This is a genomic window from Novosphingobium sp. (assembly GCF_019748365.1).
Taxonomy (GTDB): Bacteria; Pseudomonadota; Alphaproteobacteria; order Sphingomonadales; family Sphingomonadaceae; genus Novosphingobium.
The window spans coordinates 1-50,544 of the sequence record NZ_JAIEPN010000160.1; the positions used below are offsets into that span (position 1 = coordinate 1).

Consider the following 50,544-nt stretch of genomic DNA (forward strand, 5'->3'; position numbering starts at 1 on the left):
TACAGGGAGATAGGCGGGCATTGGCGGCTCCTTGCGCTTTTTGGCGGAGCTAGCCATATTCCCTCCGAAGGCAGAGGCCACAGGTTCGAATCCTGTCGGGTGCGCCATTTTTCAATGACTTAGTTGGCATCCATCTGGTCTGTACGGAATGAGTACGGAAAGCCGGGGGTGGATTTTCCTCTAGAGGCGCCGCTTCGAGGTCCAATGCCAGGTAGTCATGGCCCCTGCGCTACGAACATGCCTAGCAGATCTGTGCCGAGAACAACGGCCCGTTCGGTGGCGGTGCGGTGGGTGTGCCTTCGGGAGAGGCGGTGATCAGCCGCCATGCAGTTTCGGCAGCGCTCAGCCGAACTTTGCGGCGAGCGCTGCCGAAACGGCCTCGGCCTCTGCAGGCTCGATCGGGGCCTTGTAGACCGTGATCATTTTGGTCACGGCATCGCGCCAAAACTGCGCGCCTTTACCGCGCGGCTGGGTCACGATGTATTCCAGCGAGTGGCAGGCGGTGCAATTGCGCACGATCACGTCGCCATCGCCTCCGGCAAACCCTGCGGGAATCGCTTCGGGCAGCGGGACATAACGCACCGGGCGCGCCGCCAGCGCTGCCGAGGACAGGGCGAGAGCGCCGAGGCCAAGGAGCAGCGCGCGCATCAGCTTGCCTCCAGCGTGACGGTTTCTACCACGTTGCGCATATAGCCCGCAGGCTGCCAGCGCGGCTCCAGCGGCTGCGTCTCGCCGTCTGCCGTGAAGGCGCGCACCTTGATGGCGTGGCGCCCCGCCGCCAGCCGCAGCCCCAGCCGCCATTCGCGGAAGGAGAACCGGCCCAGATCCTCGCCCAGCCGCGCCTCGCTCCAGTTCGCCCCGCCATCGGCGGAAACCAGCACCCGCGCCGCGCCCGCGCCGCCGCTGAAGGCAATGCCGCGCAGTTCGGTCACGCGCCCCGCCGCCACTTGCGCACCTTCGCCATGGCTGGTCACGAACGAGCGCACATTGAAGCGGTTGATCGGCCGCGTCTTGTCCGGCTTCGTTCCCGGCGCCACGCAGGCGCACGCGTTGTTCGGCACGCGGTAGGCGGTCTTCATCCAGTAGCCGCCGAACTCCGCATCGACGACATTGATCTCGCTAAGGTGCTTTACCCAGTAGGTGCCATAGTGGCCCGGCACGACGAGCCGCAGTGGATAGCCATTGAGGAACGGAAGGTCCGCCCCGTTCATCGCCCAGGCCACCAGAACCTCGCCATCTCGCGCATGGTCGATATCGAGCGCCTTGACGAAATCGGGCACACCGTCGGCGGGCGGCACGTCGAGCCCGTTGAACGCCACCTGCCGCGCGCCAGCCCGCACCCCGGCGCGGTCCAGCAAGGCGCGCAGCGGCACCCCGCGCCAGCGCGCGTTGCCCATCGCGCCGTTGCCGAGCTGCCCGCCGCCCACGCGCGGTTCGAAGAAGCCCCGGCTGTTGCCCGAACACTGGTTCACCGCGATCACTTCGGTCACCGGAAAATCCCTCTTCAGGCTGGCGAGCGAGAGACTGAGCGGTGTCTCGACATGCCCGTCTATGGCCAGGCGAAAGCGCTCCGGATCAATCGCATCGGGCAGCCCGGAGAGGTGATAGCGCACGAAGAACGCATCATTGGGCGTCAGCAGCCCCTCGTTGAACACCGCGAATGGCGTTTCCAGCTGTGGCGGGCGCGAGGTGAGCAGGATCAGCGGGCGCTTCTGCGACGCGCGCACCAGTGTCCGCTCGCCGCCCGCGAAGGGCAGCGCCACGGTTTCCGCTGCAGCGAGGGCCTGCCCGCCCAGCAACGAGAAGCCCGTGCCTGCCAGAAAATGCCGTCGATCAAGCCTTGTCATCGCGCGTTCCCGCAGTGGTCATTGGCCGACAGACAATGCGGGAATGCCGGCGAATTGCCCAGCCGATTCGAGCTCGGCCGGGCCGCCTTCGCCAAACAGCAGATCGGCGCGATCGGCAAAACCGGCGATCACTGGCAGAGCGCGCCACCCGCTTGCTCCGGCCCTCACTGGAAGCCCCTCACGGATGGTGCAGAAGCATCCCGCGCCGGTCCCGCTCTGAACGGTCAGAGATCGAAGCGCAGCTCGGCGAGGAAGCGCCGCCCTACGCTGTACTGGAATGCGCCGTTGGCGGCGACTTGCCAGCCATAGTCATGCAGCACATTGGCCACCTGCACTCGCAGCAGCCCTCGCGCCGAGGCGAGGCTGAACCGGTAGCGCGCGCCGAGGTCGATCGTCTCGCGCGGCGGGGCGGCAAGCCCGTTGCTGACATTGCCGATCCGCGACGAGAAACTTTCGGCAGCAAGGTCGAACGAAAGCGGCCCCCTGCCACCGCCAAGCCGCCAGTCGACGTTGAGGATGCTGCGCCGCCGAATGCTGCCGATCGGCCGAAGTCCGATCGTGCCGCTGTCGACCAGTTCGCCGCTGATGCGCGAATCGAGCAGCACATTGCCCAGCACCAGCGTCAGGCCGGGCCGCAAGGCCCCCGTCAGCGATGCCTCCACGCCCCGGTTCGACGAAGTGCCAAGCTCGCGATAGAAGTCCTGCGCGTCGAGGTTGTAATAGGGCTTCCGGATCTCGAACACGCCGGCCACAAGGCTGAGCGTGGGGGTGACCGCGTAGCGCAGGCCGAGATCGACCTGCTGCGTGCGGATGGCCGGCGGCACCGCCCCGCGGTTCGCAGCATTGGCGGGGGCTACCGCGACTTCCTCGAACCCACGCACATGGCCGCCGTAAAGCGAAAGCGTCCGCGTCAGATTGACCGAGCCGGTCACGCTGCCCGTCACCGGCCGGTCGCGCACCGAAGTGACAAACCCTGCCGAAACGAACGTGAGCGTCTTGCGGTAGCGCGAGGCGGAAATCCCAAGATCGAGCAGGAAGCGCCCCGGCGCGGTGATGGTATAGCCCAGGCCCAGAGTGCCTTGCGCGAACTCGTCGGTGTCGTCCGGGCCGAACGCGAAGGCCGGGCGCGGCCGTTCGTCTGCAAAGTTCAGGCTGCTCTCGCCCAGCGCGATCCGCTGCACCCCGCCGAAGCGGCGGTTGCCGCTGCGCCCGCGAAAGCTTAGGATCAGGCGATGCGCCAGCTTGTCGGTGCCGAACGTGCGCGTCAGCCGCGCTTCGCCCGAAAGCGTGCGGTCGAGATTGTTGGTGTCCGCCACCATGATCCGGTTCGGCGTCGTGCCGTCGGGGCGCAGGGCCAAAAACAGATCGGTGAAGCCTGCTTCCACCCGCCGTTCGGCCCGGAACAGCCCGGCTTCCAGCGTCCACTTGCCGAAGGGCAGGCGGGCCACGCCGCCCATCACGTCCTGCGTGCTGTCGCGCTTGCTCCAGCTCTGCCCGATCATCGCGCGGCGCCGGATCTGCGGCGGCAGGTAGTTGCCGCCGGGGAAGATCGAGGGCGCGGCCTCGTCGTCGTACGTGCGCGTCCGCCCGAGAAATGCGGTCAGGCTGGCACCGGCATAGGGCGTCCACGAAAGCCCGCCCGAGGCGATGTAGGATTTGAAGTTGCCCCCCTCGTGCCGGTTCTGCCGCCGCAGCGTGCCGCCGAGGTAGACCTTGAGGTCCCCGGTCACCCGTTGCAGCAGATCAAGATTGAGCACGCGCGAGCCGAACTGCGCGCGCTCGAAACCGATCGTGAACTGCTCGTCCTTTGCGCTGGCGGAAGGCTCGTAGTCGACAATCCCGGTCGGGGCGGGAAAGGGATAGCCTTGTGCCGAGAAGCCGACCCGCACCTTGCTGCCGCGGATCAGCCGGTTGGGCGGCCGGTCCACCGGCGCAAAGAACAGGCCGTCGATCCGCGTGTTTCCGGCATCGACCGGGTTGAACCCGCGAATATCATCGACAGTGTAAAGCCCGACGCGCTCGTTGCCGATGGCCTGGCCGAAGGCGTCGCCCGCGCTCGTCGCCGCGTTGTCGTCCACACGTTGGGCGAGGGCACTTTCGCAATTCCCGAGGCTGAGAAGCCCCAAGGCCAGCCATGCGCGCCCGGTGCGAAACCTGAACCTGGACGCAAGCGGGCTTGGGGGCAGGCGCATGATCTTTCCGGCGAGGACGGCAAACGCGGGATCGTGTTTGACGCGCAGCGTGCGCAGACCGCTCGCCCATCGCAGACCCCACCCCACTCCTAGGTAGATCGCAGGCATTCCTGAAGCAAGCGCTGGTCATAAGCTTATGCGAGCCGGGCGCATCGCCGGGCAAAAGCGGCTTGCGCCCGGCGTCAGTCCTTGAGGCCGAGCGCGGTCTTGACGCTCGCCAGCGCCTGCCGATTGAGCGTAACCGCGCGCTCCTCGCTCCCCGCCTCGGTGTAGCAGCGCAGTTCGGGAGCATTGCCCGATCCGCGCAAGTGCACGATCTCGCCGCCGGCGAATGTTGCCCGGACCCCGTCCGTATCATCGATCGAGACCGCATCGCCGGCAAAGGCGCCGAACAGCCGCGTCTGCAGCGCCAGCTGCTCATCCGCCGGACCGGCCTTGAGCATGCCGAACAGCTTCTGGCCAAGCTCCGGGGGAAACGCCTTGAGCCGGTCGCTGAAGGTGATGCGCTGCGGCAGACTGGCAAGCTGCTCCGATACGCTGCTGCCGGGCCCCGTCAGCACGAGCAGGATCGGCAGCACGGCATCGCGCGTCGGCAGCGCCGTGGTCGTCCTACCGCCCGCGCCGGTGATGTCCGAACCGAGCAGGAAGCCCCCGTTCGCTTCATAGCCGCAAACGACATCGGACGGCGCGCCTTGCTCCTCCGTCATGGCGGCGATCACATAGGGCGAACCGATGCGCGTGCGCCGGCACCGCGGGAACAGGCCGGAAAGCTCGAGCGCGGTGTTGCTGCTGACCGGGGTGACAACCGCCGTGGCGCCGACACGGGCTGCCGAAAGGATGCCCAGCACGTCACCGCGCATCCAGGTGCCGGTTTCGTCGGCAAGCAGCGGGCGATCCGAATCGCCATCGGTCGAGACGATCGCGTCGAACGTACCGCCGCTCGCCCAATCCCGCGCGAGGACGACATCCTCATCGCGGATCGCCTCGGTATCGACCGGAATGAACGTTTCGGAGCGCCCGAGCAGCGCGATCTCCGCGCCGAGCTCGCGCACGATGCGGGCAAGAATTTCGCGGCCTACTGCCGAATGCTGGTAGATCCCGATGCGCTTGCCGCTGAGCGCGTCCGGCCCGAAATGATCAAGATAGCGCTGGACGTAGGCGGTCTCCACGTCGGTAACCGGCGGCAGCGTTTCCGCTTCGGCCAGCATGCCCTCCGCCGTGAACGTGCCCTCCGGCAGCGTGACGGGCTGGGCCGACATCCCCGCTTCGTCCGACTTCAGCACCTCGCCCGCCGGACGGTAGAACTTGATGCCGTTGCGGTCTGCGGGGATGTGGCTCCCGGTCACCATCAGACTGGGCATCCCTTCGGCGAAGCTGAAGAGCGCCAGCGCCGGTGTCGGCACATAGCCGCAAAACACGGGTACGCCGCCCGAATCGCGCACCGCCCGCGCACAGGCCGCCAGAATCCGCGGCGTGCTGGGGCGCAAGTCTCCGGCAAGGGCCACACGCCCGCCGGGGTGGAACTCACCGATCCCGGACAGATACGACAGGAAGCCGCGTGCATAGCCATAGCAGACCCGGTCGGTCATCGCGGCGACCGTGCCCCGCGCGCCGCTCGTGCCGAAAGCAACGCCGCTCTCGGCCATGAGGTCCTTCACCGTGGTCTGCGCCATGCGATTGTTCCGATCCATCCCGTTGCAGCAACTCGGCGCAGGTGCCTGGCACACGAAGGCCGTCCCTGCGCAAAGCTCTTTGCCCGATATGCGGCCCGGTTCAAGGCCGGTTTGGATGATTCGTCGCAGCACGGCCGCGCCCCGCCCCGGGAGGGGGAAGAGAGGCGCTAGAGCACTTTCCGACCAATCTGGCTCATCGTGATTGCGTCAGGAAGCTTCTCGGCAAGGAGCGCCGCGCAGTGCGGGCTGGTAGCCCGTGCCAGCGGCGCGACGCTGCCTGAGTCTCATTGGCCGAGAGGCTTCCTGACGCAACCCCGAAGGGGCGGGCCGCTTTTGGCCCATCGCAGCGTTGATCGTCGGTCACTATGGGCAAACATAGCTCCCTCCTCTCGCCTCGCGCTGGGCCAAAATCGGCTCCGTCACGATGAGCCAGATTGGTCGGAAAGTGCTCTAGAGCGCCTTGCCCATGCGGATGATCGGGACTTTCACCCCCTCGCGCGAGGTTGCCTCGACCGCTTCGATCTCCTGATAGCCGCAGGCCTTGTAGAGCGGCAGCCCGGCCAGCGTCGCCATCAGTTCCACGCGGCCGAACCCGGCGCCGCGCGCCGCATCCTCGCACAGCGCCATGATCCGTTTGCCGATGCCGCGCCGCGCGTGGGCCGGATCGACGTACATCGCGCGTATCTTGGCCGCGTCCTTCGCAGGATCGAGCGGCAGCGGCTCGCGCGCCACGATGCTGTCGTCCCCGCCGAACAGCGTCGCCCGAAAGCTCCAGCCGCCGCAGCCGACCAGCGCGCCCGCATCCAGGATCATGAAGTAGGTGCGGTCCTTCACCAGCTGGGTATCGAGCCCCATGATCTGGTGGCTCGCCTTGACCTGCTCGGGGGTGAGGAAATCCTGCTGCAGCTCCTCGATCGCGCGCGTCATCAGCGCGCGCAAGGCGGGCAGGTCGTCCTCAGTGGCCAGCGCGTGGGCGAACGCGCCCACGTCAATACCCGGCGACGCTGCCCACCGGCAGACGCGGATCGATCGCGCCATAGAGCCGGTCGCGGCCCACCGGCGGCTGGCCCAGCGCCGGGCCGCCGACAAGGATCGCGGCGATCTGGTTCCAGTAGCGCATGGGCTCCAGCTTGTGGCCCTTGGCTTCCAGCGCGGCGCGGGTTTCGGCGCTGAGGGCATTGGGCTCCCAGAAGATCACGTCGGGCAGCCACTGGGCGTGGATGCGCGCAGCATCGGTCGCCTCGGTCATGGTCATGCCGTGGTCGATCACGTTGAGCATGACCTGCAGCACGCCGGTGGGAATATGGCTGCCGCCGGGGGTGCCGACGACCATCACCAGCTTGCCGTCCCTCGTCACGATGGTCGGCGTCATCGAAGACAAGGGCCGCTTGCCGGGCGCAATGGCGTTGTTGGTGCCTTCGACAAGGCCGTACATGTTGGGCGCACCGGGCTTGGACGAGAAGTCATCCATCTCGTCGTTGAGCAGGATGCCGGTGCCGTCCGCTGTCACCCGCGCGCCGAACCAGTCGTTGAGCGTATAGGTGAACGAGACGGCGTTGCCTGCCGCATCGACAATCGAGAAATGCGTGGTGCTAGCGCCTTCATGGCTCTGCCCCGGCACGCCGAGCGAGACCGAGGGCGTCGCCTTGTCCGCGCTGATCCCGCCGCGCAGCTGCGCCGCGTAGTCAGGCGAGATGAACTTTGCGACATCGGCCTTCACAAAGCCGGGATCGCCAAGGTTCACGTTGCGATCGTGGAAGGCGCGGCGCAGCGCTTCGGTGAGGTAGTGCACGTTCTGCGCCGAATGCCAGCCGAGCTCTCCCATCGGATAGGCGGAGAGGATGTTCAGCGTCTCGCACACCACGACCCCGCCCGAACTCGGCGGCGGCGCGGAGATCACGTGATAGCCGCGATAATCGCATTCAAGCGGCGCGCGTTCGATGGCCCGATAGGCAGCGAAATCGGCCTTGGTCAGGATGCCGCCGTGCGCCTTGCTGGAAGCCGCGATCTTGTCGGCGATCTCGCCCTTGTAGAACGCGTCCGCACCTTTGTCGGCGATCAGCTGGAGCATCCGGCCGAGATCGGCCTGCACGAAGCGGTGGCCCTTTTCGAACGGCTTGCCACTGTCGAGGAACACGGCGGCGCTCGCCGGGTCCTTGGCAAAGTCCTCGGCCCCTTCGGCAAGGAACGTGGCATCGCCCTGGTCCATCACGAAGCCATCGCGGGCAAGGCTGATGGCGGATGCCATGAGCCGCGCGCGCGGCAGGGTGCCGAACTTTGCGCGCGCCAGTTCAAGGCCCGCGACCGTGCCCGGTACGCCGACAGCCTTGTGGCCGCGCGTCGAGAGCAGCGGGATCACCTTGCCGGCCTTGTCCTGATACATCGTCGGCGTGGCGGCGGCGGGTGCGGTTTCGCGAAAGTCGATGAAGCTGGTGCGGCCATCGGCAAGGCGCACGGTCATGAAGCCGCCGCCGCCGATATTGCCGGCCTCGGGGAAGGTCACCGCCAGCGCATAGGCGACCGCGATGGCCGCATCGACCGCGTTGCCGCCCTCCTTGAGCACCTCGACCCCGGCATCGCTGGCGAGGTGGTGCGCGGAAACGACCATGCCGTGCTCTGCCCCCACCGGCACTTGCGAGGCGGCAAGAAGCGGACCCGGCAGGCTGGCGGCGGAGATCAGGGAAAGCGCCGCAAGGGCGGCGATTGCAGTCTTGCGAACGGTCATGGGCTGATTGTCCTCTCGGCTCTCCCTCTGCCCCCGCGAATGCCAAAAGAAAAGGGCGGGGAAGCCGAAACTCCCCCGCCCGATCTGTTTGGCCGGCCCTCGCGGGCCAGAGCCGCTATCAATATTTGACGCGAGCCCGGATGTACCAGAAGCCGCCGTTGAAGCCGAACGGACCGCCGTTACGCGGATAGATCTGGCCGTCAGCAAGGCTGTTGGTCAGCGTGTAGATCCGGTTGTCGTTGCTGGCCTTGATCCGGTCAGGCTTGGTGTTGAAGATGTTGTTGCCACCCACGGTCAGCGTGAAGTTGTCCATGAAGGTGTAGCTCACGTCCATGTCGGCCGTGACCTTCGCCCCGAACAGCTGGCCCGGGTAGTCGGTTTCCGCGCGCCAGTTGCCGAAGAGACGGCCCGCAGCCCCGAACGACCAGTTGCCCTTCGTCCAGTTGCCCTGGAGGTTGAGGCGGTGCTTCGGCGCGAGGTTCTCGGCGTCGGTGATCTGCGCATTGCCGATCGCCTGCGGGTCGAACCGCGTGACCTTGTTGCGGTTGTAGTTGTAGGCGAGCGTCAGGTTGAGCTTGCCGCCGGCCAGATCGGTCCGGTAGCTGCCGACCACGTCGACGCCGCGGGTGCGGATGTCGAGCGAGTTGGTGAAGTACTGGACGTTGCCGTCGATGCCGACCGAGGCGAGCTCGGGCTGTGCAGCGATATCGGCGGCATCCACCACGAAGGCCCGCGAGATGAAGATGCGGTCCGTCACCTTGATCTGGTATGCGTCAACCGTCAGCGTCAGCGCGCTGGTCGGCTGGAACACGAAGCCGAACCCGAAGTTGGTCGACTTTTCCGGCTTCAGCGGCCGGGCGCCGAAGTACTGCGCCACCTGGCTGGTGACCGGGAACGTGCCGACCTGCACCGAGTTGCCGCCCAGGAAGTTGGTGGTCAGCACGGCGGTGTTGTTCTGGCCCGGGGTCGGAGCGTGGAAACCCGAACCGACGGTGCCACGCAGCGCGAACGCGTCGGTCACGTGGTAGATGCCGTTGAACTTGTACACGAAGCGGCCACCGAACGAATCGTAGTGCTCGTAGCGACCGGCGGCACCAAGGGTCAGTTCCTTGGTCACGTCGGCTTCAGCCCCGATATAGAAGCCATAGCTGTTCTGACGGCTGGTGCCGGCATAGGCAGGCGAAGTGCCGCCATAACCGCTCGCCGCGGGAGCAAACGAGCGCGTGCGTTCGATGGCGCCGTTGACGATCGACGGAGCATACACGCCCGGCGCGGTCTGGACGTAGAGATCGTAGGAAACGGCGTAGGCACCGGCGCCGTACGATTGCGGGTCACCCTCGGTCGAGGTGTAGGTCTCGCGGCGGAATTCCGCACCGCCCGAGAACGTGATCGGGCTGGCGAGGCCAGCTTCGAGCGCGTAGGTCAGGTCGATGTTGGCGTCGAATTCCTTCTGGATCAGCTTGCCGAATTCGAAGCTGGTCTGCGAGGCGCCACCGAACGACGGGCTGATCGAGTTGTACATCGACAGGTCGAGCGAGTTGCGGCTCAGCGAGGCCGAGAGGTCATAGGTGAAGCCGCCGTCGGTCTTGCCCTTCCAGCCGATCGTACCATAGGCCTGATCGGTCTTGCCGACGAAGATCGGGGTGAAGCCGCCCGGATAGATCGACGACAGGTTGAAGACGTTGTTGTCCTTGACATAGGCGCCCGCGGGGCAGGTCGGGTTACCGGCCGGGCACTGCGTCTGGTAGTAGGGAGCCTGGAAGGCGCCGTTGCCGCCAAGCGTGCCGGTCTTCAGCGTGCCCGTGCCATCGTCATACTCGAAGCTGCTCGAACCGACGTAGGACGCACGATAGTTGAAGCTCTGCTCGGCCTTGCTGTGGGCGAAGTTGCCGAAAGCGTAGATCTTGCTGTTGTCGGTCACTTCGTAAGCGGCGTTGACGACAGCCTTCCAGCCTTCGCTCGGCGAGTTGCCCCAGATCTGCGCGGGCAGCGGAGCGAACGGGATCCGGTTGGCCAGCGAGGGGTTTTCCTGCGCGAAGCGCACGGCGATCGGGCGGGTCACACCGCGGCTGGTGCGGCCGTCGTTGTTGTATTCACCCGAGATGTTGATGAAGCCGCGGTCCGACTTGAGGCCGGCGTTGCCCGCGATCTGGTAGCTCTTGCCGTCGCCGGCGTAGAACTGGCCGTAGCGGCCGACGAGTTCGAAGCCGCCGTTGTCGCGCAGGCCATAGTTCAGAACGCCCGCGATGGCGTCCGAACCATACTGGGCGGTCGCGCCGTCGCGCAGCACTTCGAGGCCCTTGATCGCGATGGCGGGGATCGCCGAAATGTCGGGACCCTGCGAGCCGAACGAAAGGCCGGTGTCACCGCCGTTGTAGACCTGCACCAGCGCCGAGCGGTTGTAACGCTTGCCGTTGAGCATGACGAGCAGCTGGTCGCCCGGAAGGCCGCGCAGCGAGGGCGCGCGCACGAAGGTCGAGGCGTCCGAGATCGAGTTCTGGCCGACGAAGAACGAGGGCACAAGGTTGCGGACCGAGTCCAGCAGGTTCGCGGTCGGCTGCGCGCTGAGGTCAGCGGCGCTGATCACGTCGATCGGCGAAGCCGAGTCAGCCACGGTACGGTCGGTACGGCGGGTGCCGATGACCACGATGCTTTGCGCGGCGGCGGCATCGTCAGCCGGCGCCGCGGCAGTTTCCTGCGCAAAAGCGGCCTGCGGAGCGGCCACACCGGCAAACGCGGTTGCCGAAGCCAGCAGCGCGCCGCGCAGGGCGAGATTGGAGAACTTACGCACGATAGGGTACCCCCTGAATGAAGCAGCCGGGCACAATTACCCCCCGGTCTGTCTGCTGTTGCAGTGCGCCCGGGGATATTCCTTCGATTGAAAGTGTAAACAGCTTTGCAGTGCAATCGGGCTGCCGCGCGTGCGAAACCGGCCGTTGTGTGACATTTTTGCTATTGTCAGTGCGGCGCAGCCACAGACATTTTTGCTAGGATTTCCGTGACGTAAGGTTACTCTCGCAGGGCTTCCTGCGAGATGCGGATCAGCGGGCCGAGTACGTAGTTCAGGATCGTCTGTCGGCCCGATCGGATCGCCACTTCGCCCGTCATGCCCGGGATCACCGGCATGCCCGCGCCGAAACTCGCGCGCCCTGCATCGAGCCGAACGCGGTAGTAGAGCCCGCCGCGCGGGTCCTGGATCGCATCGGGGGAGACATCGACGACTTTGGCCTCGAGCGAGCCGTAGACGGTGGAATCATAGGCCGAGATCTTGATCCGTGCGGGAAGTCCCGGCCAGATGTTGCTGCGGTCCTTCGGCGCAATCCGCGCCTCGATGATGACCTGGCTGGCGACAGGGACGATCTCCGCCACCGGCTCGCCGCCGCGAATCACCCCGCCCGCCGTGCGCACGTTGAGCCGGTTGATCACGCCATCGACCGGCGCGCGGATTTCCTCGCGCGCGACGCGGTCCTGCACGGCGCCGAACTGTTCGTCGGCCTTGGCCAGCTCGAGCCTGAGCTGCGCCGCCTGCGCGCGGATCTGTTCCATGTCGCTCGCCCAGACCTCGCCGCGCCGTGCGGCGGATTCGCCGAGGCCCGCGCTGGATTGCGGAATCTGGTTCGCCACATCGGCAATGCGCGTGCGCAGCGAAAGGAGAGCGGCGCGCTTGTCGAGCACGTCGCGCTCCGAAACCGCATCCTCGGCATAGGCGCGTTCGAGCCTGGAAAGCTGTTCCATCGCCAGCCGCTCTTCATTGCGCAGATTGGCGAGCCGTGCGTGGAGCGAGCCGACTTCGGCCGATTTCGCCCGTGCCTGCTGGTTGATCACGCCCACCTGGCTCATCCGCTGCGCCCGGCGCGAGGCGAACAGCCCCGCCTCGCTCGCGGCGATGTCGGGCGCCTGCGCGGCCAGCTCGGGCGGCGCCGTGAAGCTGCTCGCGCCGGCAATCTCGGCATCGAGCCGGGCGAGAATGATGCGCTTGGCGACGAGGTCGGTGCGCGCAGTCTCGATCGCGGCGCCGGTCGAGGCATTGCTGATGCGCATCAGCACCTGCCCTTTGCGCACACGCTGGCCTTCCTGCACGAGGATCTCCTTCACGATCCCGCCTTCAAGATGCTGCACCAGCTGGTTCTGCGTGGATGGCAGCACGCGCCCGGCGCCGCGCGTCACCTTGTCGACGGTGAACAGCGCCATCCACACCACGACGAGCGCGAAGACGATGGCCATGGCCTTCAGCAGCCGCGAAGGCGCGCCGATCCCGATCCGCGCGCTCCATGGCAGCGCCGCGCCGATCGGCTGGCTGGCAAGGGCGAGCTTGCCGCCCAGCACCGCTTCGGCCTCGCCGGGGCGCAAGTCGTCGAACAGGCTGCCCCCGCCGAGCGAGACGATCAGCGATTGGCGAAGGCGCGCAAAACGCATGGCAGGACCTCGGACAAAGCGGGAGAATTGCCGAGCATTTACCTTTCATCATCCTTGTTTGGGCTTGCTTGGCGGATACGCATCGGGGCTAGTGGGTTTCCCATAAGATCCGGTTTATCCGGCGTTTTCCATAAACTGGCACTCCCGGTGCGAAAGCAGGGAAAACGCCATGATCGCACCGCAATCCGACCGGCCTTTTGCCCGCAGAATGGGCTTTCCGGGCCGGCTCTTCCACCGCAGCCCGCAGCCTTCGCCATCCGGCGCACAAGGTCTGCCCACCATCAAGCCGATCCCGATGCTGGATGCGCTGGAGGCGCTGGCGACTGCACGCGCGGCCCCGTATGACCGCGCGGTGCTGGGCGCGGCGCTGCCGATGGAGCAGGAAGCGCTGGCCGCCCGGCTTGCCCCCCTCGCGCTGGCGCGGATCGGCATCGAGGCCCACTGGCGCCCGATCAGCCACCGCGTGCCAGAGGCGGCAGATTTGCCGCTGGTGCTGCCGATGGCGGGCGGCGGTGCGGTGCTCATCATCGGCCGCGCCGAGAAGCATGTCATCGTGCTAGATGCGGACGGCGAGAAGGCCGTGCCGTTTGCCGCCTTGCGTCCGCTGCTGGCCGGAGAGGCGCTGCACAGCGGCCCGGTCGACCCGGTCAATGGCGCGAGCGACGCGCACGAGCGCGATCTCATCCGCCGCAATCCCCGAGCCTGGCTGCTCGGCGCCTATCTCGCCGAACGCCGCCCGCTCGGGCAGATGCTGCTGGCGAGCGCCCTGCTCAATCTCTGCGCGCTCGCCATCCCGCTCTACATGCGTGCGATCTATGATCGGGTCGTGCCCAATCTCGCGATCGAGAGCCTCTGGGCCCTCTCCATCGGCGTCATGCTCGTGCTGGCGTTCGAACTGCTGCTCAAGAAGATCAAGGCGCGCTTTGTCGAAGCCGTGGCCACCCGTGTGGGGCAGGCGGTGCAGCACCGCGCCGTCGTCACCGTGCTGCGCGCCCGCACGCCCACGCCAGGCATGGGCTTCGGCGCGATGCTGACGGGCCTGCGTGATCTCGAACAGCTCTCGCTGCTCGTCCCCAATGCCATCGCCACGGTCTGCGTCGATCTGCCCTTCGTCGTTCTGCTCTTCGCGCTGATCGCGGCCATCGGCGGGTTCAGCGTGCTTGGCCCCATCCTCGGCGCGATCGGCCTGATCCTTGTCGGCCTGGTCTGCAACTATGCGCTGAAGCTTGCCAGCCGCCGCGCCTCCAGGCTCGTTCAGGCCCGCAGCGACCTCACTGCCGAACTCACCAGCGGCTGGACCACGATCAAGGCGAACCACGCCGAGGGCCTGTTCGAAGGGCGCTGGGACCTCATTTCGGACCACCTCGCCATGGCAGGCAAGCAGGTGCGCCACTGGACCGAACTGCCCGCCGCCGCCTCGGGCCTGCTGGCACAACTGGTCACGGTCATGGTCGTCGTGATCGGTGTGTTGCAGATCAAGGCAGGGGTCATGACGACCGGCGCGCTGATCGCTGTGGTCCTGCTCACCGGCCGCGCGATGGTGCCGGTCGCGGCCACAGTCTCGATGTTCGCGCGCGCATACCAGAGCCTTGCGCAATTCCAGGCGCTCGCCGGCCTGCTCGAGAGCGAGCCCGAACGCGATGTCTCCGATCCCGCCGTCAGCCTCGCCCCGGTGCGCGGCGCGCTTGCTGTCGCCGGCCTCTCGCACACTTTCACCGGGAGCGGTGCGCCCAGCCTTTCGGGCCTCAGCTTCACCATCCGCGAGGGCGAACGCGTCGCGCTGATCGGCAAGTCGGGCTCCGGCAAGTCGACCCTGCTGCAACTCCTTGCCGGCCTCATCCCCGCCGAGGACGGGCTCATCACGCTCGACGGCCATGCGCTCGACCGCTTTGCCATCCCGCATTTGCGCCAGAACGTGATCTACAGTGCGCAGGATGCGATGATCTTCGAGGGTACCGTCTGGCACAATATTCTGCTCGGCATGCCTGAACCGGACCCTGCCATTGTCGAGCGGGCGATCCGTTGTTCGGGGCTCGACAGCTTCGTGGCACGCACCGCGGAGGGCTACATGCGTCAGGTTGGCCCGCGCGGCTCGGCGCTGTCGGGAGGCCAGCGGCAGTCGCTGCTGCTCGCCCGAGCGCTGGTGCGCAATCCGAAGGTGCTGTTGCTCGATGAGCCGACCGCCTCGCTCGATGTCGCCAGCGAGCAGGCGGTGATCGCCGGTCTTGCGGAAGCGACGCGCGGCCGGACGCTGATTGTCGCTACCCACCGCCTCGCCCTGCTGGAGATCGTCGATCGGGTTATCTGGCTGGAGCAAGGCCGTGTCGTGGCGGATCGACCCAAGGCCGATGTGCTCAGTCAGCTTGCGGGACAGAGCGGTAATGTACCTAAGCAGGCCGCCTGAGTACGCTGCCTGAACCCCTCGGCTCCCGAGCTTTAAACGCGCTGGTTTATCGCGACTTAAGCATGGCGCCGCGCGAATTTGCAGCAGCGCTACACAGGAGCAAGACGTGGCAGGCGCATCCGCCGACGGCGAAGTCAATCACTGGCCGGCCTTCGTGGACGTGCTCACCACCGTGATCATGGTGGTGACGTTCCTGCTCGTGATTATGAGCGCGGCGGTCATGCAGCTCTCGCAGCGCGTCATCGCCAATCTGAAGCAGCAGATGATCCAGCAGGAGCAGCAGCAGAAGAAGCCGGGCAAAGACGGCAAGCCCATTGCCTGCGCCCCCGGTGCTGCCCCGGTGCTCTCCCCCCGCGAAGCCGAGGCCGGTACCTCGGTTTCCGAACTTGGCGCCGTCTTGCGCTCCCCCACCGCCAGTGACGGCGCCGAACGCCTCTCGATCCGCACGCGCGATACGCCCGAGACGCTCAAGCTGCAGATCAAGGCGCAGGAGCAGCCGGATGATGTCAGGGGCGTCGAGGTCAAGACCGCCGATACCTTGCTGAAGATCGCCTTTGCGCCCAACGCCGCGACGTATGACGAAGCCAATTCGGCCCGTGTCATCGGCTTCCTCAAGGGCAAGGCGCGGCCCGGCACGAAGTACGAGATCTGGTCCTTCGCGCCGCAGACGCGCTCGGTATCCGAAGCCCAGCGCATCGCGTTCTACCGCGCCGCGATGACCCGCAACCTGCTGCTGCGGGCAGGACTCGCCCCGGCCGATGTCACCACCCAGATCCGCGTCGCCGATGCGGCTTCGCCCGAAGGGCACATGGTGCGCGTGGTGATCAAGCCGTGAACGCCGCCCGTCGCCCCGCGCACAGTCCCGCCACCGGATCCTCCGCCATGGAAAAGAAGCTCCGCGCCGAACTGCTCAAGATGGTCGTCATCATGGCGGTCCTGATCGGGCTCGGCATCTATGCCCACGAATTCGTCATCGATGGCATCAAGGCCAAGATGGCGCTCAACCTGTCGATCTTCGCGATCTTCGGGGTCGCGGCGGGGATTGCCTTCCGCAACGTGCTTTCGCTGCGCAACGAAGTCGTCGCGCTCCACGCGCTGCAGGTCGATTATGGCGAGCGCGCCAAGCGCCCGCGCGATCCCTATGCGCGCCCCGCCGTGGTCTTCCATGAACCCGAACTGCTCGGGCAGGGCTACCGCCTGATTGCCGAGGAACTCGGCAAGCAGGACACTCTCGAAATCGGTGCGGACACCGTCCAGACGCTGCTTCACGATGTCGACCAGCGCATCAACGACCGCAAGTCGACCATCCTCTATTTCTCCGGCCTGATGGTCTTCCTCGGCCTGCTCGGTGCGTTCATGGGCCTGATGAAGACGGTCCATTCGGTGTCCGACCTGATCGGCGCGATGGACCTCTCGGGCTCCGCCGGGGCCGACAGCTTCGGCAAGATGATCGAGGGCATGAAGGCCCCGCTCAACGGCATGTCGGTGGGCTTCTCGTCCTCGCTGTTCGGCCTGATGACCTCGATGGTCCTCGGCGCGCTCGAGCGCTGCATGACGAGCGCGATGAAGACGCTGCGAGGCGAATTCGAGCACTGGCTCTCGAACCTCGCGCAGCTCGAATCCGGTCAGAACGAAGCCGCAACCAGCCCCAGCCGCGATTTCGGCTCGGTGCGCCGCGCGATCGAGGCGGGCGCTGCCGAACTGGCCGAGCTGCGCGGCGCGATCATCGGCCTTGCCCATGGTGCGGAGGCGAACAAGCAGGAAATTGCCGGCCTTGCCGAGGCGATCGGGACACTGGGGGATGTTGTCGCCGGGCTCTCCGATCCGCGCCAGATGCTGCGCCCCGTTTCCGAGGCCGTAGCCGAACTGGCGCGCAACCAGTCTGACATGCTCGCCCAGATCACCGCGCTGCACGAGGATGCGGCAGCCGACCGCGCGCATATCCGCGCCGCGCTCGCCGCGCTTGGCGTGCTGGCAGAACGCTCCGCCGCGCTCGACGGCGAGGAGGTCCATCGCCAGCTCGGCAGCCTTATCACGCTGGCGGGCGAAACGCAGCAGGCGCCGCGCCTCGCCTCCGAACCGGCGGCCCCGCTGCCGTCCCCATCGGCACTGGCCCGCCTGGCAGCCTTGCTCGGCCTCCCGCCGCGCAGCGCCGCGCGCCGACAGCTCGGCGAAGCGCGTCGGCTGCGCCGCGACGTGCAGGCCGGTCTTGCCGATAACCGCCGCGCGATGCGCACGCTGGCCGCGCGGCTTGACCGGCGGCTCGAGCGCCTCGCAGTCGCGTCGGCGCACCACCGCGATATGATCGCCCGGCTCGAACATCGCAGCGCCGAGCACCGCGCCGCGTTCGAGACGTTCGCCGCCGCGATGGCGGCCGAGCCCGACCGCGAGACGATCCAGCTCGGCGATGCGCGCACAGAGATGGAGCGTCTGCGCCGCCGCCTCGGCATGCGCTTCGAGGAACCCGCCGCGCCGCCGCCTGCGGACGATCAAACCACGCCCACCCCCCAGCGCGGAGCCCTGTGATGGCGCTGCATTTCCCCCTGTTCAGCCGCCGCCCCGTGTTCTCGCGTGCCGACGTGCGTCATGAATGCCGGATCGATGGCGAAATCGTGCTGACCGAGAAGATGGTGAGCTACGAGGGCCGCCTCATCAATCTCTCGCGCGGCGGAGCGATGTTCCGCCCGCGTCTGGCCTATCTGATGCACCGCCGCGGCGATGCCGTGCAGGTCCAGGCGGCGGGGCTGGCGCTCGTCGGCGAGATCGTCGCGACCACCCCGCTCGGGTTCGGCATACGCTTTGAGCATCCGCTGAGCGACAGGGACCTGGCGCATCTGCTTGCTTGCGGGAACGCCGAAGTGCCTGCAGCCAGACCTTAGGATTTCTACTGCGGCAGGCCACGCAGGGCCAATGCTGGGCGTATCCTTGCGCCGCAATTAACCATGCTGGCCGCACATCCGGGCGGGATCGAGAAGATCGAGAAGGAAGCCCTCGTGCCGCATCGCCTTGCCAGACTGCCGCTGACGGCGCTCGCGACCAGCCTTGCGGCTGGCATGGCGCTCGCGGCATGTCCGGCCCGCGCTGCCGATCCGGTGACCGCCCCTGCGCCCGTTCTCCGGTTGCCCTATGTGCTGGAAGGGCTCGATGGGCCCGATCTTGTTACCGTGTCGGGCCCCGGTCTGGGTCAGGCCGTTCCTCCGCCGCCTCCGCTGCAACCGCCCTCCCCGCCGATCAGGCCCGAAGCGCCGGCGGTGATCCGGCTGGCCCTCGCCAGACCCTTGCTCCCCGCCCCGTTCGCGCCCGCGATCCTGACAGACCTCGTCCCGTCGCTGTCCGGGCCGGACCTCGTCCCGGTGCGAAAGCCTATCCTGCCGCAGGGCCCGATGCCCGATGGCTCGACCCTTGCCGCGCGCCTCGCGGATGAAGCCGGCGCGATTCCGGCGGCCGCAGCCGAACTGCCCGCGCTCGATCCCGCACAGCCCGCCGTGGCAGAGGCGCCGCCAGAACCGCATACGGTGCTCTCGAAGCTCGATGGGCCCGGGCCGCTTCCCGCATTGCGCCCGCTCGCAGCGATGGTTGGCCCCGATGCGCCGCTCCCACCGGCTGCCGCCGAACCCGATGAGCCCGATCCCGCCCCTGCCACCCCGGCACCGGCGACAGCCGAAGGCACCGAATCCCTCACCGATGCCATCATCGCCTCGCTCAAGGGCAATCCGGAAATCCAGATCTCGCTCGCCCAGCAGGACGACGCGCGCTACGCCGTCAACGAAGCGCGCGCGGCCTACCTGCCGCGCATCGACGTGACCGGCGCCTGGGGCCGCGAGTTCGCCCGCAACATTCCGCAGGCCGCCACCCAGCGCTTCCGCAGCGAGGCGACGATCTCGCTCAACCAGAACCTCTGGGATTTCGGCGTCACCATCAACGATATCAAGCGCGCCCGCGCCAGCTACCGCTCGGCGCAATGGGGCACGCGCGAGCGGATCGAGGCGATTTCGTACGATATCGCCAATGCCTATCTCGGCGTGCTGCTCCAGCAGAACCTCGTCGCGCTGGCCGAGGACGAGATTGCTTCGGTGAAGAAGATCCTGCGCATCGTCACCGTGCAGAAGGACCTCGGCCTCACCACTCCCGCCGATGTCGAGCGTGCGCAGACCCGGCTCGACAATGTGCGCTCGCAGCTGCTTGATCGGCAGAGCGCGCTCGAGCAGGCGCGCAATGCCTACAAGCGCCTCACCGATCACATGCCGCTGCGTGCCGCCGAAGTGCCCGCAGCCGGTGCCGCGCTGCCGGAAAGCGCCGACGTCGCGGTCGATCTGATCGATACGCGCAGCCCGCGCCTCGCCCAGGCGGTCGAGGATCGCCGTTCGCTCGACAAGCAGTACGACAGCCAGGCCGATACGGCGCTCCCCCGCCTCGGCCTCACCATCGCCAGCGACTACCGGCAGGACGTGCTCGGCGCGACCGGCCGCGCGATCGATGCCCGCGCAATGGTGACGTTCTCCTACCGGCTCTACAACGGCGGCGCCGCCACCGCGACCAAACGCCGCATCGCCGCGCGGCTGCGCCAGGCCGACTACGAGCTCGACCGCCGCCGCCGCGAGGTCGAGCAGGACATCCGCGTCGATTACGCCAGCCTTGGCGCCGCGCGCGAGAAGATCGCCACGATCGAGGCCGAAATCAGCTCCGCCCAGCGTGTCGCCGATCTCTACAAGCAGCAGTTCCGCGGCGGGCGCCGCACCGTGTTCGATCTGCTCGATGCCGAACAGCTCCTGTTCGCCGCCAAGGCCAAGCAGACCGCCAATCTGATCGCCCTGCGCGCCGCTGAATACCGCGTGCTGCAGAAGCTCGGCGGCCTGTTCGATCTGGTCAGCGGCGGCCAGCCACTCCCCGATCTCGTGCAGCCCGCGCCGGGAAGCGAAGATTGATGTCCCGCGCAGCCTACGTGGGAAACCGGAGGCCCTTTCGATTCAAGCCCTAAGCCTGCGGGCGTTAGCTCCCGCTTCCCACCCATCGAGGTTCTATGGTCAAGATCATTCGCGCCAAATCGGGTTCCATCGGCAAGCCGCGGGGCAGCAAGGGCTCCTCCCACCTTGCGCCCGAAGCGGATGGTGCGCAGGCGGCGGTTGCCAAGCAGGACTACGGCGCAGCCAAGGTTGTCCAGCTCGATGCCGACGACAAGGCACGGCTTGGCATCAAGTACGCGCCGTTCAAGGTCGAGATCGTCGACGTCGACATGGTGCTCGTCTTCGCCGATGGCTCGCGGATCATCATCCCCGGCATGGCGCTTGCCGCCTTTTCCGGCCGCAAGCCGGTCATCCTGTTCGATGACAAGGAGTTTTCGGCGGATCAGACGGTCGGCATGGTCGGCCAGATCAATCCGCAGAACCCCGATCTCGAGCTCCACCTCAGCAGCGCCGATGCGGACAAGCCGGCCGAGACGCCCAGGGAACCCTCCGGCGCGGTGCAGCCCGAAGATTCGGCGCAGGCCCAGGCCGAAGCCGCCGCCAAACAGGAGAAGCAGCACAAGTCCGATCTCCAGGGCAAGGCGCTGACCGAGAAGATCAGCGATTCCCTGCCGCAGAGCCCTGCCTCGCCCGGCGTCATGTCCGCCCGCTCGGTCGAGCCCGCACCCGGCGATGCGCTTGGCCCCGCCGGCATCGGCAAGCTTGTCCCCAAGCTGACGTTCGAGCTGTTCAACTCCGAAGGCGTCAGCCGAAGCACCGAAAACGGCCAGACGGTGATCAAGGGCGATACCGGCGGCCCCGGCTCATCGACGAGTTCCGCCTTCGCCGCGCAGTCCGCGCCGGAGAGCATCGAGGGCACCTCGGACAGCGATGTGCTGTTTGCCGATGATCCCGCCCGCGCGCCGCAGGGCAATTCCTTGCGCGTGCTGAGCGTGGTCGCCGAAGTGCCTGCAAAGGGGCTCGAGCTGCTGCAGGTGCTCATCCCCTCGCTGCCGGCGGGCTATGGCATCGTCAACGGCACGCTGACCGACAAGGGCTGGCTCGTCTCGATCGACCAGGGCAAGATCGAGAAGCTGACGACGACGACCGACGCCACGGGCAAGGTCGTGCCGGTCCCCGCCAGCCAGTCGCACTTCGCCTTCGATCTGGAGCTCACCTACAAGCTCCCGCCCACCGCCGCGCAGGCCGCAAGCAACGGCTTCAAGGACGAGTTCTTCCTTCCCGTGCTGCTTGGTCTCTCGGCCGATGGCAAGACCTCCACGTTCGCGGTCGCGGTCTCGACCCAGTTCGGCATCAAGGAGGTAACCGATCAGGCCGGGATGACGGTGAAGGATCCCGTCACCGGCGATCCGATCTATGTGCTCTTCTCCAACCCGCCCGGCACGAATATCGCTGCCGGCGCGGGCGATGACCGCATCCACGCCGGGGCCGGGGCGGACAAGATCGACGGCGGCACCGGCTTCGACGTGGCCGACTATCACCTCTCCGGCGAGGGCGTCGATGCGAACCTCGCCACGGCGCAGGGCAAGGGCGGCGCCGCGGAAGGAGACAGCTACGTCAGTATCGAGGGGCTCGTCGGCTCCGACTTCAACGACCGGCTGACCGGCGATGCGGGCGACAACATGCTGATCGGCGGCAAGGGCGCCGACGTGCTCGATGGCGGCGCGGGCAGCGATACGGTCGATTACAGCACTGCGTTCGATGGCGCGCCCATCGGCACCAGCGGCATCGAAGTGTTCCTCGATGGCACCCCCTCGCGCGGGGGCGAGGCCGAGGGCGACACACTCCTCGGCATCGAACATGTGATCGCGACCGACCGCAATGACACGGTCCATGGCGGCGCGGCGGATGAGTGGATCGAGGCGGGAGCGGGCGACGACCGCCTGACCGGCAGCGCCGGGGCCGACCGCTTCGATGGCGGCGCAGGCAGCGATACGCTCGACTACAGCGGTTCCGCCACTGCAGTCGACGCCCGCCTTGATGGCACCGCGGGCAAGGGCGGCGATGCCGAGGGCGATACCGCCAGCGGCGCCGAGAACCTGATCGGCTCCGCCTTCGATGACGTGCTCACCGGCGATGGCGGCGCCAACCAGATCACCGGCGGCGCAGGCGCGGACCGGATCGACGGCGAGGGCGGGATCGATACGGTCGATTTCAGCGCCAGCGCGGTCGCCGTCGAAATCTATCTCGATGGCCGCCCCAGCCGCGGCGGCGATGCCGAAGGCGATACCTACGCCAATATCGAAGTGCTGCGGGGCAGCGCCTTCAACGATCACCTCGTCGGCGGGAGGGGCGATGAAACCCTTGCTGGCGGCGCAGGCGACGATGTGCTCGAAGGCGGCTTCGGCTCGGACCGGCTCGATGGCGGCGCGGGCTTCGATATCGCAAGCTACGCCGGTTCCGGCAGCGCCGTGCAGGTCGCGCTTGAAGGTACGCTGCGCGATGGCGGCGATGCGGTCGGCGATATCTTCACCAGCATCGAGGGTCTCGAAGGCTCGGCCTTTGGCGACACCCTGGTCGGCTCGACCGCCAGCGATCTGCTGCGCGGCCTTGGCGGAGACGATGTGCTGGCCGGGCTCGGCGGCGCCGATAGCATTGACGGCGGCGACGGGTTCGACACGGCGGACTACAGCGCCTCGCGCTTCGCCGTGACCGTGCGGCTCGACGGCGCGCTGTCGGAAGGCGGCGATGCCGAGGGCGACCGGCTGAGCGGCATCGAGAAACTGGTCGGCAGCGCGCGCGACGATAGCCTGATCGGCGCAGGCGGGGATGAAACACTGCTCGGCGGCGAAGGCAACGACGTCCTCACCGGCGGCGCGGGCGCGGACACGCTGATCGGCGGCGGAGGCATCGATACTGCAGACTATTCGGGCTCAGCCAGCGGCGTCACCGTCACGCTGGATGGCGCACCGGGCGCGGGCGGCGACGCGGCGGGCGATGTGCTGCGCGGGATCGAGATGCTCGGCGGCTCCGCTTTCGCCGACCGGCTCGGCGGCGATGCGGGCAGCAACACGCTGATGGGCAGAGGCGGCGACGACACGCTTACCGGCGATCTCGGCGCGGACACGCTGATCGGCGGCGACGGCTTCGACACCGCCGACTATTCCGCCGCCGGCGGCGCGGTCACCGTCCGGCTCGATGGCAATGCCTCCTCCGGCGACATCGCCGAGGGGGACCGGCTCTCCGGCATCGAGCGCGTGCTGGGCGGCGCCTATGCCGATACCCTGATCGGCGACAGCGGTGACAACACGCTCGAAGGCGGCGCGGGCGATGATACCCTGCGCGGCGGCCTCGGCGCGGATGCGCTCATCGGCGGCAGCGGCGCGGACACCGCCGATTACAGCGATTCCAACGCGGGGGTTCAAATCGATCTCGCCGCCAACACCGGTGCCGGCGGCAGCGCCGCAGGTGATACGTTCAGCGGGATCGAGAACGTCTCGGGCTCGATCTACGCCGACCGCCTCACCGGCGACAACGGAGCCAACCGCCTCTCCGGCGGCGCGGGCGATGATGTGCTCTCCGGCGGCGGCGGGGCGGACCTGCTGCAGGGCGGCGAGGGCTTCGACACGGCGGACTACAGCGCCTCGGGCGAGGCCGTGGCCGTCGCGCTCGATGGCTCGGCGGGCAGCGGCGGCGATGCGGCGGGCGACCAGCTTGACGGCATCGAGGCGCTCACCGGCTCGGCCTTTGCCGACCGCCTGTCCGGCAACGACAGCGCCAACACGCTGAGCGGCGGCGCGGGTGATGATGTGCTCGCCGGGCTCGGCGGGGCGGACCGGCTGCTCGGCGGCGGCGGTTTCGACACCGCCGACTACAGCCAGAGCGCCACTGGCGTGGTCGTCGGCACCGATGGCTCGGTCGGCCTCGGCGGCGATGCCCAGGGCGATACGCTCGCCGGGATCGAGCGCGTGGTCGGGTCCGGTTTCGACGACCGCCTCGCGGGCGGTGCGGGCGCGGATACGCTCGATGGCGGCGCAGGCAATGACCGGCTCGACGGCGGCATGGGCGCGGACACCCTGATCGGCGGCCTCGGCACCGATCTCGCCGACTATGCGCGCTCCGAAGCCGGGGTGAACGCCGGTCTCGATGGCGGCGCCAATACCGGGGGCGATGCCGAAGGCGATCTCTACGCCGGGATCGAAGGCATTTCCGGCTCGGCCTTCGGCGATGTGCTGCGCGGTTCGGCCGATGCCGATGTGCTGCTCGGCCAGGGCGGCAACGATACGCTCCATGGCAGCGCCGGGGCCGACGTGCTCGATGGCGGCGCGGGGGCGGACGTCGCCGATTACAGCGCCGGCAGCGCGGGCGTGCGCGTCGATCTCGCGCTCGGCAGTGCCAGCGGCGGCGATGCCGATGGCGATACCCTGCGCGGGATTGAAGGCGTGGTTGGCACTGCTTTTGCCGATACCCTCGATGGCTCGGCGGGGAACGACACGCTGATCGGTGGCGCGGGTGACGATGTGATCGAAGGGCGCGGCGGGGCCGATGTGCTCGATGGCGGCGCGGGCACCGATATCGTCAGCTACGAGGACAGCCGCGGCGGCATCACGCTGCGGCTCGATGGCTCGGTGGGCGAAGGCGGTGACGCCCAGGGCGATTCGGTCACCGGCTTCGAGCATGTCCTTGGCTCGGCCTACGATGACACGATCACCGGCGTGGGCGCGGCGGAAATCCTCGAAGGCGGCGGCGGGGATGATCGCCTGTCCGGCGCAGGCGGCGATGATACGTTGATCGGCGACGCGGGCGACGACCTCCTCACTGGCGGCGCCGGAGCGGATATCCTGGACGGCGGCACGGGCTTCGATACCGCCGACTACGGCGCTTCGGCCGCCGCTGTCACCATCGATCTCGGCGCGGGCACCGGCGCGGGCGGTGATGCCGAGGGCGACCGGCTGTCCGGCATCGAAAGCGTGCTCGGCTCGGCCTTTGCCGACGCTCTCACCGGCGGCGCGAATGCCGAACGGCTGAGCGGCGGCGACGGCAACGATGTTCTGAACGGCGCTGGCGGGAATGATACCCTGCTTGGCGGCGCGGGGGACGATGTGATCGATGGCGGTATCGGCGCCGATACGATCGATGGCGGCGCAGGCTATGACCGTGCGGACTACAGCCTCTCCGGCTCGGGCGTTTCGGTCTACCTCGATGGCACCACCGGTTTCGGCGGCACGGCAACCGGCGATACGCTCAGCGGGATCGAGGAGATCACCGGCAGCGGGTTCGACGACCGGCTGACCGGCGCGGGCGCGGACGAAGCCTTGCGCGGCGGCGGCGGCAACGATGTGCTCACCGGGCGCGGCGGGGCGGACGTGCTCGATGGCGGCGCGGGGATCGATACCGCCGATTACAGCACCTCGACCACCGGCGTGACAGTCGATCTGGCGGCAGGCACCGGCACCGGCGGCGATGCCGAAGGCGATACGCTGATCGCTGTCGAACGCCTCGTCGGCTCCTCGGGCGCGGACCGGCTCTATGGCGCTGCGGGCGACGAGACCATCGAAGGCGGCGGCGGAGACGATAGTCTCGCCGGTCGCGATGGCGCGGACATCCTGCTTGGCGGCGCAGGCAACGACAGCCTTGACGGCGGCGCTGGCGCGGATGTGCTCGAAGGCGGCAGCGGGTTCGATACGGTCGACTATTCGGCTTCCGGCGAAGGCATCGTCGCGGGGCTGGGCGGCAGCATCGGCATCGGCGGCGATGCGCAAGGCGATACCCTGAGCGGGATCGAGCGCCTCGTCGGTTCGGCCTTCGGCGATCGCCTGCTCGGCAGCCTCAACGACGATACGCTCGAAGGCGGCGCGGGCGACGACATCCTCGTCGGCGGCGAGGGCAATGATACTCTGCGCGGCGGCACCGGAGACGATGTGCTCGATGGCGGTGCCGGCGCAGACCGTATCGATGGCGGCGACGGGATCGATACCGTCAACTACGGCAGTTCGGCCCAGGCGGTCACCGTGCGGCTCGATGGCACGGTCAGCAGCGGCGGCGATGCCGATGGCGACCAGCTCATCGGCATCGAGAACCTCACCGGCTCTGCCTATGACGACACGCTGATCGGCGATGCGGCTGCCGAGACCATTTCGGGCGGCGCGGGCGATGACACCATCGTCGGCGGCGCAGGCGACGACCGCCTGCTCGGTGGCAGCGGCGATGATAGTCTCACCGGCGGGCTCGGCGCGGATATCCTTGTCGGCGGATCGGGCATCAACACGGCGAGCTACGCCGCTGCGGCAGCGGGCGTGGCCATCGATCTTTCGGGCGCAGCGGGCACCGGGGGCGAGGCAAGCGGCGATGTGCTGAGCGATATCCAGCGCCTCCTCGGCTCCGCTTTTGCCGATACGCTCGGCGGCGGCGCGGGCAGCGAGACCATCCTCGGCGGCGCGGGCGACGATACACTGCGCGGCAGCGCGGGGGCCGACCTCCTCGATGGCGGCAGCGGCACCGATGTGGCGGACTACAGCGCCAGCGACGGCGCGGTGACCGTCGCGCTCGACGGCTCGATCGGCGTGGGCGGCGATGCCGCGGGCGATCAGCTTGTCAGCATCGAAGGCGTGATCGGCTCCTCGCTCGACGACCGCCTCACCGGCAGCAGCGCGGCCAACGTGCTCGATGGCGGGGCCGGCAACGATGTGCTCTCCGGCGGCGGGGGCGACGACACCCTGCGCGGCGGCGCGGGCAACGATCTGCTCGAAGGCGGCGCCGGATCGGATCTCATCGACGGCGGCGACGGGGCCGATACCGTCGATTACTCGAATTCGAGTTCGGGCGTTTCGGTCTCGGTCGATGGCTCGGTCTCCACCGGCGGCGCGGCGGAGGGGGACCGCCTGCTCCATGTCGAGAACCTGATCGGCTCGGCCTTTGCCGATACCCTGCGCGGCACCGCGGCGGACGACAGCCTCGTCGGCGGCGCGGGCGACGATGTGCTCACCGGGCGCGGCGGGGCAGACCAGCTTTCCGGCGGCACCGGCTTCGATACGGCGGACTACGGCGATGCGGCGGCGGGCGTCACCGTCTCGCTCGCCAGCGGTCTCGGCTCCGGCGGCGATGCGGCGGGAGACCGGCTCGACAGCATCGAACGCCTTGTCGGCTCGGCCTTTGCCGACCGCCTTACCGGCTCCTCGCAGGCCGATACATTGGAGGGCGGTGCGGGCAATGACATCCTGATCGGCCTCGGCGGGGACGACACCATCCTGGGCGGCATGGGTGACGACGTGATCGATGGCGGCGCCGGGGCCGATGCGATCGACGGCGGGCTCGGGCGCGATACGGTCGATTATTCGGGCTCGCTCGTCGGCGTCAACGTCACGCTCGCCGGCGGCGCCAGTGCCAGCGGCCTTGCCGAAGGCGATGTGCTCAGCAGCATCGAGGAAGTGATCGGCTCGGACGAAGCCGACGTCATCACCGGCGGCGCGGCGGACGAAACGCTGCGCGGCGGCGCGGGTGACGATATCGTGCGCGGCGGGGCGGGTGCCGACGTGCTCGATGGCGGTGCGGGCCTCGATACGGCGGACTATTCGCGCGCCGCGGCGGGCGTGGCACTCAGCCTTGCCACCGGCGGCAGCGGCGGCGAGGCGGCGGGCGACAGTTTCGTCTCCATCGAAGTCGTCGAAGGCAGCGAATTTGCTGACAGCATCGCCGGATCGGCCACCGATGACGTGCTGCGCGGGCGCGGCGGGGACGATCTCCTCGATGGCGGGGCCGGGGCCGACCTGCTCGATGGCGGCGCCGGCAACGATACCCTGCGCGGCGGCGCAGGTGCGGACATGCTGCTTGGCGGCGCCGGTTCCGACACGGTCGATTATTCCACTTCCTCCGCGGGGATCGCGATCAATCTCGATGGCTCGCTTTCGGCGGGCGGCGATGCGCAGGGCGATACGCTGTCCTCGATCGAGAACGCGATCGGTTCGGCCTTTGATGACACGATCACCGGCACCTCGCAGAACGAAGTGCTCGATGGCGGCGCCGGCAGTGACCTGCTTTCCGGCCAGGGCGGCAGCGATACGCTGCGCGGCGGCGCGGGCGATGACCTTCTCTCCGGCGGCATCGGCGCGGATCTGCTCGATGGCGGCACCGGCTTCGATACCGCAAGCTATGCCGATTCCGTCGCCGGGGTCACCGTCCGGCTCGATGGCGGCCCGGCCAGCGGCGGCGATGCCGAAGGCGATGTGCTCACCGGCATCGAAGGCGTGATCGGTTCGGCGCAGAACGATGCGATCATCGGCGGCGCTGCGGACGACCGGCTCGACGGCGGGGCGGGTGACGATATCCTGACCGGCGGCGCGGGCAACGATACCCTGCTCGGCGGCGGCGGTGATGATGTGCTTACCGGCGGGCTCGGGGCCGATGTGATCGATGGCGGTAGCGGCTTCAACACCGCGAGCTATCAAGGCGCGGCAACCGGCGTCGCGGTCGATCTCTCGGGCGCGGCGGGCACCGGCGGTGAGGCCACCGGCGATACGCTCACCGGAATTTCCCGCCTGCTCGGCTCGGCCTTTGCCGACCAGCTCGGCGGCGGCAGCGGGGCGGAAGCGATCCTCGCCGGCGCGGGTGACGATGTGCTCACCGGCAGCGCCGGCAACGACCTGCTCGATGGCGGCAGCGGGTTTGATACCGTGAGCTATGCCGGATCGGGCGCGGCGGTCACCGCCTATCTCGATGGTCGCGCGGGCAGCGGCGGCGATGGCGCGGGCGATGTCCTGACCGGCATCGAAAGTCTCGTCGGCTCCGCCTTCGATGATGAGCTCAACGGCAGCGACAGTGCCGACTTGCTCGACGGCGGTGCAGGCAATGACACGCTGCTCGGCGGCGGTGGGGCCGACACGCTGCTTGGCGGCGCGGGCAACGATGTGATCGTAGGCGGCGATGGTGCGGACGCGATCGACGGCGGCCTCGGCAGCGATACCGCCAGCTATGCCGATGCGACCAGCAGCGTGACCGTGGCGCTCGATGGCACGGCCGGCAGCGGCGCTGCGGCGGGCGATATGCTGGCAAGCATCGAAATCCTCATCGGCTCCGCTTTTGACGACCGGCTCGGCGGCGGCGTGGGCAGCGAAACCATCCGCGCGGGCGAAGGCGACGATACCCTTCTCGGCAGCCTCGGCGCCGATACGCTCGTGGGCGGCGACGGCACCGACAGCGCCGACTACACCGGCTCCACCGGCGCCATCACCGCCGGGCTCGACGGGCGCACCGGCAGCGGCGGATTTGCCGAGGGCGATGTCCTCACCGGCATCGAGCGCCTCGTCGGCTCGGGCTTCGGCGACACGCTCGCGGGCGGCATCGGCAGCGAGACGCTCGATGGCGGTAGGGGGGATGACACACTCACCGGCTCGATCGGCGCCGATGTGCTGATCGGCGGCACCGGCTTCGATACGGCGGACTATGCGGCCTCCGCCAGCGGGGTCACCGTGGCCACCGACGGCACCGTCGGCAGCAGCGGCGATGCGGCTGGCGATACGCTCGCCGGGATCGAGCGGGTGGTCGGCTCGGCCTTCGCCGATACGCTCGGCGGCAGCGCGGGGGCGGATACGCTCGAAGGCGGCGCGGGGAATGACGTGCTCTCGGGCGGTTCGGGCAATGATACCCTGCTCGGCGGCAGCGGCGATGATACGCTCACCGGCGGCAGCGGCGCGGATGGGATCGACGGCGGCAGCGGCTTCGACCGTCTGAGCTATGCGGCGTCCGGCGCTGCGATCCGGCTCGATCTCGCCAGCGGCCTCGGCGCGGGCGGCGATGCGGCAGGCGACCGGGTCAGCGGGATCGAGCAGGTCGAGGGGTCCGACTACGACGATACCATCACCGGCAGCGGCGCGGACGAGGTGCTGTCCGGCGGCGCGGGGAACGATACGCTGTCCGGCGGCGCCGGGAGCGACGCCTTGTCCGGCGGTCTTGGCAACGATGTGCTGAGCGGCGGTGCGGGCGCGGATGGGCTCGATGGCGGCAGCGGTTTCGATAGTGCCGATTACAGCGCCAGCGGGGGCGCGGTGCAGATCACGCTCGATGGCTCGACCGCGACCGGCGGCGATGCCGAGGGTGACAGCCTGACCGGGATCGAGCGCGTCGTCGGTTCAGCCTTTGGCGATATGATTATCGGCGGCTCTGCGGCGGAAACGCTGGAAGGCGGCGCCGGGAACGATACGCTTTCGGGCAGCGGCGGGGGTGATACCCTGCTGGGCGGCGCGGGCGATGATCTGCTGCGCGGCGGCGCGGGGGCAGATGTGCTGTCCGGCGGCGATGGGTTCGATACGGCGGACTATGGCGCCTCCGATGCGGCGGTGCAGATCGTGCTCGATGGCTCCCCCGCGCAAGGCGGCGATGCCGCGGGCGATGTGCTCACCGGGATCGAGCGCGTCAACGGCTCGGCCTTCGACGATACGCTGACCGGCAGCACCGGCGCGGATACGCTGTCCGGCGGGGCGGGGGACGATGTGCTCACCGGCCTAGGCGGCGACGACACGCTGCTCGGCGCCTCGGGCGACGACACGCTGGAGGGCGGCGCCGGGGCCGACCGCATCGATGGCGGCACCGGCTTCGATACCGTGACCTACGCGGCCTCGTCCTTTGCCGTCACCGCTTCGCTCGGCGGCGCGGTCGGCAGCGGCGGCGATGCGGCGGGCGATACGATCAGCAACGTCGAAGTCCTGCGCGGTTCGGCCTTTGGCGATACGCTCACCGGCCGCAGCAGCGCGGATACGCTCTACGGCGATGCGGGCGACGATACCCTCGTCGGCACCGCCGGTTCCGATACGCTCGATGGCGGCGACGGGTTCGATACCGCAGACTATTCCGCCTCTGCCGCGGGCGTCACCGTCAATCTCGATGGCACGGTCTCCGCAGGCGGCGATGCTGCGGGCGACAGCCTCGTTGCGATCGAGCGCGTGGTCGGTTCGGCCCAGGCCGATACCCTGCGCGGTGCGGACGGCAACGATACGCTCGAAGGCGGCGGCGGCAACGATACCCTGCTCGGCGGCGTCGGCGCGGACAGCCTGCTCGGCCAGGCGGGCGATGACACGCTGGTCGGCGGTCTTGGCGCGGATGTGCTCGATGGCGGGCAGGGCAGCGATACGGTGGACTATTCGGCCTCGGCCAGCGCTGTAAACGCGGGCCTTGACGGCGGCGCCAACACCGGCGGCGATGCGGAAGGCGATACGATCGCCAATGCCGAAGTGCTCATCGCCAGCGCCTTTGCCGGTACCCTGCGCGGCGGGACCGGCGCCGACACGTTGCTCGGCGGCGCGGGCGACGACGTGCTGAAGGGCAGCGCCGGAGCTGACGTTCTCGATGGCGGCACCGGCTTCGACGTGGCCGACTACGCGGCGAGCGGCGCCGGGGTCACCGTCAGCCTTGCCACAGGGACCGGCACCGGCGGCGATGCGCAGGGCGATACCCTGATCGGCATCGAGCAGGTCACCGGCTCCGCACAGGCCGACCGGCTCACCGGCTCGGGCAATGCCGATGTTCTGCTCGGCGGCGGCGGCGATGACGTGCTCACCGGCGGGCTTGGCGCGGACACGCTCGGCGGCGGTGACGGGAATGACACGCTGACGGGCGGTGCAGGCAGCGATCTGCTCGATGGCGGGGCGGGCATCGATACCGCCGATTACGCCGCCTCGATCCAGGCCGTGCGCGTCGCGCTGGATGGCAGCATCGGCACGGGCGGCGATGCCGAAGGCGATGTGCTCAGCGGCATCGAGGTCGTGATCGGTTCGGCGCAGGGCGACACGCTGATCGGCGCCAATGCCAACGAGACGCTGCAGGGCGGCGCGGGCGACGACACGCTCGTCGGCGGTGCCGGGGCTGACACGCTCGACGGTGGCACCGGCTTCGATACGGCGGACTATTCTGCTGCCGTCGCTGCCGTCGCGGTCGCGCTCGATGGCAGCGCGGGCACGGCGGGCGACGCCACCGGCGATGTGCTTACCACGATCGAACGTCTGATCGGCTCGGCCCAGGACGATGCGCTGGGCGGCTCGGCGGGTGATGATACCATCCTCGGCGGGGCCGGGGCGGACACCATCAGCGGCGGCGCGGGCAGCGATACGCTCGCGGGCGGCGCGGGCGATGATACCCTGATCGGCGGCGCCGGGGCCGATGCGCTCGACGGCGGCACGGGCTTCGATACCGCCAGCTATGCCACTTCGGCCAGCGCGGTCACCGTCACGCTCGGCGGCGCGGCGGGCAGCCGCGGCGATGCGGCGGGCGATACTTTGACGAGCATCGAACAGCTGATCGGCTCGGCCTTCGACGACCGCCTCACCGGCTCCGCGGCAAACGAAACCTTCCGCGCCGGTGCCGGGAGCGACGTGGTCACCGGCGGCGAGGGCGATGACCAGCTCTACGGCGAGGCGGGTGACGATACGCTGATCGGCGGCGCGGGTGCGGATTTGCTCGACGGCGGCCTCGGCACCGATACCGTGTCCTACGCCACTTCATTGAGCGCGGTCACGATCAACCTCGATGGCAGCGCCTCGGTCGGCGGCGATGCCGACGGCGATGTCATCACCAATGTCGAGCGCGTGATCGGCTCGGGCTTCAACGACGTGTTCAATGGCTCTGCAGGCAGCGACCAGATCGATGGCGGCGCGGGTGACGATCTGTTTGGCGCCAGCGCCGGGGCCGATGGGCTGACCGGCGGCGCCGGGTTCGATACCGTGGACTACAGCGCGGGGACGGCGGCGGTCTCGGTGCGCATGGACGGCACGGCCTCCACCGGCGGCCTTGCCGAAGGCGATGTGCTTTCGGGCATCGAACAGGTCATCGCCACGGCCCTGGCGGATACGGTGATCGGCTCGGCCGGCGCCGACACCATCCTCGGCGCCGATGGCAACGATACGCTGTCCGGCGGCGCGGGGGCGGACAACCTGTTCGGCGGCACTGGCGATGATACCCTGATCGGCGGCACCGGCGCAGATGCGCTCGATGGCGGGGTGGGCTTTGATACGGCGGACTATTCCGGAGCAGGCTCGGCCGTCGCGGTGCGCATGGATGGCGTCTCCGGCACGCTCGGCGATGGTCTCGGCGATGTCCTCACCGGCATCGAACGGCTTGTCGGCTCGGCCTTTGCCGATAGCCTGCTCGGCTCTGCGGGGGCGGATGGGATCGAAGGCGGCGCGGGCGATGATGCCATCCAGGGCGCGGCGGGGGACGACACGCTCTCCGGCGGCAGCGGCAATGATGTGATCGAAGGCGGCCTCGGTGCGGACCGCATCGACGGCGGCACCGGTATCGATATCGCGGACTACACCAATTCGGCCTCCGGGGTGACCGTCACCACCGATGGCAGCACTGGCAGCGGCGGCGATGCGGCGGGGGACGTGCTCACCGGCATCGAGACGATCCGCGGCTCGGCCCATGCCGACACGCTCGGCGGCAGCGCGGGTGCAGATAGCCTGCTGGGCCAGTCGGGCGACGATGTGCTCGCAGGCCTCGGCGGGGCAGACGTGCTCTCCGGCGGCGAGGGCTTCGACACCGCCGACTACTCGGCGTCGGCGAGCGCCATCACCGTCGATCTCGGCGCGGGCGCCGGCAGCGCGGGCGACGCTGCGGGCGATGCGCTGTCCGGCATCGAGCGCGTCGTCGGCTCCGCCCTTGCCGACACGCTGAGCGGCTCGGCGAATGCCGACGTTCTCGAAGGCGGCGCAGGCAATGATCGGCTCGATGGCGCGGCGGGCGCGGATACGCTGCTCGGCGGCGCGGGGGATGATACCCTCATCGGCGGCACTGGCAGCGATACGCTCGATGGCGGCACCGGCTTCGACACTGCCGACTATACCGCCAGCACGCAGGGCGTGACGGTCTACAACAACGGCGTCGATCCCGGCTCGGGCGGCGCGGCCACCGGCGATGTGCTGATCGGCATCGAGCGCGTGCTGGGCTCCGCCTTTGCCGATACCCTGGTGGGTGGCAGCGCTGCCGAAACCCTTGTGGGCGGCGATGGCAACGATGTGATCGAGGGCGGCGCGGGTGCCGATAGCATCGATGGCGGCGCGGGCTTCGACACGGCCTCCTATGAACACGCGAGTGCGGCAGTTACCGTCAGCCTTGCAGCAGGCGGCGGCAACGGCAGCGGCAGCGCGGGCGAGGCCGCAGGCGACGTCCTCACCGGGATCGAGCGGCTGCTCGGCTCCGACTATGGCGATACCCTGATCGGCGGCGCGGCGGCCAACACGCTGGAAGGCGGCGCGGGGGATGACCTGCTGGTCGCCGGTGCCGGCATCGATACGCTGATCGGTGGCAGCGGCAACGACACTGTGGATTATTCAGCCGCAGGCGCTGCGATCACCATCGCGCTCGATGGCAGCGCGGGCAGCGGCAGCATCGCGGCGGGTGACCGGCTCACCGGCATCGAAGGCGTGATCGGATCGGCGCATGCCGATACGATCACCGGCGCGTTCTCGAACGATACACTCAGCGGCGGCGGCGGCGACGATATCCTCTCCGGCGGCACCGGCTCGGATACACTGCTGGGCGGCGCCGGCAATGATCTCCTCTCGGGCGATGGCGGCGCCGACGTGCTTGATGGCGGCACCGGCCTCGATACCGTGACCTACGCGGGCTCGGTCGGCGGGGTCACGGTCGATCTCGCCGCGGGCACCGCCACCGGCGGCGATGCTGCGGGCGACACCTTCCTCTCGGTCGAACGTTTCACCGGCTCGCGCGGGAGTGACACCTTCATCGGCGCGGGCGGCGACGACTGGTTCGACGGCTTCGACGGAAACGACACGCTGTCCGGTGGCGATGGCAACGATACGCTGCTCGGCGGGATCGGCGATGATACCCTCGCGGGCGGTGCCGAGGCCGATACCATCGATGGCGGCGCGGGCTACGACAGCGCCGATTATTCGGCCTCGAACGCGGGAGTCACCATCCGCACCGGTGGCAGTTCCAGCGGCGGCGATGCGCAGGGCGATACGCTTGCCAATATCGAGCGCGTGGTCGGCTCTGCCTATGCCGACCGCTTCGAAGGCCGCAACGCGGACGAGGAATTCGTCGGTGGCGCGGGCGATGATGCGTTCATCGCCTCGGGCGGCGCAGATATCTATCGCGGCGATGCGGGCAATGACGTGGCCGATTACTCCGCCTCCACCAGCAGCGGCATGGTCATCTACATGGACGGCGGCTTCGGCGCGACCGGCGATGCGGCGGGCGACCGGCTGTTCGATATCGAGACCGTGATCGGATCGGCGCAGAATGACACTATCTATGCCGCCGCGACCGGTTCGACGATCCAGGCGGGCGGCGGTAACGATACGCTTATTGGCGCTGACGGTGCGGACGTTCTCGATGGTGGTAGCGGAGACGATATCGTCATCAGCGGCCTCGGCGCCGATCAGGTCACCGGCGGGTCCGGCACCGATCTGGTCGACTACCGCAATTCGAACGCGGCCGTCATCGTCAGCAACAACGGTTCGGCCGGTGTCGGCGGCTGGGCGGCGGGCGATGTCCTCTCCGGGATCGAGGTGATCTACGGCTCGGCCAACTATGGCGATACGCTGCGCGGCGGGCTGACGGCGGCCACCACGCTCCATGGCTGGGGCGGCAACGATACGTTCGTCTCGTTCGGCCAGGCCGATGCCATCGATGGCGGCACCGGCAGCGATACCGTCGATTATGCGGCGAGCCTCAGCGGCGTGACCGTCCGGCTCGACGGCACCCTGTCCAGCGGTGGCGACGCCGAGGGTGATAAGGTCATCGGCGTCGAGCGGGTGATCGGCTCGGCGTTCGCCGATACGCTGATCGGCGCGGGCTTCAGCGAAACGCTGACCGGCGGTGACGGCGATGATACGCTGATCGGCGGCGCCGGGGCGGATACGCTCGATGGCGGCGCGGGCTTCGATACGGCGGACTATTCCTCCGCCGGCGGCGTGATCGTGCGCATGGATGGCACACCCGGAAGCGCGGGCGAGGCCAATGGCGATGTGCTCATCGGCATCGAACGTGTGCTCGGCTCTGCGCTTTCCGACGTGATCTACGGCTCGTCGGGCGCGGATACCATCCTCGGCGGCGGGGGAGACGATGTGCTCGCCCCCGGGCTCGGCGCGGATACGCTTGATGGCGGCGCGGGCACCGACACGGTGGACTATTCGAGCTCCGCCAGCGCGCTCACCGTAAACCTCGCCGATGCCGGGCTGTCCACCGGCCTCGCGCAGGGCGATACCTACGCCAATGTCGAGGTCTGGTCGCTGTCGGCCTTCAATGACACGTTCGTCGGTTCGGCCGGAGCCGAAACCGTCTACGGCAACAATGGCAACGACACGCTCGATGCCGGCGCGGGGAACGATACGCTGTTTGGCGGCAATGGCGACGACACGCTGATCGGCGGCGCCGGCGCCGACACCATCGATGGCGGCGCGGGCGCGGATACAGTCGACTATTCGGCCTCGTCGGCCGGCATCACCATCAATCTCGGCACCGGCACCAACAACACCGGCGGCGATGCCGAAGGGGATTTTTTTGTCCCCGCCACGATCGAGAACGCCATCGGCTCGGCCTTCGACGACACGATCACCGGCAGCGCGGGCGCGAACAGGCTGCGCGGCGGCGAGGGGAACGATGTGATCCTCGGCGGGGCCGGGGCCGATGCCATGGATGGCGGCGCGGGCATCGATACGGTGAGCTATCTGGCGGCCACCGCCGGGGTTGCCATCAATCTCCTCACCGGCACGGCCAGCGGCGGCGATGCGGCGGGCGATACGCTGGCCGGTTTCGAGAACATCCAGGGCGGCAACGGCGCCGATACGCTGACAGGTGACGGATCTGCCAACACGATCTGGGGCAGCTTCGGCAACGATACCATCATCGGCGGCGGCGGCACCGACACGCTCTTCGGCGACGACGGTGATGACACCATCGACGGCGGCGCGGGTGCCGATATCCTGACCGGCGGGGCCGGGTTCAATACGCTGAGCTACGGTACGGCCACGTCCGCCGTCTCCGTCAGCCTCGCCACGGGTACCGGCACGCTGGGCGATGCACAGGGCGATACCTTCACGAACTTCGTCAATCTCACCGGCTCGGGCTTCAACGATTTCCTCGTCGGCAATATCGGCGGCAACACGATCCGCGGCGGCAATGGCGATGATCAGATCGATGGCGGCGCCGGCAGCGACACGCTGTTTGGCGATGCGGGCAACGATACCTTCCTCGGCGGCGGCGGCTTCGACTACATGGACGGCGGTGCCGGCTCCGATACGGTCGATTATTCGGGCGCGACCGGCGCGGTCACGATCGATCTCAACGCAGGCAACGGCACGCTCGGCGATGCGCTGGGCGACAGCTTCGTAAGCATCGAGAACCTCACCGGCACGGCCTATGGCGACACGCTGCAGGGCAACAGCGGCAACAACGTGCTGGCGGGCGGCGATGGCAACGATTTCCTCATCGGTCTTGGCGGCGCCGATACGCTGCTGGGCGGAAACGGCGATGATCGCCTTTCGGGCGGGGCGGGGGCCGATGCGCTCGATGGCGGGGCGGGGGTGAACGTGCTGTTCTTCGGCACCGACCCCGCGCAGCCGCAAAGCGTGGCGCTCACCACCGGGGTTACCGTCAATCTCGATGGCGTGACCCCGGGCGTGGGCGGCGATGCGGCGGGCGATACCTACAAGAACTTCCAGATCATCTACCTCACCAATCAGGCCGACAGCGTGATCGGCACGACTGCTGCCGAATGGTTCCGCGGCCTCGGCGGCGCGGACACGATCAACGGCGGCGGCGGCATCGATACCGTCAGCTATCTTGGGTCCAGCGCGGTGACCGTGGGGCTCGATGGGACCGTCGGCAGCGGCAACGAGGCGCAAGGCGATGTCATTTCCAATGTCGAGATCCTGCAGGGCACCCAGTTCGACGACACGCTGTGGGGCGATGGCGGCAACAACACGCTCTACGGCATGGAGGGCAACGATACCTTGCGCGGCGATGCGGGCAGCGATGTGCTCGATGGCGGCAGCGGCTCGGACACCGTCAGCTATGCAAACTCGGCCTCGGGCGTCACCGCCAGTCTGCTCGGCGGCAGCGGCAGCGTCGGCGATGCGGCGGGCGACAGCTATGTGTCGATCGAGAACCTGACCGGCTCGGGTGGCGCCGACACGCTGATCGGCGATGCCAGTGCGAATATCCTCAGCGGCGGCAGCGGCGATGATTTCCTGCGCGGCGGTGCCGGGGCCGATACGCTCAATGGCGGCAACGGCTTCGATACCGCCGATTACTCGGATTCAAACGCCGCCGTCTCGGTCTATCTCGATGGCACCTCGGCCAGCGGCGGCTACGCGCAGGGCGATGTGCTGACCTCGGTCGAAGGCCTGATCGGTTCGGCCTTCAACGACACGCTGGTCGGTTCGAACGCGAACGAGACGATCAGCGGCGGTGATGGTGATGACACGATCACCGGTTCGGCGGGCGACGACATCCTCACTGGCGGCAACGGCAACGATGCGCTGAACGGCGGCACCGGCGCCGATACCATTGATGGCGGCGCCGGGACGGACACCTTCACCTATGCCAGTTCCGCCGGTGGGGTGACGGCCTATCTCGATGGCAGCGCCGGATCGGGCAGCGAGGCGGCTGGTGACCGGATCACCGGCGTCGAGATCCTGATCGGCTCGGCCTTCGATGATACGCTCTGGGGCACCTCTGGCGCCGATACCTTGCAGGGCGGCAATGGCAGCGATGTGCTGGTCGGCGGTGCGGGCGCGGACGTGCTCGATGGCGGTGCGGGGACAGACAGCGTCTCCTTCGCCAATTCCGCCACCGCGATCTCCGCCAGCTTCGCCACGGGCAGCCTCGTCGTCACCGCCGCCGATGCGGTGGGCGATTCCTATACCTCGATCGAGGGCGTGGTCGGCTCCGCGCTGGGCGATACATTGCGCGGCGGCGCCGGCATCGAACTGCTCGACGGCGGCCTTGGCGACGATGTGCTCTATGGCAGCGCCGGGGCCGACACCATCGCGGGCGGCGGCGGGTTCGATACGATCGACTACTCTGCCTCGGCTGCCGCCATCACCGCCCGGCTCGATGGCACCGCCTCGAGCGGCGGCGATGCGGCGGGAGACCTGCTCTCCGGCATCGAGCAGGTAATCGGCACTGCGCTCGCCGATACATTCCTCGGTACCGCCGCCGACGAGACCTTCCGCGGCGGCGGCGGCGATGACGCGATGACCGGCGGCGCCGGGAACGACACGCTCTATGGCGAGGCGGGCAATGATGTGCTGAACGGAGGCCTCGGCAGCGATGTGCTCGATGGCGGCGCGGGCACCGACACGGCGACTTATGCCAACTCCGCGCTCGGCGTGGCCGCCAATCTGGCCGACAGCGCGTTCAACACCAATGAAGCGGCGGGCGATACCTATACCAGCATCGAAAACCTGATCGGCTCGGGCTTGAACGACCGGCTCACCGGCGATGGCGGGGCCAATGTGCTTGACGGCGGCGCGGGCAATGATCGCCTAGCGGGCGGGGCGGGCGCCGATAGTCTGATCGGCGGCATTGGCAGCGATATCGCGGATTACGCGCAGGCGGGCAGCGCCGTCGCGCTCTCGCTGGGCAGCGGCGGGGCGGGCACCGGCACCGGCAGCGCGGGCGAAGCTGCGGGCGATACGCTCTCCGGCATCGAAAGCGTGATCGGCTCCAGCTTTGCCGACAGCTTCGCGCTCACGCTCGGCGCGGGCTTTTCGGTCGATGGTGGCTCGGGTAGCGATACGGTGGCGCTTGCCGCCAATGCCGGCTCGGTCACCTCGGCACAGCTTGCCAGCGTGCTCAGCCGGGTCGAGACCATCGACTTCAACGCGAGCGGCACCAATGCCAGCCTCACGGTCGATGCCAGCTTCATCCAGAGTGTGGCGGGAGCCGGCAATGCCTCGCGCCTCACGCTGGATTTCAACGCGGGCGATACCCTCCAGATCGCCAATGGTGCGATCTACACCCAGAACGGGAGCGACTACACCTTCTACAGCGACAGCAGCCTCACCACGACCGTAGCGCAGCTCTCGGTGATCTGAGGCGGAGGGCGGGACCATCCATTTTCCGCAAGGGTGACTTGCGCGGAGCGCGGCTGGTGGCTGCGCGCCGCATGGGTAAAACGGGGCCAACGCCGCTCGAAGGTTCCGCCCCGATGTCCGATTTCCCAGATCCCACCGATCATGCCTTCTCGTCTTCGGTCAAGGCGGCGCAGACCCGCAAGGGCTCGCGCCACCACTATGCCGGTATGATCATGGCCGACCGCGTCGACGAACGCCTCGCCGCTTTCGTTGCCGATGTGCGCAGCTTCTATCTCGGCACGGCGAGCGCCGATGGCCAGCCCTATATCCAGCATCGCGGCGGGCCCAAGGGCTTCCTCAAGGTGCTTGACGACAAGCGCCTCGCCTTTGCCGATTTCCGCGGCAACCGGCAGTACATCACCACCGGCAATGCTGCGGAGAACGGCAAGGCGTTCATCTTCCTGATGGACTATGCGGGTCGCCGCCGAATCAAGGTCTGGGGCGAGCTCGAGGTGATCGAGGGCGATGCCGAGCTCAATGCATCGCTCGCCATGCCCGGCTATCGCGGCGTTCCCGAACAGGCGATGGTCTTCACGATCACCGCGTGGGACATCAATTGTCCGCAGCATATCCCGCAGATGTTCCATGCCGACGATGTCGCCGAAGCGCTCGCCCAAGAGCTATCTGCGCGGGATGCGCGGATCGCCGCGCTCGAAGCACAGCTCGCCGCCCTTTCAGAAAATGGAACATAGCTTTGCAGATTATCGCCCTACAAATGTCATATCCGCGTGCCTACATGATGTAAGCAGCCGCCGGTTCCCCCCTCCCTTCCCGGCGGCCCCTTGCGCTCTGGCGGCACATCCCTGGCCGCACAGAGCCCCAGCACCCGGGCAGGCCATCCCCCCTGCACTCCTGCCCGGGTGCCACCTCTTCCTGAAGTCATCCGTTCCAACTTGCCTCGATGAAAGGCCCTGTCATGTCGCGTCCCCCGCTGCCGCCGTTCACCGCCGAAACCGCCGCGCAGAAAGTGCGTCTCGCCGAAGATGCATGGAACACGCGCGATCCGCAGCGCGTCGCCTTGGCCTATACCGAGGACACGCAGTGGCGGAACCGCGCCGAATTCGTGTCTGGACGTGCTGCGGTGGAAGCCTTCCTCACCCGCAAGTGGCTGCGCGAGCTCGATTACCGCCTCGTCAAGGAACTCTGGGCGCATGATGGCAACCGCATCGCGGTGCGCTTCGCCTACGAATACCGCGACGACAGCGGCCATTGGTTCCGCGCCTACGGTAACGAAAACTGGGAATTCGACGAACAGGGGCTCATGCGGCGCCGTATCGCCAGCATAAATGAACACCCCATCCGCCCGGAGGAGCGCCGGCTTGACTGGCCGCTCAGCCGCCGCCCCGACGATTACCCCAGCCTCACCGAGCTGGGCTTTTGAAGGCTTGAGGACATGAACGTACCGCCTCCCCGCCCTGCGCGCGCCAAGGCTGTGGCCCAGCCGCTGACGCTCTATGTCTGCTTCCAGAGCCTCCAGGCGCGCCCCGCCCGGCTCCAGGCGTTCCTGCGCACGTGGTTTGCAGGCTGGGCGATCCTGCTCAGCTGGAGTGTCTACGCCTTCCTCGCCGCGCCGAGCGGCTTCGCAATCACCGCGCAGGCGGCGTTCTTCGCCGTGCTCTTCCCGTGGATCCTGCTTCCCTTCGCGGCTGCGCTGGGCCGGAAGCGCTGCAACAAGCGCTAGGCGACTTTCTCCAGCCGCGCCGGCACATATTTGTGCCACGGCGTCCCCACCACCGGATCGCGCCAGCGGTAGTCGGTCAGCTCGTTGAGCGCGGCGCCCTGTCGCCGGAGCGAGCCGTCCGCCTGCCGTACATCGAGCCCCAGCCCGTTCGGCAGCGAGACATGGCCCGGCCGCGCGCCGTCGCTCAGCTCCACCAGAGCCCGCGCCCGCCCGCGCCGCGTCACCACATCCACCGCATCGCCTTCGCCCAGCCCCAGCTGCGCCGCATCGCCCGGATGGATCCGCAAGGTGCTGTCCAGCGTGCCCTTGCGCAGCCAGCTCGCGTCGCGAATGCTGGTGTTGCTTGTCTCGGTGCGCCGTTCGCCGGCTGAGAGGATCAGCGGGTAATCGGGATCGACCGGCGGCCCGGCCGGATCGAGCGCCATCAGAAGCTCCAGCATCTCCGGAATATGCAGGTTGATGCGCTGCCCCGGCTGGCGCACCAGCTCCCAACCCCCCGGCTCGCTGCGTGAAAAGACAGTGCCCGAGGGCGAGGCCATGATCGCCTCGAATAGCCGGTTGCCCGCCAGCGGCCCGGTATAGCCCGCCGCCGCCGCTTGGTCAGGAAAGTTGCGCACGAAGATCTGCGCCACGCCCCACACCGCTGCGGCATTGCTCATGCCTTCGGGCAGCGCGTCTGCCAGCGCCCTGTAGAGCAGCACCGGCGCTACCGCCATGATCCCCGGCTGCGCTGCTGCCGCCTGCGCAAAGGCCATCGCGAAGTGGTCGAGATTACCCGCCGCCGCTTTCAGGGGCGCCACCAGATCCGCGCTCAGCACGCCCAAAGCCTCGCACAGCCGCGTATGGATCGCGCCTTCCTCCAGCGTCCCCTCGCGCGGGGCAAACAGCGGGCGGCGCAATTGGAACGCGTTCTCGGCGGGCTCGAAGTTGAAGAAGCTCGCTTCCGCTTTCTCGAACTGGCTGCAGGCAGGCAGCACATAGTCCGCCTCGCTCGCGGTTTCGGTCATCGCCACGTCGATCACCACGCTGAACTCCAGCGCCCGCAGCGCCTCGCGCATCCGCGCCGTATCCGCCAGCGAATGGACCGGGTTCGCGCTTTCGATGATCATCGCGCGGAAGCGGTGCGGGTGATCGGTGAGGATCTCCTCGCTGATCGCGTTGCAGGGGATCAGCCCCATGATCACCGGAAAGCCGGTGACGGGCGAGCGCTTCCAGTTGCGCTCCCCGCTCGGCCGCGCCGCGCTCCCAGCACTCGCGCTGCCGCTCCCTCCCAGCGGACGGAATGGCACGAAGGCATAGCTCGTGCCCTTGCGGCCAAAGCTGCCGGTGAGGCCGATGATCAGCCGGTGGAGATAGGACCCAAGCGTCGAATGGACGCCCATCTGCATGCCAAGGTCCTCCATCGAAGCCATGGTTTCAGCCGCCGCCATGCGCCGCGCCGCCGCACGAAGCAGGTCCTCGTCGACGCCGCAAACTTGCGCAAACTGGCTGATGGGCACGCGCTTCAGCACGTCCAGCACCGGCTCGGCATTGCTGACATGCGCGTCCATCCATGCGGTATTGGCAAGGCCCTCCTGCACGAGGATCGCCGCCAGCGCGCCGAGGCACCAGGCATCGGTACCGGGCCGGATCGCGAGGTGATAGTCCGCCATCACGGCCGTTTCGCTGCGGCGCGGATCGATCACGATCATCGACCGCGCCGGGTCCGCCGCGATCTCGCGCAGCACCACGCGGGCGCGCGGGAAGCCGTTCGATTGCCACGGGTTCTTGCCGATCAGCAGCGCCACTTCGGCATGTTCGAAATCGTGGTGCATGCCGCAGCCGAACATCCGCGCCTGCACCCAGGCCTCGCCGGTCTTCTCCTGCGCCAGCGCATTGGAGCGATAGCGCACGCCGAGCGCGGCCAGCGTCGCCTGCGCATAGACGCCGGGCAAGTGGTTCCCCTGTCCGCCGCCGCCGTAATAAAGGATGCTCTCGCCGCCATGCGCATCGCGCACCACCGCCAGCCGCGCGGCCACTTCCGCGATCGCGGTGTCCCAATCGACCGCTTCATAGCTGCCATCCGCCCGCCGCCGCATCGGGGAGGACAGCCGGTCGCGCCCCTGCTGGTAGGCATCCATGCGCTGCGCCTTCTCGCAGACATAGCCTTTGGTCACCGGATGCGCCTTGTCGGGTCGCACGCGCACGATTCGTTTCCCCTCGGTCTGCACTTCGATCCCGCAGTTCATCGAACAGATCATGCAGGCGGTTGGCTGCCACGTCTCGGTCATGCCTCGTCTCCCCGGCGGTGTTCGTAAGCTTCGGCCAGCAGCGCGCTGGCATCGCGGCAGGCGCGCAGCACCGCGTCCGAAAGGTCCTTGTCCGGAATGGCCCGCGCCAGCGTGAGCCCGCCCATCATCAGCGCCAGCAGCGCGATATCCTCGCCCGGCGGTGTCGGCCCGAGCACTTCCTGCCGGCCCATCAGCGCACCCGCGACCGCGCCTGCATAGGCCTCGCGAAACATGTCTCCGCCGCGCGGAACCTCGCTCACCAGCGCGGCGAGCGGACAGCCCGTCTCCGGATGATCGCGGTGGCTGCGCGAGAGATAGCGCGCCGCCATCTGCGCCCGCCGCTCGGCGCGCGGCAGGTCCGCCGGGACTTTGCTGGCAAGGTTGCCAAGGCTTTCCATCGCCCGCTCCAGCGCTGCGATATCAAGCGCCTCCTTGCTCTCGAAATGCACATAGAAGCCGCCATGCGTCAGCCCGGCATCACGCATCAGCCGGTGCACGGCATTGCCCGCCAGCCCTTCACGCCGCAGCCGCTCGGCCGCCAGATCGAGGATCTTCTCGCGGGTGGCGGCCTTCTGCTCGGCACGACTCATCAGCCTCTCCTTCGGGGGAGAGGATTTTCACATGACACGTATCATGTCAACTGAGCGCGAAGAAACTGCCCCTTGCCAAGGCCGCTTTGCTCTTGCTTTCGGCTAAACCGCGCAGGCCCCCGATCGGATCAGGAACCGCTGCTCGCGCCCGTTATCAAGGCTGAACATCCCCCCGCGCCCGGGCACCGCGTCGAGCAGCAGGTCCACCGCCTCGCCCGCCGCGCTCCATGCCTCGAACTGCCGCACGCCGATATAGAACGGCGCTTCCCCCACATGCCCCAGCAGCACGTCGCTTTCGCCCACGCGAAATTCGCCCGCCGGGTAGCACATGGGGGAAGAGCCATCGCAGCATCCGCCCGATTGATGAAACAGCACCGGCCCATGGTCGGCGACGATCTCGCCAAGCAGGGCCAATGCCGCAGGAGTGGCGGAAACGCTGGTCATCCGGTCAGAAGAAGCCCAGCGCCTTGGGGCTGTAGCTCACCAGCAGGTTCTTGGTCTGCTGGTAGTGATCCAGCATCATCTTGTGGTTCTCGCGCCCGATGCCCGATTGCTTGTAGCCGCCGAAGGCCGCGTGCGCCGGATAGGCATGGTAGCAATTGGTCCACACGCGCCCGGCCTGCACCGCGCGGCCTGTCCGGTAGGCCTGCGTGCCATTGCGCGTCCACACGCCCGCACCCAGGCCATAGAGCGTGTCGTTGGCGATGGCATGCGCGTCCTCGGCGTCCTTGAAGGTCGTCACCGCCACCACGGGGCCGAAGATCTCCTCCTGGAACACCCGCATCTTGTTGTGCCCTGCAAGGATCGTCGGTTTGATATAGAAGCCCCCCGCCATGTCGCCCGGCATCATCGCGCGCTCGCCGCCGGTCAGCACCTTGGCGCCTTCGTTCCGTGCGATCTCGAAATAGGAGAGGATCTTCTCCAGCTGCTCCGAAGAAGCCTGCGCCCCGATCATCGTCGCCGCATCCAGCGGGCTGCCCTGCACGATCTTTTCGACGCGGGCGACGGCGCGCTCCATGAACTTGTCGTAGATCGATTCCTGGATCAGCGCGCGGCTCGGGCAGGTGCAGACCTCGCCCTGATTGAGCGCGAACATGGCAAAGCCTTCCAAGGCCTTGTCGAAGAAGTCGTCATCCGCATCCATCACGTCGGCAAAGAAGATGTTGGGCGATTTGCCGCCCAACTCCAGCGTCACCGGAATCAGGTTCTCGCTGGCATATTGCATGATCAGGCGCCCGGTCGTCGTCTCGCCGGTAAAGGCGATCTTGGCAATGCGGCGGCTCTGCGCGAGCGGCTTGCCCGCCTCCAGCCCGAACCCGTTGACCACATTGAGCACGCCCGGCGGCAGCAGATCGCCGATCAGTTCCAGCAGCACGTGGATCGAGGCCGGAGTCTGCTCGGCCGGTTTCAGCACCACGCAGTTGCCCGCCGCCAGCGCCGGGGCGAGCTTCCACACCGCCATCAGGATCGGGAAGTTCCACGGGATGATCTGGCCGACAACGCCCAGCGGTTCGTGGAAATGGTAGGCCACGGTATCGTGGTCGATCTCCGAAATCCCGCCTTCCTGCGCGCGGATGCAGCCCGCGAAATAGCGGAAGTGATCGATGGCGAGCGGCATGTCCGCCGCCATCGTCTCGCGGATCGGCTTGCCGTTGTCCCAGGTCTCCGCCGTTGCCAGCAGCGCAAGGTTCGCTTCCATGCGATCGGCGATCCGGTTCAGGATCAGCGCGCGTTCGCCCGCGCTCGTCTTGCCCCACGCGTCCTTCGCCGCATGCGCGGCATCGAGCGCAGCTTCCACATCGGCAGCAGAGGAACGCGCCAGCGAAGTGATCACCTGCCCCGTCACCGGCGAGGGATTGTCGAACCGCCGTCCGTCCGCGGCATCGACCCAGCGTCCGCCGATATAGTTGCCGTAATAGTCCTTGAAGGGGTGCGCGGGCAGCGTGCCGGTCATGCTCGTTCCTCTCGTGTGTCCCGCGCGAGATCTGGCGCCCGCGCGTGGGGTCGTGGTTGCAGCCGCCAGGGGCCTGCCCACCAGCGAAGTCTATCGCTGGCGGGCGCGGAAACAAGGGCTTGCTTGGCCCAAGGCCGGCAAACCGCTGTCCTACAGCAGACGCTCTGCGGTAAACCGGCGCCATGCTCCTTGACCCGCATCAATTCGCCGGACTGTGCCCGCAAGGCGCCGCGGCGGACCCCCGGGGGCGTTTTCACTCAGGACTGTGTCAACCTGACCTAAATTGGGAGCCGCGAACACGAATCGCCACAAGCCCATCGCCGCTGGCGAGCAGCGTCAAATATGGTCAGGATGGGGACAGGAAACTGGAGCGGGCGAAGGGATTCGAACCCTCGACCCCAACCTTGGCAACTGGTTTCCGAGAATTTCGCCAGCGTTACCGGGTGTTGCCAAATCTGCGCAAAACTACACAGTTTCAAAAGCTTGCTTTGCGCGTCGAGTCACAATCGCTACCCTGCGATTTCCGGTGGTTTGCCGTCTGCTGCTTCCCCCCTGCTTCCCCGGCCATGCCGCACCTGCGTGGGGAAGCAAAGGGCAAGCGCGTGGGCCACCGGAAGCAAGGGGCAACTTTGAGAGGAATGACGGACACCAGCAGGACCAGACCTATGACGAAATTGACCAAGCGCACCATCGACGCACTCAAACCAGGCCAGCGCCGCGACACCTTCCTTTGGGATGGCGAGTTGCGCGGCTTTGGCGTCCGTGTGAAGCCAAGCGGCACTAAGACCTTTATCATCCAGTATCGCAATTTGGAGGGCTGCACGCGCCGATGCGTCATCGGCCAATACGGTGTCTTGACCGTCGAACAGGCGCGCGGCCTCGCGCAGAAGAAGCTCGCCGCCGTAATCGATGGCGCGGACCCTTCGGCTGAGCGCCACGCTATCCGGCAAGGGCTGACAGTCTCGGCGCTTTGTGACTGGTATCTGACCGAGGCCGAAGCCGGGCGCCTGATCGGGCGCAACCGTCGTCCGATCAAGGCGTCCTCCCTTGCCGGCGACCGCAGCCGGATCGAGCTGCACATCAAGCCACTGATCGGCAACCGCGTCATCAGCCAGTTGAAGCTGGCCGACATCGAACATTTGCAGGGCGATATCGCCGCCGGGCGCACCGCGCGGCTGCGTAAGTTCGGCAGGGGCGGCCAGACCGCAGGCGGCATCGGTGTCGCCGCCCGCGCGATCAGCACGCTGCGCAGCCTGTTCAACCACGCCCGCCGCCTTGGGCTCATCGAGGCCAGCCCGGCGACGGGCGTGCGCATCATGGCTTCGCAAAAACTGAAACGATACCTCAGTGCGGGCGAAATCCGACACCTCGGCAAGGTGATGACGCAGATGGAACGCGAGGGCGAACACCCCACTGGTCTCGCCGCGATCCGCGTTATGCTGCTCACCGGGTTTCGCCGCATGGAAGTATTGGCGATGCGCAAGGAATGGGTGCAGCCTGACGACAACCTCGTCCGCTTTCCGGATACCAAGTCCGGTCCGCAGATGCGGGTGGCTGGTGACGCTGGGATGATCGTGCTGGAGGCCCAGGCCCTGCATAGTAATTCGCCCTACATCTTCCCAGCGGACTGGGGCGACGGTCACTTCATCGGCGTCGTCCGCGTGCTTGATCGGGTTTGCGCGCGGGCCGGTCTGGACGAGGTGACACCCCATACCCTGCGCCACAGCTTCGCCAGCATGGCGGCCGCACAGGGGTTCAGCGAGCTGACCATCTCAGGCCTCCTCGGCCACGCCCCGCGCGGTGTGACGCAGCGCTATGTGCATCTCGACACCGCGTTGATCATTGCGGCGGATCAAGTGGCAGCGGAGATTGCTCGGTTGCTGGACGGCGGCGAACTGCGGAGCATGCGCGAGATCAAGCAGGCGCGGACGTTGGCGACGTTGCGGGCAGTGGCTTGAACTTCCGTTTCGTTGGACGTTGCCGACAGTCCGCTATCTCCCAAAAGCGGCAATAGCGGCCTGGCGCGAGCAATGTCCGCTTCTGATCAACCCGCTCCGGTTTGCGCCCTTTCTTCCTCATGGCCAATTACGGCCAAGGAGAATGCCGGTCAGCACCAGACCGAAACTCAGCACCATCCGTTGAGGGCTTCGCGATTGCCCCGAGCTGGCAAGATCAGCAAGCCTCGGGCACCGGCTTCATGCCGTTCGCTTGACGTGTTTGGAAGCGTCCCCCTGTTCCTGCCGGATGATGGCCAATTCCCGCTCGACGTGGCTGGAAAAGACGTCCTGCGCCGGGCGAGCCTGCGACAGGTCGATGTCAGGCGCCATCCGGCCATCGGTGCGGATGCCCTGAAGCGCGATCTTCGCAAGCTTCCAGGGGCGCGCAATCGCATCGCTCGCAGCGGTGCCTTCGAACCCGCAATGCACCATGCAATCGGCGCATTTCTCGTACTTGCCGACCCCGAACTGATCCCAGTCGGTGCCCTCCATGAGCTCGGCGAAGGTCTGCACATAGCCCTCGCCGATCAGGTAGCAGGGCTTTTGCCAGCCGAACACGGTGCGCAGCGGCATCGACCAAGGGGTGCATGCGTAGGTCTGGTTGCCCGCAAGGAAGTCGAGAAACAGCGGCGAATTGGTGAAGGTCCAGGCCTTGCCGCCATCGCCTTTGCGGAACACATCGCGGAAGAAGTTCTTGGTGCGCTCGCGGGTGAGGAAGTGCTCCTGATCCGGGGCGCGCTCATAGGCATATCCGGGAGAGATGGTGATTTCGACGTCGCGCTTTTCCATCTCGTCGAAGAAGGCGGCGAGACGGGCCGGGTCTGCGCCGTCAAACACGGTGCAATTGACCTGAACGCGGAAGCCCTTTGCCTTGGCAAGCTCGATCGCCCCGATCGCGACTTCATAGGTGCCTTCCTGATCGACGGCATGATCGTGCATGCCCTTGTCGCCATCGAGATGGATCGACCAGGTGAAGAAGGGAGAAGGCGCGTAATCGTCGATCTTCTTCTTCAACAGCAGCGCGTTGGTGCACAGGATCACGAACTTCTTCTTCGCGATGTAGCCTTCGACGATCCGCGGCATGTCGCGATGGAGCAGCGGCTCGCCCCCCGCAATCGAGACCGCAGGTGCGCCGCATTCGTCGATCGCGTCCATGCATTGTTCGAAGCTCAGGCGCTGGTTGAGGATCGCATCGGGATAATCAATCTTGCCGCAGCCGGGGCAGGCAAGATTGCAGCGCAGCAGCGGTTCCAGCATCAGGACGAGCGGGTACTTGCCGCCCTTGATGTGGTTCTTGACGGTGTATCCGCCGATCCGGGCGAGCACTTGAACGGGAAGGGTCATGACGCTGTCGTCCTATTCGGCGGCGATGGCGTCTTGGCGAACGGGCATCTGACGCAACTCTTGAGGCAGGCTGAATTCGACTTTTTCGACGACCCCGTCGAGAGTCGACACTTCGATCGGCGCAAGTTCCCTTAGCCGGGCGATCACATCCTGCACCAGCGAATCCGGAGCCGAGGCCCCGGCCGTGAGCCCGATCCGCGTCTTGCCGACGAACCAACTGGGGTCGAGCGAGCTGCCATCGGCGACAAGATAGCTTGGCACGCCAAGATCGTCTCCGATTTCGCGCAGACGGTTGGAATTGGAACTGTTGGGCGCGCCTACGACCAGCAGCAGGTCCGCGACCCGGCACAGGTCCCGCACCGCAGTTTGCCGGTTCTGGGTTGCATAGCAGATATCCGCCGTATCCGGGCCGACGACGTTCAGAAACCGTTCTTCGAGGGCGGCGATCACATCGCGCGTG

General features: G+C 67.8%; 23 protein-coding genes and 1 pseudogene. 10 read left to right on the top strand and 14 right to left on the bottom strand.

The genetic code is table 11. From position 1 onward, the window contains the following. Positions 1 to 342 precede the first annotated feature (342 nt). The 8 genes from K5Q19_RS17465 to K5Q19_RS17500 all read right to left on the bottom strand — a co-directional run bounded on the left by K5Q19_RS17465 (position 343) and on the right by K5Q19_RS17500 (position 12,853). Positions 343 to 648, bottom strand: a complete 306-nt coding sequence (locus K5Q19_RS17465) for a cytochrome C (RefSeq protein WP_292947952.1) — start codon at positions 646 to 648, stop codon at positions 343 to 345. After that, positions 648 to 1,847 (bottom strand): molybdopterin-dependent oxidoreductase, encoded by a 1,200-nt coding sequence (locus tag K5Q19_RS17470; protein WP_292947954.1) that lies wholly within the window; start codon positions 1,845 to 1,847, stop codon positions 648 to 650. The genes K5Q19_RS17465 and K5Q19_RS17470 overlap by 1 nt, the downstream gene beginning before the upstream one ends. A gap of 224 nt (positions 1,848 to 2,071) precedes the next feature. Then, complete coding sequence (locus tag K5Q19_RS17475; protein ID WP_292947956.1) at positions 2,072 to 3,925, bottom strand: TonB-dependent receptor; 1,854 nt, start codon at positions 3,923 to 3,925, stop codon at positions 2,072 to 2,074. A gap of 296 nt (positions 3,926 to 4,221) precedes the next feature. Next, positions 4,222 to 5,712: a phosphomannomutase gene (locus K5Q19_RS17480; protein ID WP_292947958.1), complete on the bottom strand. Its 1,491-nt coding sequence runs from the start codon at positions 5,710 to 5,712 to the stop codon at positions 4,222 to 4,224. Between the two features lie 450 nt (positions 5,713 to 6,162). Further along, the gene (locus K5Q19_RS17485) at positions 6,163 to 6,699 is read right to left on the bottom strand and encodes a GNAT family N-acetyltransferase (protein ID WP_292947960.1); all 537 of its coding nucleotides are present in this window, start codon (positions 6,697 to 6,699) and stop codon (positions 6,163 to 6,165) included. Position 6,700: 1 nt separating this feature from the next. Then, positions 6,701 to 8,437, bottom strand: a complete 1,737-nt coding sequence (gene ggt / locus K5Q19_RS17490) for a gamma-glutamyltransferase (RefSeq protein ID WP_292947961.1) — start codon at positions 8,435 to 8,437, stop codon at positions 6,701 to 6,703. Positions 8,438 to 8,555: 118 nt separating this feature from the next. Further along, positions 8,556 to 11,228: a TonB-dependent receptor gene (locus tag K5Q19_RS17495; RefSeq protein ID WP_292947963.1), complete on the bottom strand. Its 2,673-nt coding sequence runs from the start codon at positions 11,226 to 11,228 to the stop codon at positions 8,556 to 8,558. Positions 11,229 to 11,446: 218 nt separating this feature from the next. Continuing rightward, positions 11,447 to 12,853, bottom strand: a complete 1,407-nt coding sequence (locus K5Q19_RS17500; protein ID WP_292947965.1) for an HlyD family type I secretion periplasmic adaptor subunit — start codon at positions 12,851 to 12,853, stop codon at positions 11,447 to 11,449. 169 nt (positions 12,854 to 13,022) lie between these two features. Here K5Q19_RS17500 and K5Q19_RS17505 point away from each other — a divergent pair, with 169 nt between their 5' ends. From K5Q19_RS17505 to K5Q19_RS17545, 9 genes are all read left to right on the top strand, one after another. Then, the gene (locus K5Q19_RS17505; protein WP_292947967.1) at positions 13,023 to 15,257 is read left to right on the top strand and encodes an ATP-binding cassette domain-containing protein; all 2,235 of its coding nucleotides are present in this window, start codon (positions 13,023 to 13,025) and stop codon (positions 15,255 to 15,257) included. A gap of 106 nt (positions 15,258 to 15,363) precedes the next feature. Continuing rightward, complete coding sequence (locus tag K5Q19_RS17510) at positions 15,364 to 16,092, top strand: hypothetical protein (RefSeq protein ID WP_292947968.1); 729 nt, start codon at positions 15,364 to 15,366, stop codon at positions 16,090 to 16,092. A 47-nt stretch (positions 16,093 to 16,139) separates the two neighbouring features. After that, positions 16,140 to 17,783, top strand: a complete 1,644-nt coding sequence (locus K5Q19_RS17515; RefSeq protein ID WP_292947969.1) for a hypothetical protein — start codon at positions 16,140 to 16,142, stop codon at positions 17,781 to 17,783. Continuing rightward, positions 17,783 to 18,136, top strand: coding sequence for a PilZ domain-containing protein (locus tag K5Q19_RS17520; protein ID WP_292947971.1), 354 nt, complete (start codon positions 17,783 to 17,785; stop codon positions 18,134 to 18,136). Before K5Q19_RS17515 ends, K5Q19_RS17520 begins: the two co-directional genes overlap by 1 nt. Before the next feature lie 63 nt (positions 18,137 to 18,199). After that, positions 18,200 to 20,182 carry a TolC family outer membrane protein gene (locus K5Q19_RS17525; protein ID WP_292947973.1) on the top strand — a complete coding sequence of 661 codons (1,983 nt, stop codon included), beginning with the start codon at positions 18,200 to 18,202 and terminating at the stop codon, positions 20,180 to 20,182. A gap of 95 nt (positions 20,183 to 20,277) precedes the next feature. Continuing rightward, positions 20,278 to 40,209: a hypothetical protein gene (locus K5Q19_RS17530; protein WP_292947975.1), complete on the top strand. Its 19,932-nt coding sequence runs from the start codon at positions 20,278 to 20,280 to the stop codon at positions 40,207 to 40,209. Between the two features lie 113 nt (positions 40,210 to 40,322). Further along, positions 40,323 to 40,940: a pyridoxamine 5'-phosphate oxidase family protein gene (locus K5Q19_RS17535; protein WP_292947977.1), complete on the top strand. Its 618-nt coding sequence runs from the start codon at positions 40,323 to 40,325 to the stop codon at positions 40,938 to 40,940. Between the two features lie 224 nt (positions 40,941 to 41,164). Next, entirely contained in the window at positions 41,165 to 41,629 is a 465-nt protein-coding gene (locus K5Q19_RS17540; protein ID WP_292947979.1) for a nuclear transport factor 2 family protein, read from the top strand. 12 nt (positions 41,630 to 41,641) lie between these two features. Further along, a complete protein-coding gene (locus K5Q19_RS17545) occupies positions 41,642 to 41,929 on the top strand; it encodes a hypothetical protein (RefSeq protein ID WP_292947981.1) in 288 nt (95 codons plus the stop codon). Here K5Q19_RS17545 and K5Q19_RS17550 read toward each other — a convergent pair. The 4 genes from K5Q19_RS17550 to adh all read right to left on the bottom strand — a co-directional run bounded on the left by K5Q19_RS17550 (position 41,926) and on the right by adh (position 46,743). After that, on the bottom strand, positions 41,926 to 44,199 hold the full coding sequence (locus tag K5Q19_RS17550) for a molybdopterin-dependent oxidoreductase (protein WP_292947983.1): 2,274 nt from the start codon (positions 44,197 to 44,199) through the stop codon (positions 41,926 to 41,928). The genes K5Q19_RS17545 and K5Q19_RS17550 overlap by 4 nt on opposite strands. After that, the gene (locus tag K5Q19_RS17555; protein ID WP_292947985.1) at positions 44,196 to 44,789 is read right to left on the bottom strand and encodes a TetR/AcrR family transcriptional regulator; all 594 of its coding nucleotides are present in this window, start codon (positions 44,787 to 44,789) and stop codon (positions 44,196 to 44,198) included. Before K5Q19_RS17555 ends, K5Q19_RS17550 begins: the two co-directional genes overlap by 4 nt. A gap of 102 nt (positions 44,790 to 44,891) precedes the next feature. After that, complete coding sequence (locus K5Q19_RS17560) at positions 44,892 to 45,233, bottom strand: DUF779 domain-containing protein (RefSeq protein WP_292947987.1); 342 nt, start codon at positions 45,231 to 45,233, stop codon at positions 44,892 to 44,894. Between the two features lie 4 nt (positions 45,234 to 45,237). After that, complete coding sequence (gene adh, locus K5Q19_RS17565) at positions 45,238 to 46,743, bottom strand: aldehyde dehydrogenase (protein ID WP_292947989.1); 1,506 nt, start codon at positions 46,741 to 46,743, stop codon at positions 45,238 to 45,240. 638 nt (positions 46,744 to 47,381) lie between these two features. Here adh and K5Q19_RS17570 point away from each other — a divergent pair. After that, the gene (locus tag K5Q19_RS17570) at positions 47,382 to 48,701 is read left to right on the top strand and encodes a site-specific integrase (RefSeq protein ID WP_292947991.1); all 1,320 of its coding nucleotides are present in this window, start codon (positions 47,382 to 47,384) and stop codon (positions 48,699 to 48,701) included. Between the two features lie 237 nt (positions 48,702 to 48,938). Here K5Q19_RS17570 and hpnH read toward each other — a convergent pair whose 3' ends face one another. Continuing rightward, positions 48,939 to 50,084, bottom strand: a complete 1,146-nt coding sequence (gene hpnH / locus K5Q19_RS17575) for an adenosyl-hopene transferase HpnH (RefSeq protein WP_292947993.1) — start codon at positions 50,082 to 50,084, stop codon at positions 48,939 to 48,941. 12 nt (positions 50,085 to 50,096) lie between these two features. After that, a pseudogene (locus K5Q19_RS17580) lies at positions 50,097 to 50,544 on the bottom strand (4-hydroxy-3-methylbut-2-enyl diphosphate reductase); the annotation flags it as partial.

Bases quoted from the DNA above. Each gene is read 5' to 3' on its own strand.
- K5Q19_RS17465 (WP_292947952.1), bottom strand. From the start codon at position 648: ATGCGCGCGCTGCTCCTTGGCCTCGGCGCTCTCGCCCTGTCCTCGGCA.
- K5Q19_RS17470 (WP_292947954.1), bottom strand. From the start codon at position 1,847: ATGACAAGGCTTGATCGACGGCATTTTCTGGCAGGCACGGGCTTCTCG.
- K5Q19_RS17480 (WP_292947958.1), bottom strand. From the start codon at position 5,712: ATGGCGCAGACCACGGTGAAGGACCTCATGGCCGAGAGCGGCGTTGCT.
- ggt (WP_292947961.1), bottom strand. From the start codon at position 8,437: ATGACCGTTCGCAAGACTGCAATCGCCGCCCTTGCGGCGCTTTCCCTG.
- K5Q19_RS17500 (WP_292947965.1), bottom strand. From the start codon at position 12,853: ATGCGTTTTGCGCGCCTTCGCCAATCGCTGATCGTCTCGCTCGGCGGG.
- K5Q19_RS17505 (WP_292947967.1), top strand. From the start codon at position 13,023: ATGATCGCACCGCAATCCGACCGGCCTTTTGCCCGCAGAATGGGCTTT.
- K5Q19_RS17515 (WP_292947969.1), top strand. From the start codon at position 16,140: ATGGAAAAGAAGCTCCGCGCCGAACTGCTCAAGATGGTCGTCATCATG.
- K5Q19_RS17520 (WP_292947971.1), top strand. From the start codon at position 17,783: ATGGCGCTGCATTTCCCCCTGTTCAGCCGCCGCCCCGTGTTCTCGCGT.
- K5Q19_RS17525 (WP_292947973.1), top strand. From the start codon at position 18,200: ATGCTGGCCGCACATCCGGGCGGGATCGAGAAGATCGAGAAGGAAGCC.
- K5Q19_RS17530 (WP_292947975.1), top strand. From the start codon at position 20,278: ATGGTCAAGATCATTCGCGCCAAATCGGGTTCCATCGGCAAGCCGCGG.
- K5Q19_RS17535 (WP_292947977.1), top strand. From the start codon at position 40,323: ATGTCCGATTTCCCAGATCCCACCGATCATGCCTTCTCGTCTTCGGTC.
- K5Q19_RS17540 (WP_292947979.1), top strand. From the start codon at position 41,165: ATGTCGCGTCCCCCGCTGCCGCCGTTCACCGCCGAAACCGCCGCGCAG.
- K5Q19_RS17545 (WP_292947981.1), top strand. From the start codon at position 41,642: ATGAACGTACCGCCTCCCCGCCCTGCGCGCGCCAAGGCTGTGGCCCAG.
- K5Q19_RS17550 (WP_292947983.1), bottom strand. From the start codon at position 44,199: ATGACCGAGACGTGGCAGCCAACCGCCTGCATGATCTGTTCGATGAAC.
- K5Q19_RS17555 (WP_292947985.1), bottom strand. From the start codon at position 44,789: ATGAGTCGTGCCGAGCAGAAGGCCGCCACCCGCGAGAAGATCCTCGAT.
- K5Q19_RS17560 (WP_292947987.1), bottom strand. From the start codon at position 45,233: ATGACCAGCGTTTCCGCCACTCCTGCGGCATTGGCCCTGCTTGGCGAG.
- adh (WP_292947989.1), bottom strand. From the start codon at position 46,743: ATGACCGGCACGCTGCCCGCGCACCCCTTCAAGGACTATTACGGCAAC.
- K5Q19_RS17570 (WP_292947991.1), top strand. From the start codon at position 47,382: ATGACGGACACCAGCAGGACCAGACCTATGACGAAATTGACCAAGCGC.
- hpnH (WP_292947993.1), bottom strand. From the start codon at position 50,084: ATGACCCTTCCCGTTCAAGTGCTCGCCCGGATCGGCGGATACACCGTC.